This is a genomic window from Caulobacter radicis, from assembly GCF_003094615.1.
GTDB lineage: Bacteria > Pseudomonadota > Alphaproteobacteria > Caulobacterales > Caulobacteraceae > Caulobacter > Caulobacter radicis.
Window position 1 is genome coordinate 224,923 of the sequence record NZ_QDKO01000009.1, and the last position, 53,879, is coordinate 278,801.

Annotated in this window: 58 protein-coding genes and 3 pseudogenes (1 of these 61 running past the window's edge); 35 read left to right on the plus strand and 26 right to left on the minus strand. The window is 69.8% G+C overall.

The features are described from left to right. Positions 1-531: the 3' end of an ATP-binding protein gene (locus DDF62_RS03350; RefSeq protein WP_116487797.1), read on the plus strand. 1,539 nt of this gene lie to the left of the window's left edge; only the last 531 of its 2,070 coding nucleotides appear in the window; its start codon lies off the left edge, out of view; its stop codon occupies positions 529-531. On the opposite strand, the gene DDF62_RS03355 is transcribed toward DDF62_RS03350, so the two are convergent. From DDF62_RS03355 to DDF62_RS03375, 5 genes are all read right to left on the minus strand, one after another. Beyond that, complete coding sequence (locus DDF62_RS03355; RefSeq protein WP_116487798.1) at positions 528-1,184, minus strand: hypothetical protein; 657 nt, start codon at positions 1,182-1,184, stop codon at positions 528-530. The genes DDF62_RS03350 and DDF62_RS03355 overlap by 4 nt on opposite strands. Then, entirely contained in the window at positions 1,181-1,492 is a 312-nt protein-coding gene (locus DDF62_RS03360) for a PadR family transcriptional regulator (RefSeq protein WP_116487799.1), read from the minus strand. The genes DDF62_RS03355 and DDF62_RS03360 overlap by 4 nt, the downstream gene beginning before the upstream one ends. Before the next feature lie 124 nt (positions 1,493-1,616). Next, the gene (locus DDF62_RS03365) at positions 1,617-2,102 is read right to left on the minus strand and encodes a VOC family protein (protein WP_116487800.1); all 486 of its coding nucleotides are present in this window, start codon (positions 2,100-2,102) and stop codon (positions 1,617-1,619) included. 101 nt (positions 2,103-2,203) lie between these two features. Beyond that, positions 2,204-3,211: a hypothetical protein gene (locus DDF62_RS03370; protein WP_116487801.1), complete on the minus strand. Its 1,008-nt coding sequence runs from the start codon at positions 3,209-3,211 to the stop codon at positions 2,204-2,206. Positions 3,212-3,214: 3 nt separating this feature from the next. Further along, positions 3,215-4,102 (minus strand): LysR family transcriptional regulator, encoded by an 888-nt coding sequence (locus tag DDF62_RS03375; RefSeq protein ID WP_116487802.1) that lies wholly within the window; start codon positions 4,100-4,102, stop codon positions 3,215-3,217. Between the two features lie 120 nt (positions 4,103-4,222). Between DDF62_RS03375 and DDF62_RS03380 the strand changes: the two genes are divergently transcribed. Both DDF62_RS03380 and DDF62_RS03385 read left to right on the plus strand, forming a co-directional pair. Next, positions 4,223-5,221 (plus strand): aldo/keto reductase, encoded by a 999-nt coding sequence (locus DDF62_RS03380; protein ID WP_116487803.1) that lies wholly within the window; start codon positions 4,223-4,225, stop codon positions 5,219-5,221. Positions 5,222-5,426: 205 nt separating this feature from the next. After that, positions 5,427-6,446 (plus strand): mechanosensitive ion channel family protein, encoded by a 1,020-nt coding sequence (locus DDF62_RS03385; protein ID WP_116487804.1) that lies wholly within the window; start codon positions 5,427-5,429, stop codon positions 6,444-6,446. A gap of 5 nt (positions 6,447-6,451) precedes the next feature. Here DDF62_RS03385 and DDF62_RS26015 read toward each other — a convergent pair. Next, positions 6,452-6,626: pseudogene (locus tag DDF62_RS26015) on the minus strand (hypothetical protein); the annotation flags it as partial. Between the two features lie 68 nt (positions 6,627-6,694). Between DDF62_RS26015 and DDF62_RS03390 the strand changes: the two are divergent. From DDF62_RS03390 to DDF62_RS03405, 4 genes are all read left to right on the plus strand, one after another. Then, positions 6,695-7,744: an HpcH/HpaI aldolase/citrate lyase family protein gene (locus DDF62_RS03390; protein ID WP_116487805.1), complete on the plus strand. Its 1,050-nt coding sequence runs from the start codon at positions 6,695-6,697 to the stop codon at positions 7,742-7,744. Positions 7,745-7,849: 105 nt separating this feature from the next. Beyond that, positions 7,850-8,371 (plus strand): hypothetical protein, encoded by a 522-nt coding sequence (locus DDF62_RS03395; RefSeq protein WP_116487806.1) that lies wholly within the window; start codon positions 7,850-7,852, stop codon positions 8,369-8,371. 226 nt (positions 8,372-8,597) lie between these two features. After that, positions 8,598-9,635 carry a bifunctional nicotinamide-nucleotide adenylyltransferase/Nudix hydroxylase gene (locus tag DDF62_RS03400; protein ID WP_116487807.1) on the plus strand — a complete coding sequence of 346 codons (1,038 nt, stop codon included), beginning with the start codon at positions 8,598-8,600 and terminating at the stop codon, positions 9,633-9,635. 63 nt (positions 9,636-9,698) lie between these two features. Further along, on the plus strand, positions 9,699-11,093 hold the full coding sequence (locus DDF62_RS03405; RefSeq protein ID WP_116487808.1) for a nicotinate phosphoribosyltransferase: 1,395 nt from the start codon (positions 9,699-9,701) through the stop codon (positions 11,091-11,093). A 125-nt stretch (positions 11,094-11,218) separates the two neighbouring features. On the opposite strand, the gene DDF62_RS03410 is transcribed toward DDF62_RS03405, so the two are convergent. Next, a complete protein-coding gene (locus DDF62_RS03410; protein WP_116487809.1) occupies positions 11,219-11,905 on the minus strand; it encodes a type 1 glutamine amidotransferase domain-containing protein in 687 nt (228 codons plus the stop codon). Between the two features lie 120 nt (positions 11,906-12,025). Here DDF62_RS03410 and DDF62_RS25490 point away from each other — a divergent pair, with 120 nt between their 5' ends. After that, positions 12,026-12,181 (plus strand): hypothetical protein, encoded by a 156-nt coding sequence (locus DDF62_RS25490; RefSeq protein ID WP_165832161.1) that lies wholly within the window; start codon positions 12,026-12,028, stop codon positions 12,179-12,181. Positions 12,182-12,216: 35 nt separating this feature from the next. Next, positions 12,217-12,531, plus strand: a complete 315-nt coding sequence (locus DDF62_RS03415) for a hypothetical protein (protein ID WP_116487810.1) — start codon at positions 12,217-12,219, stop codon at positions 12,529-12,531. 159 nt (positions 12,532-12,690) lie between these two features. Here DDF62_RS03415 and argJ read toward each other — a convergent pair whose 3' ends face one another. Both argJ and DDF62_RS03425 read right to left on the minus strand, forming a co-directional pair. Then, entirely contained in the window at positions 12,691-13,902 is a 1,212-nt protein-coding gene (gene argJ / locus DDF62_RS03420) for a bifunctional glutamate N-acetyltransferase/amino-acid acetyltransferase ArgJ (RefSeq protein ID WP_116488198.1), read from the minus strand. Positions 13,903-14,210: 308 nt separating this feature from the next. Next, on the minus strand, positions 14,211-15,197 hold the full coding sequence (locus DDF62_RS03425) for a peptidylprolyl isomerase (protein WP_116487811.1): 987 nt from the start codon (positions 15,195-15,197) through the stop codon (positions 14,211-14,213). A 369-nt stretch (positions 15,198-15,566) separates the two neighbouring features. Between DDF62_RS03425 and secA the strand changes: the two genes are divergently transcribed. Continuing rightward, a complete protein-coding gene (gene secA, locus DDF62_RS03430; RefSeq protein ID WP_116487812.1) occupies positions 15,567-18,332 on the plus strand; it encodes a preprotein translocase subunit SecA in 2,766 nt (921 codons plus the stop codon). A gap of 79 nt (positions 18,333-18,411) precedes the next feature. Here the strand turns inward: secA and DDF62_RS03435 are convergent, their stop codons facing one another. From DDF62_RS03435 to DDF62_RS03450, 4 genes are all read right to left on the minus strand, one after another. Then, positions 18,412-18,714: a hypothetical protein gene (locus DDF62_RS03435; RefSeq protein WP_116487813.1), complete on the minus strand. Its 303-nt coding sequence runs from the start codon at positions 18,712-18,714 to the stop codon at positions 18,412-18,414. Between the two features lie 66 nt (positions 18,715-18,780). Further along, positions 18,781-19,212 carry a carboxymuconolactone decarboxylase family protein gene (locus DDF62_RS03440; protein WP_116487814.1) on the minus strand — a complete coding sequence of 144 codons (432 nt, stop codon included), beginning with the start codon at positions 19,210-19,212 and terminating at the stop codon, positions 18,781-18,783. Positions 19,213-19,316: 104 nt separating this feature from the next. Continuing rightward, entirely contained in the window at positions 19,317-19,523 is a 207-nt protein-coding gene (locus DDF62_RS03445; protein WP_116487815.1) for a hypothetical protein, read from the minus strand. A gap of 2 nt (positions 19,524-19,525) precedes the next feature. Beyond that, a complete protein-coding gene (locus tag DDF62_RS03450) occupies positions 19,526-20,488 on the minus strand; it encodes an acetyl-CoA carboxylase carboxyltransferase subunit alpha (protein ID WP_116487816.1) in 963 nt (320 codons plus the stop codon). Positions 20,489-20,772: 284 nt separating this feature from the next. Here DDF62_RS03450 and DDF62_RS03455 point away from each other — a divergent pair, with 284 nt between their 5' ends. The 5 genes and pseudogenes from DDF62_RS03455 to DDF62_RS03470 all read left to right on the plus strand — a co-directional run bounded on the left by DDF62_RS03455 (position 20,773) and on the right by DDF62_RS03470 (position 23,977). Then, a complete protein-coding gene (locus tag DDF62_RS03455) occupies positions 20,773-20,967 on the plus strand; it encodes a hypothetical protein (RefSeq protein WP_101715015.1) in 195 nt (64 codons plus the stop codon). A gap of 85 nt (positions 20,968-21,052) precedes the next feature. Then, complete coding sequence (locus DDF62_RS03460) at positions 21,053-21,466, plus strand: OsmC family protein (protein WP_116487817.1); 414 nt, start codon at positions 21,053-21,055, stop codon at positions 21,464-21,466. Between the two features lie 28 nt (positions 21,467-21,494). Beyond that, positions 21,495-21,603 (plus strand): annotated as a pseudogene (locus DDF62_RS26020) (hypothetical protein). Positions 21,604-21,671: 68 nt separating this feature from the next. Continuing rightward, positions 21,672-22,430 carry an ABC transporter ATP-binding protein gene (locus DDF62_RS03465; RefSeq protein ID WP_116487818.1) on the plus strand — a complete coding sequence of 253 codons (759 nt, stop codon included), beginning with the start codon at positions 21,672-21,674 and terminating at the stop codon, positions 22,428-22,430. Next, positions 22,427-23,977 carry a hypothetical protein gene (locus DDF62_RS03470; RefSeq protein WP_116487819.1) on the plus strand — a complete coding sequence of 517 codons (1,551 nt, stop codon included), beginning with the start codon at positions 22,427-22,429 and terminating at the stop codon, positions 23,975-23,977. The genes DDF62_RS03465 and DDF62_RS03470 overlap by 4 nt, the downstream gene beginning before the upstream one ends. Before the next feature lie 192 nt (positions 23,978-24,169). On the opposite strand, the gene DDF62_RS03475 is transcribed toward DDF62_RS03470, so the two are convergent. The 3 genes from DDF62_RS03475 to DDF62_RS03485 all read right to left on the minus strand — a co-directional run bounded on the left by DDF62_RS03475 (position 24,170) and on the right by DDF62_RS03485 (position 30,737). After that, a complete protein-coding gene (locus DDF62_RS03475; protein WP_244286690.1) occupies positions 24,170-26,410 on the minus strand; it encodes a sensor histidine kinase in 2,241 nt (746 codons plus the stop codon). Between the two features lie 253 nt (positions 26,411-26,663). Continuing rightward, positions 26,664-28,127 (minus strand): DEAD/DEAH box helicase, encoded by a 1,464-nt coding sequence (locus tag DDF62_RS03480; RefSeq protein ID WP_116487821.1) that lies wholly within the window; start codon positions 28,125-28,127, stop codon positions 26,664-26,666. Positions 28,128-28,544: 417 nt separating this feature from the next. After that, positions 28,545-30,737 (minus strand): putative bifunctional diguanylate cyclase/phosphodiesterase, encoded by a 2,193-nt coding sequence (locus DDF62_RS03485; protein WP_116487822.1) that lies wholly within the window; start codon positions 30,735-30,737, stop codon positions 28,545-28,547. A gap of 296 nt (positions 30,738-31,033) precedes the next feature. Between DDF62_RS03485 and DDF62_RS03490 the strand changes: the two genes are divergently transcribed. The 7 genes from DDF62_RS03490 to DDF62_RS25495 all read left to right on the plus strand — a co-directional run bounded on the left by DDF62_RS03490 (position 31,034) and on the right by DDF62_RS25495 (position 36,276). Continuing rightward, the gene (locus DDF62_RS03490) at positions 31,034-31,930 is read left to right on the plus strand and encodes an EamA family transporter (RefSeq protein ID WP_116487823.1); all 897 of its coding nucleotides are present in this window, start codon (positions 31,034-31,036) and stop codon (positions 31,928-31,930) included. Positions 31,931-31,960: 30 nt separating this feature from the next. Beyond that, positions 31,961-32,344 (plus strand): OmpA family protein, encoded by a 384-nt coding sequence (locus DDF62_RS03495; RefSeq protein WP_165832162.1) that lies wholly within the window; start codon positions 31,961-31,963, stop codon positions 32,342-32,344. A gap of 126 nt (positions 32,345-32,470) precedes the next feature. Then, entirely contained in the window at positions 32,471-33,511 is a 1,041-nt protein-coding gene (locus DDF62_RS03500) for a beta-eliminating lyase-related protein (RefSeq protein WP_116487825.1), read from the plus strand. A gap of 66 nt (positions 33,512-33,577) precedes the next feature. Continuing rightward, entirely contained in the window at positions 33,578-34,267 is a 690-nt protein-coding gene (locus tag DDF62_RS03505; RefSeq protein WP_116487826.1) for a hypothetical protein, read from the plus strand. Then, the gene (locus DDF62_RS03510; RefSeq protein WP_116487827.1) at positions 34,267-35,523 is read left to right on the plus strand and encodes a M48 family metallopeptidase; all 1,257 of its coding nucleotides are present in this window, start codon (positions 34,267-34,269) and stop codon (positions 35,521-35,523) included. Before DDF62_RS03505 ends, DDF62_RS03510 begins: the two co-directional genes overlap by 1 nt. Beyond that, positions 35,520-36,110: a hypothetical protein gene (locus DDF62_RS03515; protein ID WP_116487828.1), complete on the plus strand. Its 591-nt coding sequence runs from the start codon at positions 35,520-35,522 to the stop codon at positions 36,108-36,110. The genes DDF62_RS03510 and DDF62_RS03515 overlap by 4 nt, the downstream gene beginning before the upstream one ends. A 7-nt stretch (positions 36,111-36,117) precedes the next feature. Then, positions 36,118-36,276 carry a hypothetical protein gene (locus DDF62_RS25495; RefSeq protein ID WP_165832163.1) on the plus strand — a complete coding sequence of 53 codons (159 nt, stop codon included), beginning with the start codon at positions 36,118-36,120 and terminating at the stop codon, positions 36,274-36,276. A 31-nt stretch (positions 36,277-36,307) separates the two neighbouring features. Here the strand turns inward: DDF62_RS25495 and DDF62_RS03520 are convergent, their stop codons facing one another. Beyond that, the gene (locus tag DDF62_RS03520) at positions 36,308-36,643 is read right to left on the minus strand and encodes a PRC-barrel domain-containing protein (RefSeq protein WP_116487829.1); all 336 of its coding nucleotides are present in this window, start codon (positions 36,641-36,643) and stop codon (positions 36,308-36,310) included. Positions 36,644-36,730: 87 nt separating this feature from the next. Here DDF62_RS03520 and mutT point away from each other — a divergent pair, with 87 nt between their 5' ends. Both mutT and DDF62_RS03530 read left to right on the plus strand, forming a co-directional pair. After that, entirely contained in the window at positions 36,731-37,159 is a 429-nt protein-coding gene (mutT, locus tag DDF62_RS03525; protein ID WP_116487830.1) for an 8-oxo-dGTP diphosphatase MutT, read from the plus strand. Between the two features lie 45 nt (positions 37,160-37,204). Beyond that, positions 37,205-38,605: a glycoside hydrolase family 43 protein gene (locus tag DDF62_RS03530; protein ID WP_116487831.1), complete on the plus strand. Its 1,401-nt coding sequence runs from the start codon at positions 37,205-37,207 to the stop codon at positions 38,603-38,605. Between the two features lie 169 nt (positions 38,606-38,774). On the opposite strand, the gene DDF62_RS03535 is transcribed toward DDF62_RS03530, so the two are convergent. Further along, positions 38,775-39,686 carry a methyltransferase domain-containing protein gene (locus DDF62_RS03535; protein WP_116487832.1) on the minus strand — a complete coding sequence of 304 codons (912 nt, stop codon included), beginning with the start codon at positions 39,684-39,686 and terminating at the stop codon, positions 38,775-38,777. Here DDF62_RS03535 and DDF62_RS03540 point away from each other — a divergent pair. From DDF62_RS03540 to DDF62_RS03555, 4 genes are read left to right on the plus strand one after another with little or no spacing between them, the layout of a single operon-like run. Continuing rightward, on the plus strand, positions 39,685-40,482 hold the full coding sequence (locus tag DDF62_RS03540; protein WP_116487833.1) for a ComF family protein: 798 nt from the start codon (positions 39,685-39,687) through the stop codon (positions 40,480-40,482). The genes DDF62_RS03535 and DDF62_RS03540 overlap by 2 nt on opposite strands. Positions 40,483-40,511: 29 nt before the next feature. Beyond that, positions 40,512-40,766 carry a glutaredoxin 3 gene (grxC, locus tag DDF62_RS03545; protein ID WP_116487834.1) on the plus strand — a complete coding sequence of 85 codons (255 nt, stop codon included), beginning with the start codon at positions 40,512-40,514 and terminating at the stop codon, positions 40,764-40,766. Next, positions 40,763-41,614, plus strand: coding sequence for a carbon-nitrogen hydrolase family protein (locus tag DDF62_RS03550; protein ID WP_116487835.1), 852 nt, complete (start codon positions 40,763-40,765; stop codon positions 41,612-41,614). The genes grxC and DDF62_RS03550 overlap by 4 nt, the downstream gene beginning before the upstream one ends. 18 nt (positions 41,615-41,632) lie before the next feature. After that, complete coding sequence (locus DDF62_RS03555; protein ID WP_116487836.1) at positions 41,633-42,067, plus strand: DUF1178 family protein; 435 nt, start codon at positions 41,633-41,635, stop codon at positions 42,065-42,067. 78 nt (positions 42,068-42,145) lie between these two features. On the opposite strand, the gene DDF62_RS03560 is transcribed toward DDF62_RS03555, so the two are convergent. From DDF62_RS03560 to ubiG, 7 genes are all read right to left on the minus strand, one after another. Beyond that, entirely contained in the window at positions 42,146-42,844 is a 699-nt protein-coding gene (locus DDF62_RS03560) for a dienelactone hydrolase family protein (RefSeq protein WP_116487837.1), read from the minus strand. A 160-nt stretch (positions 42,845-43,004) separates the two neighbouring features. Then, positions 43,005-43,316 (minus strand): glycine zipper 2TM domain-containing protein, encoded by a 312-nt coding sequence (locus DDF62_RS03565; protein WP_116487838.1) that lies wholly within the window; start codon positions 43,314-43,316, stop codon positions 43,005-43,007. A gap of 106 nt (positions 43,317-43,422) precedes the next feature. Next, positions 43,423-44,475 (minus strand): glycine zipper 2TM domain-containing protein, encoded by a 1,053-nt coding sequence (locus DDF62_RS03570; protein ID WP_116487839.1) that lies wholly within the window; start codon positions 44,473-44,475, stop codon positions 43,423-43,425. Between the two features lie 121 nt (positions 44,476-44,596). Then, positions 44,597-44,974 (minus strand): hypothetical protein, encoded by a 378-nt coding sequence (locus DDF62_RS03575; RefSeq protein ID WP_116487840.1) that lies wholly within the window; start codon positions 44,972-44,974, stop codon positions 44,597-44,599. A gap of 50 nt (positions 44,975-45,024) precedes the next feature. Beyond that, positions 45,025-45,429 carry a type II toxin-antitoxin system VapC family toxin gene (locus DDF62_RS03580; protein ID WP_208866820.1) on the minus strand — a complete coding sequence of 135 codons (405 nt, stop codon included), beginning with the start codon at positions 45,427-45,429 and terminating at the stop codon, positions 45,025-45,027. Continuing rightward, entirely contained in the window at positions 45,426-45,692 is a 267-nt protein-coding gene (locus DDF62_RS03585; RefSeq protein WP_165832164.1) for a type II toxin-antitoxin system VapB family antitoxin, read from the minus strand. The genes DDF62_RS03580 and DDF62_RS03585 overlap by 4 nt, the downstream gene beginning before the upstream one ends. 35 nt (positions 45,693-45,727) lie before the next feature. Next, positions 45,728-46,504, minus strand: coding sequence for a bifunctional 2-polyprenyl-6-hydroxyphenol methylase/3-demethylubiquinol 3-O-methyltransferase UbiG (ubiG, locus tag DDF62_RS03590; RefSeq protein ID WP_116487841.1), 777 nt, complete (start codon positions 46,502-46,504; stop codon positions 45,728-45,730). A 172-nt stretch (positions 46,505-46,676) separates the two neighbouring features. On the opposite strand from ubiG, the gene DDF62_RS03595 reads away from it, so the two are divergent. From DDF62_RS03595 to DDF62_RS03605, 4 genes and pseudogenes are all read left to right on the plus strand, one after another. Further along, complete coding sequence (locus DDF62_RS03595) at positions 46,677-47,924, plus strand: aspartate kinase (RefSeq protein ID WP_116487842.1); 1,248 nt, start codon at positions 46,677-46,679, stop codon at positions 47,922-47,924. A 38-nt stretch (positions 47,925-47,962) separates the two neighbouring features. Then, a pseudogene (locus DDF62_RS26565) lies at positions 47,963-48,090 on the plus strand (hypothetical protein). A 37-nt stretch (positions 48,091-48,127) separates the two neighbouring features. Further along, positions 48,128-48,592: a hypothetical protein gene (locus DDF62_RS03600; protein WP_101715045.1), complete on the plus strand. Its 465-nt coding sequence runs from the start codon at positions 48,128-48,130 to the stop codon at positions 48,590-48,592. 18 nt (positions 48,593-48,610) lie between these two features. After that, positions 48,611-49,345, plus strand: a complete 735-nt coding sequence (locus DDF62_RS03605; RefSeq protein WP_116487843.1) for a helix-turn-helix domain-containing protein — start codon at positions 48,611-48,613, stop codon at positions 49,343-49,345. Here DDF62_RS03605 and DDF62_RS03610 read toward each other — a convergent pair. Then, the gene (locus DDF62_RS03610) at positions 49,342-49,614 is read right to left on the minus strand and encodes a hypothetical protein (RefSeq protein ID WP_116487844.1); all 273 of its coding nucleotides are present in this window, start codon (positions 49,612-49,614) and stop codon (positions 49,342-49,344) included. The two genes, DDF62_RS03605 and DDF62_RS03610, sit on opposite strands and share 4 nt — an antisense overlap. A gap of 135 nt (positions 49,615-49,749) precedes the next feature. Between DDF62_RS03610 and DDF62_RS03615 the strand changes: the two genes are divergently transcribed. From DDF62_RS03615 to ptsP, 3 genes are all read left to right on the plus strand, one after another. Beyond that, on the plus strand, positions 49,750-50,715 hold the full coding sequence (locus tag DDF62_RS03615; protein WP_116487845.1) for a DMT family transporter: 966 nt from the start codon (positions 49,750-49,752) through the stop codon (positions 50,713-50,715). 231 nt (positions 50,716-50,946) lie between these two features. Further along, positions 50,947-51,354 (plus strand): hypothetical protein, encoded by a 408-nt coding sequence (locus DDF62_RS03620; RefSeq protein WP_116487846.1) that lies wholly within the window; start codon positions 50,947-50,949, stop codon positions 51,352-51,354. A 180-nt stretch (positions 51,355-51,534) separates the two neighbouring features. Continuing rightward, positions 51,535-53,799 (plus strand): phosphoenolpyruvate--protein phosphotransferase, encoded by a 2,265-nt coding sequence (gene ptsP / locus DDF62_RS03625; RefSeq protein ID WP_101715050.1) that lies wholly within the window; start codon positions 51,535-51,537, stop codon positions 53,797-53,799. Positions 53,800-53,879: the final 80 nt, after the last annotated feature.

A 53,879-nucleotide genomic window follows, 5' to 3' on the forward strand; every position in this document is an offset into this window, starting at 1 on the left:
GCGATCAGCAAGGCGCTGGTCGAGCTGATGGGCGGGCGCATCGGCATGACCGCCAACCCGGAGCAGGGCTCGACCTTCTGGATCGAGCTGGCGGCGCAGGCTTGCGAGGCCGCGCCGGCGGCGATGGTCGCGGCCGGCGGCCGGATCGCCTCGGCCCGCGTGCTGCTGGTCGACGACCATCCGATGAACCGCGAGATCGGCGGCGCCTTCCTGGCCCTGGCCGGCTGCGAGGTGATCACCGCCGAGAACGGCCGCGAGGCGGTGGAGATGGCCGCGGGCGGCGGCTTCGACGTCGTGCTGATGGACATCCACATGCCGGGCATGGACGGCCTTTCGGCCACCCGCGCCATCCGCGCCTTGCCGGGCGCGGCCTCGGCGGTGCCGATCATCGCCATGAGCGCCGACGCGCTGCCCCAGCAGATCGCCCAGTGCCGCGAGGCCGGCATGGTCGACCACGTGGCCAAGCCTATCCAGAAGGACGTGCTCTACGCGACGGTGGAGAGCTGGCTGCGCGAGCGCGAGGCGGCTTAGGCCGCCGCCGGCTTCGGCCGGGTCCAGCGGTCCAGGCCGAAGAAGACGAGCCCCGCGACCAGCAGCAGGCCGAAGGCGACGTAGTTCAGGCCCGCGACCTTGGGGTGCACGAAATAGGGCGTCGGCCACAGGGCCAGCTGGGTGACGGTGTTGGCCGTATGGGCCGCGACGCCGGCGAGAATGGCGAAGAACAGCCGCCGCATGTCGCCCTTGGCCATGAACCACGCGCAGGCGCCGAAGGCGACCGCCATGGCCAGCATCAGGGCCACATGCCAGAGCGGCATCATCAGCACGCCGGAGATCGCCTCGTCGGCGGTGCGGCCCTTGAACATGCGGAAGCGGCCGGCGAAGCCGTTCATGCCGTTCAGCTTCAGGTCGGCCAGGATCGCCAGCATGTAGGCCGGCATGAAGGCGTGGAAGACGGCGGTCAGCAGGGTGACGGCGGCCACGAACAGGCGGGCGGAGACCAGGGCGATGCGCATGGGATTGATCCTGCGGCGATAGGCGGCCAGCACGCAGCCGGCGGCGAAGGCCAGGGCCTCGCCCGGCGCGTCGATGGCCGACAGTTCGGCCTTCATGCCGGCGGCCCAGTCGCGCTGGCTTGCGGGCAGGACGGCGGCGGCGTGGTCGAGCAGGCGCTCGGCGAGGCTCATGGACGCACCGCCGAGGGCTGGAGCGGGGCCGCGCTGGGCGAGGCCTCGGCGCGCTGGCGGGCCAGGGCGACGCCGGCGCCGGTCAGGCGATAGGCATGACGGGCCGGGCGGCCGGGCTGCAAGGGCTGGCGCCACTCGGCCTCCAGGTAGCCCTGGTCGGACAGCCGCATCAGCAGCGGATAGAGGGTGCCCGACTTCAGGCCCGTCTCCTTGGACAGGTCGTAGCCGTAGCGCCAGGCCTGGGGCTGGGCCAGCAGGGCGGCCAGCACGCCGACCGTCTGGCGCGAGATGTTGGGTGCGCGGGTCATGCCGCCATTAGCAATATATGTAGAGTTTGAGTCAAGGAACATTGTTTGGCGGATGGCGTTTCCTCCGTCGCCTTCCCGGTCTCCGCGCGTCGGGGCCGGGATGGCGGCGGAGGCGAGGGCCGCCTCACTCGCCGCGCGCGGCCTTCTCCAGCATCGGCACGTCGATCTTGCTCATGGTCATCATCGCGGCGAACACCCGGCCTGCGACGGCCTTGTCGGGTCCGGTGGTCAGCTCGATCAGCTGGCGCGGGGTGACCTGCCAGGACAGGCCGTAGCGGTCCTTCAGCCAGCCGCACTGCGAGGGCGCTCCGCCCCCGGCCAGCAGGCCGTCCCAGTAGTGGTCGACCTCGGCCTGGCCGTCGCAGTCGATCGACAGCGAGATCGCCTCGGTGAACTTGAAGTGGGGCCCGCCGTTCAGCGCCACGTGCGGCTGGCCGTCGAGCTCGAAATAGACCGTCGACACCGAGCCGCCGGGGCCGGCCGGCGGCGGCACGTCGTCGGGATAGCGGTTCACCGACACGATCCTCGAATTGGGAAAGATCGAGACGTAGAACTCGGCGGCCTCCAGGGCCTGCGTGTCGAACCACAGGAACGGCGAGATCTTCGGCATGGCGTTGCTCCTCCTGCGCGGCCTGGAGCGGCCGCGTCTTCCCGAGGACGAAGGAACGCCCGCCGCGCCGACAGGGTCGAGGATAAATTTCGCAGGCGGCTTCAGGCGTAGCGCGCGGCGAGGTCCAGCAAGGCTTGGTCGGGCGCGGCGTAGCTGACGATCCGCACGTCCAGCGCCTGGTCTCGAACGGCGTCGAGCGCGCGAACCATGGCCGCGTCGATCCAGGCGGTCGCATTGCCGAAGGCGCCCCCGCCCAGTCGCGTGAGATAGATCACGCGATGGCCCCGCGCGGCGTTGAGCCGGCCCGCCAGCAGCGTCGCCTCGTAGGCGGCTTCGAGGATCAGGCCGGCGAAGGGCGCGGCGAGGGCCTTGGTCACCGGTGCATAGCTGACGGGCAGGGCCGAACAGAAGGCCTGGCAGACCGTCTGTCCGGGCCTTTCGGGGGCATCGGTGACTTCGGCGTCCCAGACCAGGCCGACGCGCAGCAGGCCGCGCAGGGAGTCGATCTGGTCGGCTTCGAGATAGTCGAGGACGGCGGCGATCGCCTCCAGGCCGCTGTCGGCGCACAGGGCGTAGCCATTGCGCATGCTCCACAGCGCGTCGATCGGACGTCCGGTCAGGTCCGCGAGCCGCGCTCCCAGCCCGGCCAGAGCGTCGAACTGGCGATGCCGGGTCTGGCCGGCCTGGCCGCCGACCGGCGCCAGATAGTTGCGATAGATCGTGGCCGCGCCGGCGGCGATGGCGCAGGCGGGGCCCTGGGTCGGATCCCAGTCGTAGCGGCCGACGCCGTCCTCGGGGCTGACGCCGGGGTCGACCATCTCCAGCAGGTTGAATTGCGAAGCGACCTGGAACAGGGCGTCGGCGTTGTCGGCGCGATTGTGCAGGGCGCGGGCGTCGCCGCGAACGACCTGCACTGAAAGCCGTCCGGGCGCCGAAACGGCGGCCGCGCGCTCGCGCAATTTGGCCAGGGACGGAAGCTCCAGCGTCCCGACGCGCCAGGTCGCGTCGACGGCGTCGGAGCCGAGGCGGCCGTCCTCTATCCGTAGGCGCGCCTGGGTGGTCGCGTAGTCGCTTTCGGCGAAACCGACGAGACGATCGAACCAGTCCATCGCCTACCCCCGCATCCAGTCGATGAACGCCCGCAGGGCCGGCGAGAGCTGGCGGCGGCTGGGGTAGTAGAGGAAGAAGCCGGGGAAGGGCTCGCACCAGTCCTCGAGCAGCGACACCAGGCGGCCGGCGGCGATGTCGTCGGCGACGGCTTCGCGGAAGGGGAAGGCCAGACCCGCGCCGGCGCGGCAGGCTTCCAGCATGACCACGCCGTTGTCGGTCAGCAGGGCCGGCGGCGGAGTGACGACCACCAGGCGGCCCTTGCGCTCGAACTCCCACGGATAGGGCTGGCCCGAGGCGCGGCGCACCAGGAGGCAGCGGTGGCCGCTCATCAGGTCCTCCGGCTTGGTCGGGGCGCCGTGGCGCTCGATGTAGTCGGGGGTGGCGACCAGGGCCTGGGAGAGCTCGCCGCCCAAGGGCACGGCGATCATGTCGGCCTGGAGGCGTTCGCCCAGCCGCACGCCGCAGTCGAAGCCGCCGGCGACGATGTCGGCCAGGGCGTCCTCGCAGACGATCTCGACCCGCACGTCGGGATAGGCGTTCATGAAGCCGCCCAGGCGCGGGGCCAGCAGCATGCGCGCGGCCGTGCTGGCGACATTGACCCGCAGGCGGCCGGCCGGGCGGTCGCGGAACATCGCCACCTCGTCCAGCGCCGCGTCGATGTCGGCCAGGGCGGGGCCGAGCCTCGCCAGAAGCCGCTCGCCGGCCTCGGTGGGGGCGACGCTGCGGGTGGTGCGGTTGAGCAGGCGCACGTCGAGGCGGGCCTCGAGATTGCGGATCGTGTGGCTGAGGGCCGAGGCGGTGACGCCCAGCACCTGGGCGGCGGCGCGGAAGCTGCGGCGTTCGGCGACCAGGGCGAAGACGGCGAGGTCGGGCAGGGGGCGCGTGGACATTGCTGAGAGATGCTCAGGAGTGCGTTGAGACCGCAAGCGGTTATCGTGGCGCGCCGCCGGACCCATCTCCCTGCCGTCGCGGCGCGACCGCGACCGAAATTCCCGAAACAGGAGCTGCCCATGAAGACGCGCAAACTCGGCGACGGCCTGGAGGTCTCGGCCCTCGGTCTGGGCTGCATGGGCATGAGCTGGGCCTATGGTCCCGCGCCCGACAAGCAGGCGATGTTCGACCTGATGGCCAAGGCGGTGGACCTGGGCGTGACCTTCTTCGACACCGCCGAGGTCTATGGCCCCTATGTGAACGAGGAGCTGGTCGGCGAGGGGCTGAAGCCCTTCCGCGACAAGGTCGTGATCGCCACCAAGTTCGGCTTCGACATCGCCCCCGACGATGCCGGCGTTCCGCGCATGCGCGGCGTCAATTCGCGCCCCGACAACATCCGCGCCGTGGCCGAGGCTTCGCTCAAGCGCCTGGGCGTCGAGGTCATCGATCTCTTCTACCAGCACCGCGTCGACCCCAACGTGCCGATCGAGGACGTGGCGGGAACCGTCAGGGACCTGATCGCCGAGGGCAAGGTCAAGCACTTCGGCCTGTCGGAAGCCGGCGCGGCCACAATCCGCAAGGCCCAGGCGGTGCAGCCGGTGGCGGCGCTGCAGAGCGAGTATTCGCTGTGGACGCGCGGGATCGAAGCCGAGGTGCTGCCGGCCATCCGCGAGCTGGGCATCGGCCTGGTGCCCTACAGCCCGCTGGGCCGCGGCTTCCTGACCGGCGCCATCAAGGCCGGCGACGGCTTCGGCAAGGACGACTTCCGCTCGACCCTGCCGCGCTTCCAGGGCGAGGCGATCGCCAAGAACCAGTCCCTGGTCGAGGCGCTGGTGGAACTGGCGGCCGAAAAGGGCGTGACGCCCGCCCAGCTGGCCCTGGCCTGGCTGCTGGCCCAAGGGCCCGACATCGCCCCGATCCCGGGCACCACGAAAGTCGCGCGCCTGGCCGAGAACATCGGCGCGGTGGACGTGGCCCTGAGCGCCGACGACCTGGCGAAGATCGCCGCGGCGGTGCCGGAGACGGAAGTCGAAGGCGCGCGGTATGCGGAGGCCGGGCTGGCGATGGTGGGGCGGTAAAGATCCTCCCCCTGAAGGGGGAGGTGTCGGCGAAGCCGACGGAGGGGGAGGTTCCTGCTTCCTCCAACGGTCGCGCCGACTTCAACTGATACTTCCCCCTCCGGCCCTCCGGGCCACCTCCCCCTTCGGGGGGAGGATCTCTGAGCGGCGGCCGTCTTGCGGCGGGTCTTGAACCCGTCGCCCGCCCGCGCTCAAACTCCACCCCATGACCGACAATCCCCTGCAGCGCCTGGACGCCCTCGAGCTGGTCAAGCTCGGCAAGTCGGCGATCACGGTGGGGGGGCTCGGCGCCGGGATCGTCATCGTCATCGCCGCCCTGCTGGCCGCGCGGCTGGCGGCGGCGGGGCTTCGGCGGCTGCGGGCTCGGGCGGCCGACAGCGGGCCCTCGCTCTATGTGGTCGAGAAGCTGACGACCTACGGCCTGGTGCTGGTGGGCCTGCTGGCGGGCCTGTCGACCATGGGCATCGACCTGACCTCGCTGACGGTGTTCGCCGGCGCGGTGGGCGTCGGGGTGGGCCTTGGCCTGCAAGGGGTGATCAAGGACTTCGCCTCGGGCGTCAGCCTGGTGTTCGAGCGGCTGGTGGCGGTGGGCGACTTCGTCGAGCTGTCGAACGGCGCGCGCGGGGTGGTGCACGAGATCGGGCCGCGCGCCACGCGCATCCGCACCAACGACGCCACGGACGTCATTGTCCCCAACTCGGTGCTGGTCAACGACCAGGTGATCAACTGGACCCTGCGGGGCACCACTCGCCGCATCCGCGTGCCCTTCGTCACCGCCTTCGGGGTCGACAAGGAACTGGTCCGCGAGGCGGTGCTGAGGGCCGCCCGCAGCGTGCCCTTCACCAGCGCCGACGACGCCGTGCGCCGCACCCAGGTGTGGCTGGTCGGCTATGGCGAGCACGCCCTGAAGTTCGAGCTGATCGTCTGGCCGACGGTCGAGGCCGTGCGCCGTCCGGCGGCGATCTTCGCGGCCTATACCTGGGCCATCGACGACGCCTTGCGCGAGGCCGGGATCGAGATCCCCTATCCGCAGCGCGACGTGCGCCTGCGCGGCCTGTTCGGCGAAGAGGGCGAGGACGCCCGCGCCGCCCTGCGCCTGGAGCCGAAGGCGGCGCGGAAAGGGCGCGGCAAGGCCGGACCCCACGTCTCGCAGAACGACGCCGCCGACGAGCTGGGCCGCGAGGATCCGGACGACGCGCCGCCGCCGAGGCCGGCGCAGGGCTGAGCCTATCCTCCCGTCATTCCCGCCCTTGTGGCGGGAACCCCTGGTTCCGCTGACACGTGAGATGCAAGCGGCGTGCTCAGCACGCCGCCCCTCTCGCCCTTGCGGCTGACAGAGGGGTTCCCGCCACAAGGGCGGGAATGACGGGAGACTAGAGAAGGAGGGAGGGCGCCGTAGCGCCACCCTTGACCCCCTCGCCCCCGCGCCGCAGTCTTCTCGCAACTGCGAAATAAGCACTAGGGAAGACGCGCATGAAGACCGCCCGAGGCTTCTTCAAACCCCTGGCCATCGGCGCGCCGGCGCCGTGGCGCGAGCTGCCCGCCCGCGTCGAGCGGATGATCCACTTCGTGCCGCCGCACCTGGACAAGGTGCGGGCCAAGGTCGGAGAGATCGCCCCGACCGTCGACGTGATCCTGGCCAATCTGGAGGACGCCATCCCCGCCGACGCCAAGGGCGCGGCCCTGGCCGGGACGATCGCGATGTCGCGCGAGGTCGACTTCAGGGCCCTGGGCGTGGGGCTGTGGGTGAGGATCAACTGCTTGAACTCGCCCTGGCACCTCGACGAGGTGGCGACCCTGGTCGAGAAGGCCGGCGACAGGATCGACGTCATCATGGTCCCCAAGGTCGAGGGGCCGTGGGACATCTTCTATATCGACCAGCTGCTGGCCTCGCTGGAGGCCAAGCACGGGGTGACCCGGCCGATCCTGCTGCACGCCATCCTGGAGACGGCCGAGGGGGTGATGAACGTCGAGCAGATCGCCGGCGCCAGCCCGCGCATGCAGGGCATTTCGCTGGGGCCGGCCGACCTGGCCGCCAGCCGGGCGATGAAGACGACGCGGGTCGGCGGCGGCCATCCGGGCTATCGGGTGATCGAAGATCCGCATACGGACGGATCACCTCGCGCCTCGGTCCAGCAGGACCTCTGGCACTACACCTTCGCCAAGATGGTCGACGCCTGCGCCGCCCACGGCATCAAGCCGTTCTACGGCCCGTTCGGGGCCATCGACGACCCGGTCGCCTGCGAGCAGCAGTTCCGCAACGCCTTCCTGATGGGCTGCGCCGGGGCCTGGAGCCTGCACCCCAGCCAGATCGCCATCGCCAAGACGGTGTTCAGCCCCGATCCCGCCGAGGTAGCCTTCGCGAAGAGGATCCTCGAGGCCATGCCCGACGGCTCGGGCGTGGCGATGATCGACGGCAAGATGCAGGACGACGCCACCTGGAAGCAGGCCAAGGTGATGGTCGACTGCGCCCGCCAGATCGCCGCCAAGGACGCCGAATACGCGGCGCTCTACGGGTTCTGAGGCGCCGTCCCAAGTCCACCACCACGTGATGGTCGGCCAGGGGGCCGCGCGTTGTTCGCCGGCGGCGCCTTGGCTAGGATACGACGGGTCGGGCGGGAGCGAACAATGGCCAAACCAGTGGATGTCGGCGTGGACACGCGCCTTAGGCCTCGAACCATCAAGGCGTCACGCTTCAAGGCGTTGCTGCAATTGGCGATAACCCTCGTCTTCGTCGCGGTGGCCGCGCTGGTCGTCTGGGTCGATCCGGTCGGCCTGATAGGCTTGGTGGGCTGGCTCATGCTGCTATTCTTTGGGCTGGCCGCCGCGTTACCGATCTTGTTGTTGGTGCGTCGTCGCTCCCTGGAATTGGACGCCGATGGCTTCACGCTCCGGGGCGGCTCGATCCGCTTTCCCAGGAAGGTGCTCTGGCGCGACATCGAGCCGTTGTTCGTCTATCGCCTGCCCGAGAGGGGCGGAAAGATGATCGGCTACAGGTTCTTGCCCGCCGCAAGGAAGGAACTGGGGCTGGAACGGGCGGCGGATGGTCTCGAGGTTGACGAGGCCATGCTCGATGAATGGACCCGTTCACCGGAAAAGATGGTCGAGGACCTGAACGCCTACCGACGCTGGGCGCTCGGGACCGCCTAACCACCCTTGGCCGACGCCAAGTCGATCCGCTTGGGCGCGTGCTGCACGGGTTTCGAGTCCGAGCGCTTTCCTTCCGCTCGTCATTTCCGTCCTTGTGGCGGGAATGACGGGAAGAAGATGGAAAGGCGAGTTGCGCGCGCAGGGGTTGACACCCGCTTTTGCTCAAAGTTAGCATAACCCATGTCGTCGGATAGACCGGCGGCGGACATCGGCGTGAGGGAGTCTCATGCGCTTCGACTATCTCGTCCTGATCGGACGCTTCCAGCCGTTCCACAACGGCCACGCTTCAGTGCTGAAGCATGCCTTGCGTCTGGCGCGCAAGGTGATCGTCCTGACCGGCAGCGCCGGTCAGCCCCGCACCATCCGCAATCCCTTCAACGCCGCCGAGCGCGCCGTGATGATCCGCGCCGCCGCCCGCGAGGACGCCGCCCGGCTGATCGTCGCGCCGCTGCGCGACCGCCTCTATGGCGAGACGCTGTGGGTCGGCGACGTGCAGCGCATCGTCGCCGAGGCCGTGGCCCGGGACGGCGCGGGCGAGGGCGCGACCATCGGCCTGATCGGCCGTAACAAGGACGACGCCACCGCCGCCTATCTCGCCGCCTTTCCGCAGTGGGAACTGGTCGATGTGCAGCACGCCGAGGTGCTGTCGGCCACCGAACTGCGCGACTGGCTGTTCACCGGCGAGCCGGGGGCCTTGCGCCTGGTCGAGGCCAATGTGCCGGGGCCGGTGTACGAGATGCTGGGCGCCTTCCGCGACGGCTCGCCCGCCTACGCCCAGCTGGCCCGCGAGCACGCCTTCATCAAGACCTATCGCCAGGCCTGGGCGGCCGCGCCCTATGCCCCGACCTTCGTCACCGCCGACGCGGTGGTCGTCCATTCCGGCCACGTGCTGCTGGTGCGCCGCCGGGCCGAGCCGGGCAGGGGGCTGTGGGCGCTGCCCGGCGGTTTCGTGAACCAGGGCGAGACCGTGCAGGAGGCGGCGATCCGCGAGTTGCAGGAAGAGACCCGCGCCAAGATCCCGCCGGCCGTGCTGCGCGGCTCGATCAAGGCCAGCCGGGTCTTCGACCATCCCGATCGCTCGCTGCGCGGGCGCACCATCACCCACGCCTTCCATTTCGACTTCCCCGCCGGCCCGCTGCCGCGCGTGAAGGGCGCCGACGACGCCGAGCAGGCGCGCTGGGTCCCGATCAGCGAGGCGCTGCTGATGGAGGAGCAGTTCTTCGAGGACCACTTCCACATCCTCGAGCACTTCGTCGGCGCCTGACGCCGTTCAAACCCATCCGACCCGAAAGACGGGACGGTGACCCCGCGGCAAGGAGCTTCCGCGATGTTCGACAACCTGATCCTCGACACCGACAGCTACAAGGCCAGCCACTGGCTGCAATACCCGCCCGCCACGACCGGCGCGTTCTTCTACGTGGAGAGCCGGGGCGGGCGCTACGACCGCACGGTCTTCTTCGGTCTGCAGGCGATCCTGAAGACGGCGCTGGCCAGGCCCGTCACCCACGCCATGGTCGACGAGGCGGCGGAGCTTCTGGCCGCGCACGGCGAGCCGTTCAACGAGGCCGGCTGGCGGCGGATCGTCGACGTGCACGGCGGCCGCCTGCCGGTGCGCATCCGCGCCGTGCCGGAGGGGACGGTGGTTCCCACGCACCAGGCGTTGATGACCATCGAGAACACCGATCCGGAGTGCTTCTGGCTGCCGTCCTACCTTGAGACCCTGCTGCTGCGGGTCTGGTATCCGGTGACCGTCGCCACCACCAGCTGGGGCGTCAAGCAGACCCTCCGCGCGGCGTTGGAGAAGACCTGCGACGACCCCGGCGGCCAGTTGCCGTTCAAGCTGCACGACTTCGGGGCGCGGGGCGTCTCCAGCAAGGAGAGCGCGGCGATCGGCGGGCTGGCCCACCTCGTCAACTTCCTGGGCAGCGACACCCTGGCGGCCGTGCAGGCGGGCCGGGCCTGGTACAACGAGCCGATGGCGGCTTTCTCGATCCCGGCGGCCGAGCACAGCACCATCACCAGCTGGGGCCGCGATCGCGAGGCCGACGCCTATCGCAACATGCTGACGAGCTTCGGCAAGCCGGGCGGCCTGTTCTCGGTGGTGTCCGACAGCTACGACCTGTTCGATGCGGTCAGCCGCATCTGGGGCCAGGAGCTGCGGGACGAGGTGATCGCCAGCGGCGCGACCCTGGTGGTGCGCCCCGACTCCGGCGAGCCGGTCGAGATCGTCGCCGAGACCCTGAGGCGCCTCGACGAAGCCTTCGGCAGCACGGTCAACGCCAAGGGCTACAAGGTGCTAAGCCACGTGCGGGTGATCCAGGGCGACGGGGTCAATCCTGTCAGCATCGCCGCGATCCTGGAGCGGGTGATCGCCGACGGCTTTTCCGCCGAGAACCTAGCCTTCGGCATGGGCGGGGGTCTGTTGCAGCAGCTCGACCGCGACACCCAGCGCTTTGCGTTGAAGTGCTCGGCGGCCAAGGTCGACGGCGCCTGGATCGACGTCAGCAAGAACCCGGTCACCGATCCGGGCAAGCGCTCCAAGGCCGGACGGCTGATGCTTCAGAAGAACGCCGTCGGCGAGTATCGCACGGTGGCGGTCGGCGAGGGCGAGGTCGCGCCGCGGGGCTGGGCCGACGCCATGGTCACGGTGTGGGAGGACGGCATGCTGCTGGTCGACCACACGCTGGCCGACGTGCGGGCGCGTAGCGAAGCGAGGGGGTGACCCCTCTCCCGTAAAATCCCCGCGAAAGCGGGGACCCAGGTGTTTTCTGAAACGCGCCGTGCTCGACGATAAAAAGCCTGGGCCCCCGCTTTCGCGGGGGTTTTACGGGAGAGGGGATGAGCCTCCTAGGCCTTGGCCGCCAGCCGCTTGACCAGGGCGTGGGCGACCGCGTCGCTGCTGGCGGGGTTCTGGCCGGTGATCAGGGCGCCGTCCTCGACGACGTAGGGCGCCCAGTCCGGGCCCTTTTCGTAGAGGCCGCCGTTCTCCTTCAGCATGTCCTCGACCAGGAACGGCACGATGTCGGTCAGCTCGACCGCGTCCTCCTCGCCATTGGTGAAGCCGGTGACCTTGCGGCCGGCCACCAGCGGTCGGCCGTCGGCGCCCTTGACGTGACGCAGGGCGCCAGGCGCGTGGCAGACCAGGGCTTGGGGCTTGCCGGCGCGGTCGAAGGCCTCAAGCAGGGCGACGGAGACCGGCGATTCCGCCAGGTCCCACAGCGGTCCGTGACCGCCGGGATAGAACACCGCGTCGAAGTCGGCGGCGTTCAACTCGGCGAGCGGCGTGGTCTGGGCCAGGGCCGCCAGCGCGGCCTCGTCGGCCTGGAAGCGGCGGGTCATGTCGGTCTGGAAGTCGGGCAGATCGCTCTTGGGATCGAGCGGCGGCTGGCCGCCCTTGGGCGAGGCCAAGACCAGCTGCGCGCCGGCGTCCTTGAACACGTAATAGGGCGCGGCCAGCTCCTCGAGCCAGAAGCCGGTCTTCTTGCCGGTGTCGCCGAGGGTGTCGTGCGAGGTCAGGACGATGAGGATTTTCATGGCGGGCTCTTTGCTGTGAAGATCGGGCGGGCGAGGGTGGCGCGCGGGACGTCGATCCATTCGGCATATGGGGTGGCTGGACGCGGCCGCCATCGCGGGACCGGCGGGCAGGGGGTAAGAATGGCGAGACCCGCGGTGTTCATCGCGCTGGCCTGCGCGATGATCGGCGGCCTGGGCCTTGCGGCGCTCGCGGCGATGGCCGTGCTGCGCCTGACCCGCGGCCCGCCGCCCAAGCCGCACGAGGCGATGCGCCCAGCCAATCTGGATCGCGTCTAGGCGCCCTGGCAGGGTGGGATCAACGGGAGCTGCCGATGAAGAAGATCGTTCTGCTGGCGCTTTTCGGCCTGACGGCCTGCGACCAGGCTTCCAACCGCTTCGAGGTGCGTGTCGCCGGGGGCGAGGCGAACGGCGCCGAACTGCGGCTGTGCGGCGAACGGATCCCGCTCGCCCGATCCGGCGATCGCTTCAGCGGCGTCCAGTCCGCCAAGTGCGAGGGAGCGGGCGAGATTCTGGTGTCGTTCAGTGGAGGAAAGGCCGCGTCGTGCGGCATCGGCTACGTCACGCCGGGCCTGGAGCAGGCCTTCGGCTTTGTCGTCCGTGACGGCGCTTGCGAGGCTGTGGGCTAGATTGCTCGCCTGAACCTGGGAGCGAAGCGACGCATATCCCATCCGTAAAATCCCCGCGAAAGCGGGGACCCAGGTGTTTTCTGAAACGCGCAGGGCTCGACGATAAAAGGCCTGGGCCCCCGCTTTCGCGGGGGGGGGGACGGTTTTAGGGGGAGATCCCTACGACCGATAATCGCCGTTGATGGCCACGTACTGCTTGGTCAGGTCGCAGGTCCAGACGGAGGAGCTGCCCTTGCCGACGCCGACCTCGACGGTGACCTCGAGCTCCTGGTTCTTCATGTAGGCGCTCATGGCCGCCTCGTCGTACTCGGCCGAGACCAGGCCGTCGCGGGCGGCGTAGAGCTCGCCGAAGCGGACGCTGATCTTCTCGCGATTGACCGGCTCGTCGGCGCGGCCGACGGCCATGACGATGCGGCCCCAGTTGGCGTCCTCGCCGGCGAAGGCGGTCTTGACCAGCGGGCTCTCGGCGATGGTGCGGGCGATCTTGCGGGCCGACAGCGGGCTCTCGGCGCCGTTGACGGTGATCTTGACGAACTTGGTGGCGCCTTCGCCGTCGCGGACCAGTTGCATCGCCAGGTCCAGCAGCACGCCTTCCAGCTTTTCGCGGAAGTCGGCCAGGCGCTTGTCGCCGGCGCGGCTGATCTTGGGCGCGCCCGACTGGCCGGTGGCGAAGAGCAGCAGGGTGTCGTTGGTCGAGCGGTCGCCGTCCACCGTCACGCAGTTGAAGGTGGTGCGGGTATAGAGGCTGACCAGGGTCTGTAGGGCGGCCGGCGCGATGGCCGCGTCGGTCGCGACGAAGGCCAGCATGGTGGCCATGTCGGGCGCGATCATGCCCGAGCCCTTGGCGATGCCGGCGATCTTCACTTCATGGCCGTCGATCGTCGCCGTGGCGTAGGCGCCCTTCGGGAAGGTGTCGGTGGTCATGATCGCCGAGGCCGCCTGGGCCCAGCCGTCGGCGGTCAGGCGGGTTTCGACCTCGCGCAGGTTCGAGGTGATCTTGCTGTCGTCGAGGATGACGCCGATCACCCCGGTCGAGGCCATCATCACGTCGCGCTGGCGGCAGTCGAAGCGCTTGCCCACGGCCGTGGCCACGCGGCGCACGGCGTCGGCGCCGGGCTTGCCGGTGAAGCTGTTGGCGCAGCCGGCGTTGACCACCAGGGCGCGCACGTCGGCGCCGCCGGTGGCGGCCAGCTGGCGCTTGCACCAGTCGACCGGGGCCGAGCCCACGCCGTGGCGGGTGAAGACCCCGGCGCCCGAGGTGCCCTCGGCGAAGCGCATCAGCAGCAGGTCGGGACGCTCGTGCTTGTAGAAGCCGGCGCGGCCGGTGGCGATCTCCACGCCGGCGATCGGCGGGATGACCGGGAACGGCACGACCAGCGGCGAGACGGCCAGGCCCGGCTTGCCAGGCGCGACCGGCGGCGGGGCGACGACGGGCGCGGCCTGCGCGGGCGCCTCGCCGGCCGACTTCTGGGCGCGCCGCAGGCCGGCGCGCTTCAGGGCCGAGGCCAGCGGGTCGAGGGCGCGGTCCAGCGCGTGGCCGACGGTGGCGCCGACCTGGCCGACGATCTCGGCGGGCGTGGCGCTGGCAGGGGCCTTCTCGGCGGCTTTCGGCGCGGCCTTGGCCTTGGTCCTGGCGGTGTCGGCGGCCTTGTCGGTCGAGGTCGTGGTGGGCTTGCGGGTCATTTCTTCTGGGCCGAGTTCTGGGCCGGAGCCGAGGCGGGCGGGGCGTTGTCGAGGTCGGAGCTGGGGGCGGTGTCGCCGCCTCCGGGCGGCGCGGAGGCCGGCTCCTGCGGGGCGCCGGGAATGTCCTGGCCCTTGCCGACCAGCATCTCCACCTTGGCGCCACCGCGCAGTTTCTCCAGCAGGTCGCGGACCTGGTCGTAGGTAAGGAAACGCACGATCTGCGGACGGGCTTCCTCGAGGCTCATCGGCGCTTCCTGGCGCTTGTCCTCGACGCGCATCACCACCCAGCCGCCGTTGATGGCGAACGGGCCCACCAGGTCGCCCTTCTTGGCGTCCTTCAGGGCCACGGCGTAGGGCTCGGGCATGATGTCGACGGTGAAGTAGTCGAGGTCGCCGCCCTTGAAGCGCGTGGCCTCGTCCTTGGAGCGCTCCATGGCCAGGGCGTCGAACGAGGCGCCGGTCGTCAGCAGCTTCTTGACGCTTTCCGCTTCCGCCTGGGTCGGCACCAGGATCTGGCGGGCGCGGATCTCTTCCGACTGCTTGGTCAGCTTCTGCTGCTCGCCGTAGAGGCCGCGGATGTTGTCCTCGGTGACGGCCTTCTCGACCATGCCCTCGACCAGCATGTCGCCCAGGATGCGCTCGCGGGCGGCGGCCAGGCGGCGCTGGGCGACGGGATCCTTGTCGAGCTTGCGCTCGATGGCCTCGGCGGCCAGCAGCTTCTGGTCGACCACCTCGTCGAGGACGCGGCGGAAGAGGTCGGACGACACGTCCAGCGGTTCGCCCTCGCCGATCAGCCCCTGGGCGACGGCCTCGCGCTTGACGTCCGAGGCCCAGACGGCGTGGCCGTCGACCCGGGCCACGGCCGTGTCGCCGGGTTCGGGCGGGCGCTCGTCGACGCCGCCGCGGCCGCAGGCGGCGACCAGCAGCGCCAGGCCGAGCGCGGCGGCTGTCAGGAGCGAGCGGGGATTACGGACAGGGTTCATCGGGCGCGGATCTCCGCTGGTCTTATGAAATGCGCTCTAGAGCGCGTCAGGGCAAAGGGGAAGCCGTTTCGGCGGCTTGGCCCGCTAAACTTCGCGCGCGAGGATAAGGTTCGCGGAACCTATGCCGTTCGCGACGGTTCTGATCGCCGCCGAGCGGGTTTCGCGCAGCGGGTGAAAGCTTGGCCGATCGGGCTTTTCGACGCCTCGACGGGCCAGGCCTCGCGTTGACACTGGGGGGGGCGGTGCTTAAGTCTCGCGCGCGCGCCGTTTTCAGGGGTTCTGCGATCTCGGCGCACCGTCATTACCGTAGTGAAGGCCGATAAAGCCTTAGCGCCGGCCCACTAAGTTCTCGCTCCGGATCCTTCCTGCATGCTCGGCTTCGCCAAAAAGCTCTTCGGTTCCTCCAACGAACGCAAGGTGAAGTCGCTTCACGGCCGCGTCGCCAAGATCAACGCGCTCGAGCCGCAGATGGCCGCGCTGTCGGACGAGGCGCTGAAGGCCAAGACCCAGGAGTTCAAGGACCGCCTGGAGAAGGGCGCGACCCTCGACGACATCCTCGACGAAGCCTTCGCCGTGGTCCGCGAGGGCTCCAAGCGCGCCCTGGGCATGCGCCACTTCGACGTCCAGATGATCGGCGGCATGGTGCTGCACTTCGGCGGCATCTCCGAAATGCGCACGGGTGAGGGCAAGACGCTGGTCGCCACCCTGCCGACCTACCTGAACGCGCTGGCCGGCAAGGGCGTGCACGTCATCACCGTCAACGACTACCTCGCCACCCGCGACGCCGAGTGGATGGGTCAGCTCTATAACTTCCTGGGCCTGTCCTACGGCATCATCGTCAACGGTCTGTCGCAGGGCGACCGCCAGCGCGCCTACCGCGCCGACATCACCTACGGCACCAACAACGAATTCGGCTTCGACTACCTGCGCGACAACCTCGTCTATGACGTCAACGAGATGGTCCAGCGCGGCCACCACTACGTGATCGTCGACGAAGTCGACTCGATCCTGATCGACGAAGCCCGCACCCCGCTGATCATCTCGGGCCCGACCGAGGACCGCAGCGAGCTGTACAAGACCATCGACGTCCTGGTGAAGGAACTCATCAAAGACAAGACCAACTACGACCACGACGAGAAGCAGAAGCAGGTCATCCTCACCGAGGAAGGCCAGGAGCGGATCGAAGAGGTGCTGACCTCGGGCGGCCACCTGGCGGAAGACACCGCCGGCCTCTACGACGCGGCCAACATCTCGATCGTGCACCACGTCAACCAGGCCCTGCGGGCCAACGTGCTCTACACGCGCGACAAGGACTACATCGTCAAGGGCGGCGAAGTCGTCCTGATCGACGAGTTCACCGGCCGCATGATGACCGGCCGCCGCCTGTCGGAAGGCCTGCACCAGGCCATCGAGGCCAAGGAAGGCGCCGACATCCAGCCCGAGAACCAGACCCTGGCCTCGGTGACCATCCAGAACTACTTCCGCCTCTACACCAAGCTGTCGGGCATGACCGGCACGGCCTCGACCGAGGCGCAGGAGTTCGACGACATCTACAAGATGGGTGTCAGCGAAATCCCGACCAACCGCGTCATCCAGCGCATCGACGACGACGACGAGGTCTACCGCACCGAGGCCGAGAAGAACCGCGCCATCCTGGTGCAGATCGCCGACTGCCACGAGCGCGGCCAGCCGATCCTGGTCGGCACCGTGTCGATCGAGAAGTCCGAAGAGCTGTCCAAGCTGCTCGACGCCTACGAGTGGGAAGTCGACGGCAAGAAGCGCAAGGGCATCCCCCACCAGGTGCTGAACGCCCGCTTCCACGAACAGGAAGCCGGCATTGTCGCCGACGCGGGCGTGCCGGGCGCCGTGACCATCGCCACCAACATGGCCGGCCGCGGCACCGACATCCAGCTGGGCGGCAGCATCGACCTGCGCCTGTCCAAGTGGAAGATCGAGCAGCGGGGCCTGGGCATCGAGGTCTCGCCGGAAGACGAGGCCGCCCACCGCGCCGAGGTCGAGGCCGAGATCGCCGACGCCAAGAAGGCGGCCCTGGCCGCCGGCGGCCTGTTCGTGCTGGGCACCGAGCGTCACGAAAGCCGCCGCATCGACAACCAGCTGCGCGGCCGCACCGGCCGTCAGGGCGACCCGGGCCGTTCGAAGTTCTTCCTGTCGTGCGAAGACGACCTGCTGCGCATCTTCGCCGGCGAGCGCCTGGACGCGATCATGCGCACCTTCGGCGTCCAGGACGGCGAGGCGATCACCCACCGCTGGCTGAACGCGGCCATCGCCAAGGCCCAGACCCGCGTCGAGCAGCGCAACTACGAGATCCGCAAGAACCTCCTGAAGTACGACGACGTCGTCAACGACCAGCGCAAGGCCGTGTTCGAGCAGCGCCAGGAGTTCATGGAATCGAGCGACCTGTCGGAAGTCATCCACGAGATGCGCCACGACGTGATCGACGACCTGGTCGCCCGCCACGTGCCGCCCAAGGCCTACGCCGAGCAGTGGGACATCGAGGGGCTGCACGAGCGCGTCCAGGCCGTGCTGGGCCTGGACCTGCCGCTGAAGGACTGGGCCGCCGAGGAAGGCGTCGACGACGAAGCCTTCCGCGAGCGCATCACCAAGGCCGCCGACGAGTACGCCGCCCAGCGCGAGGTGATCATCACGCCCGAGCAGATGCGCCAGGTGGAAAAGAGCTTCCTGCTGCAGATGATCGATCTGCAGTGGCGCGAGCACCTGATGCACCTGGACCACCTGCGCAACGTCATCGGCCTGCGCGGCTACGGCCAGCGCGACCCGCTGAACGAATACAAGACCGAAGCCTTCAGCCTGTTCGAGAAGCTGCTGGGCGACCTGCGCACCAACACCACCCGCTGGCTGATGACGGTCGAGATCGCCTATGCCGAGCCCGAGCCGCTGCACATGCCGGAAAACCTGATCCCGGTGCACCTGGACCCGCTGACCGGCGAGAACGCCGCCGTTGCCGGCGCCATCCCCGAAGGCCTGTCGCCCGACCAGCGCGAGGCCCTGCCGGTCTCGTCCCTGCCGGAAGGCTGGGAACGCACCAACCGCAACGGCGCCTGCCCCTGCGGTTCGGGCAAGAAGTTCAAGCAGTGCCACGGCTCGCTGGTCTGACGACCGGCGGGTTCGCCAGAGCCTGAAACGACGAAGCCCGCCCCAGGAAACCGGGGCGGGCTTTTTCGTGGGCGGGGCCTTAGCCGCCCTTCTTCGTCCCCAGGTCCATGCCCAGCGTCGGGCCGATGCCGTCGGGGTGGTCGCCGAAGGGGTTGCGGTGGGCGTTCGCGAGCTTGGCCAGGCGCTGGCGCAGGTCGTCGTCGACGCGGACGATGTCGTCGATGGCGGCGGCCTGCTCGGCGTTGGCTTCGGAACCGTCGGGCTCGGCCAGCACCCGCTCGATCGCCGCCAGGAAGCAGGCCTCTTCGGGTGAGCCCGAGGGCGGCGGCGCCTCCAGCCAGGCCAGCACGGTTTCGAGCGCGTCTTCGAAGGTCTGGGCCATGCGGGGATCTCCTCTAGCAGGTGCAGCTTGGGCAACGCCCCGCATGGCGGCTTGTTCAACGAAGGCTCAGTGGGCCGAGACGCCCAGGCGGTTCCAAAGGTTGATCATCGCCACCAGGGCGGTAAGGGCGCTGGCCTCGACCTCGCTGTAGTGGGCCCGCAGCTCGGCCCGCAGCGGGGCCAGGTCGACCTTGGCCGGCAGCTGGGTCAGCGCCTCGGTCCAGGCCAGGGCGGCCTTCTCGGCGGGGGTGTAGTCGGCCACGTGCCGCCAGACGGTCAGGCGATCCAGGCGCTCGTTGGTCTCGCCGTCGTCGCGGGCTTCCTTGGAGTGCATCTTCACGCAGAAGGCGCAGTCGTTGAGCTGCGAGGCGCGCAGCTTGACGAGATGGAGCAGGCGAGGGGCGACGCCGGCCGCGGCCACCGCCTGCTCGGCGGCGATGAAGGCCTGGTAGACGGCGGGGACGTTCTTGTCGTGGCGGAAGGCGGCGGTGTCGCTCATGGTCCTGATCCTCTGCATGGCCCCATCGGGGTTTCGAAGATCAGGACGAGACGGGCGCGCGTCTTGTGACATGGCGCCCGGAAAAAGCAGGCGCCGGGCGTGCCTCAGTCGACCCGGTCGGTCGACCGTGTGACGGCTTTCCAGGCGAGGAAGCCCAGGAAGCCCGCGCCGATGACCAGGCTCGCGACCAGGGCGACGGGCGCGGGCGCGGCGTCGGCCAGCACGTCGAGACCGGCGCCGACTCCGTCGTCCAGATGGGAAGAGGACTTGCGCTTCTTGCCGGCCAGGAAGGGGTGGCGCTTTTTCAGCACCTCTACTGCAGGCCCTCGCGGCCGATGGCGTAGAAGCGTTCGGCGCGCTGGCGCTTGAGTTCGGCGGGGGTCAGGAGCGACAGCTTCTTCAGCTCGTCCTCGACCGCGTCGCCGACGGCCCTGATGGCGGCTTCCGGATCCGAATGGGCGCCGCCGGCCGGTTCCTCGACGATGCGGTCGACGATGCGCAGCTTGATCAGGTCCTGGGCGGTGATCTTCATGTTGGTGGCCGCGTCCTTGGCCCGGGCGCCGTCGCGCCACAGGATCGAGGCCGCGCCTTCCGGCGAGATCACCGAATAGATCGAGTGCTCGAGGATCAGCACGCGGTTGGCGCCGGCCAGGGCGATGGCGCCGCCCGAGCCGCCTTCGCCGGTGACGGTGGCGACCATCGGGGTGCCCAGGGTCAGGCAGCGCTCGGTCGAGCGGGCGATGGCCTCGGCCTGGCCGCGCTCTTCGGCGCCCAGGCCCGGATAGGCGCCGGCGGTGTCGACGAAGGTGACGACCGGCAGGTTGAAGCGCTCGGCCATGTCCATCAGGCGCACGGCCTTGCGGTAGCCTTCGGGGCGGGCCATGCCGAAGTTGTGCTTCAGGCGGGTGGTGGTGTCGTAGCCCTTCTCGTGGCCCATCACGACCACCGGCATGCCGCGGAAGCGGCCCAGGCCGCCGACGATGGCCTGGTCGTCGGCGAACTTGCGGTCGCCGCGCAGCTCGACGAACTCGTCGATCAGGCCCGCGACATAATCACGCAGGTGCGGACGCTGCGGGTGGCGGGCGACCATCGTCTTCTGCCAGGCGTCGAGGCCGGCATAGGCTTCCTTGCGAAGCACCTGCACGCGCTCGCGCAGGGCGCCGATCTCGCTGTCGAACGCGCCAGGACCAGCCGTCTCGGAAAGCTTTGAAAGCTCTTCGATCTTGGCTTCCAGGTCGGCGATGGGTCGCTCGAAATCGAGATAGTGCGCGGCCATGAGTCTCTTAACGTCGCCGTTTGCGAAAGGTTGGCGAACCTAGTGCGTGATGACGCCCAGGGAAAGCGCATTCACGCGGAATTGGAACCACCGTCTCGGCGACGGATTCCCTGGTCACGGGATTCGTCCCCAACTGAGTCCTGTTAAGAAACCGAACCCCTATGGTGAATCGAACGCCGATCATTATATTGGGTTCTCAAGAGCCGGCTGCGGAAGTCAGCTGGCGCTGCGGCCCCGCCCATCGAACATGGACACGGCCCGCCTGATGAGGACGCATCGTTCCCATGCAGGTGTTCACCTTCTTCTGTGTCGAGCGCGACGGCTCGGTTCCCCGTTTCGATGTCACGGCCTGCGCCGACGACAACGCCGCGCGCGTGCGCGCTGGCGAGTTGTTCGACATGCATCGCGGCTGCAACGAGGTCGAGGTCTGGCGCGGCGCCACGCACCTGTTCAAGGTCGGGGCCGGCGCGGCCGCCTGAACCTTCACGTTCGCGCGGATTCGACCAAGCGCAACATCGGTCAAGGCGCCACATTGGCGTTCTCGACCGACGCAGGATCCTCGCCATGACCGACATCGCCCGCCCTTCCGCCATCGCCGAGGACAGCGGCCACGGCGGCGTGCAGATCCTGGTCACGGCCGGGCCCTCGCGCCTGGCCGGCGACCTCAAGCCGTCCGAGGGCGGGTTGGACACCGGCCCCAATCCGCATGACCTGGTCGCCGCGGGCCTGGCGGCCTGCACGACCCAGACGCTGCGCCTTTATGCCAAGCGCAAGGGCTGGGCCCTGGGCGCGGTGCGGGTGGAGACCACCTGGCGGCGCCTGCCCGGCCAGATCCCGGCCGATGTCTTCGACCGGGTGATCAGCCTATCCGGCGACCTCGACGCCGAGCAGCGCCAGCGCCTGCTGGAGATCGCCGAGGCCTGCCCGGTGCACAAGATGCTGACCGCCGGCGTCAAGGTCGAAACGCGGGTGGCGTAGGGGGCGCGTTGCGTCCTTCGAGGCTCGGCTGCGCCTCGCACCTCAGGATGAGGAAGTCATTGCGTCGTATCCCTCATCCTGAGGCGCCCGCGCAGCGGGCCTCGAAGGACGCAGGGCCGTGCAGCCGCCGGGGCTGATCGCCCGCCTTGCGCCTCTCCCCCAATCGCGATCACATGCCCGCCGTGATTGCACGGGGGCAGCCAGCGTGACCGAAGCCTTGATCGTCCGGGGGCTGGACAAGACCTTCGCCAAGCCCGCCGTGCGCGAGCTGGACCTGACGGTGCACCCGGGCGAGCTCTATGCGCTGCTGGGGCCCAACGGCGCGGGCAAGACCACGACGCTGCGGATGGTCGCGGGCCTGACCAAGCCCGACAAGGGATCGATCAGCATCTTCGGCATCGACGCCCTGGCCGATCCGGCGGCCGCCAAGGCGGTGACCGCCTGGGCGCCGGACGAGGCGATGATCTACGACCGGCTGACCCCGCTGGAATATCTGGAGTTCGTGGCCGGCCTGTGGAACGTCGAGCCCAGGCACGCCAAGGCGCGGGCGCAGGAGCTGCTGGAGACCCTGGGCCTGGCGTCGGAGGCAAGGCGGCGGTGCGAGGGCTTCTCGCGTGGCATGAAGCAGAAGGTGGCCCTGGCCGGAGCCTTGATCCACGATCCCCGGCTGCTGATCCTCGACGAGCCGCTGACCGGCCTGGACGCGGCCTCGGCGCGCCTGGTCAAGGACATGTTGCAGGCCCGCGTCGACGCCGGCGGCACGGTGATCCTGACCACCCACATCCTCGAGGTCGCCGAGCGCATGGCCGACCGCATCGGCATCATCGCCGGCGGTCGCCTGTTGGCCGAGGGCACGCTCGATGCGCTGCGGGCGCATGCCAGCAAGACGGGGGCCGGGCAGGGCGGCGGCGACACCCTGGAAGACGTTTTCCTGCAACTGACCGCCGACGGAGCGCCCGCGTGAGCCTGCTGCGTCCGGGCGGGGTCCCCTGGCTGCTCGCCCACGAGATGCGGCTGAGCTTTCGCGCCCTGACCGGCAAGCGGGCCATGGGCGGCGTCGGGGCGATGATCGGCCTTGCGATCCTGGCGCTGGTGATGCTGAGCGGCGGGGTGATCATCGGCCTGGCCTTGCGCAAGCTGGACGTGCCGGTGGTCCCGCTGTCGGCCGCCATCGCCCTGGCCTGCTGCGCCACGGCCTTCACCCTGATGCTGTCCCAGACCCTGGCCGCCGCCAGCGAGGCGCTCTACGAGCGCGGCGACCTCGATTTGCTGTTCTCCTCGCCGATCGCGCCGCGCACGGTGCTGTTCGTCCGCGCCATGGGCGTGGCGACCGGCGTGCTGACGGTGTTCCTGATCTTCGTCACGCCGCTCCTGGGGCCGGCGATCATCCTCGGTCACCCGGAGTGGCTGGGCCTGTTCGGCGTTTTGGCGGCCCTGGCCCTGCTGGCCACCGCCACGGGCCTGACCCTGGCCTTGTTCCTGTTCCGGCTGATCGGTCCCCGCCGCACGCGCACCGTGGCCCAGGTGCTGGCGGCCCTGACGGGCGCGGCCTTCTTCCTGGTCAGCCAGGTCCGCACGCTGATGGGCGAGCGGGCCAGCGAGAGCCTGTTCCAGTCGCTGGCGCGCGAGGCCGCCGAAGGCCGCATGAAGATCCCGTCGGTCGGCTACTGGCCGCTGAAGGCGATGCTGGGCGAGCCGCTGCCGCTGCTGGCGATGCTGGCGATCGGCGCGGGGGCCTTCGCGCTGGCGGCGCTGTCGCTGGGCAAGCGCTTCGCCGACGCCGCGGCGGTGACGCAAGGGGCCGAAGCCTCGGCCGCCAGGCCCGTCAAAGGCCGCGACCGGGCCTTCGCCGGCGGGGTGTTCGCCGCCACCCTGGCCAAGGAACTGCGGCTGATCCTGCGCGACGCCAGCCTGCTGTCGCAGGTGCTGCTGCGGGTTCTCTACCTGGTGCCGACCGCGGTGATCCTCAGCCGCAACGCCGGTCACGGCGACGGCGGCGCGGCCCTGGCCGGCGGCGCGGGCGTCGTGGTGTTCCTGGCCGGGCAGGTGGCCGGGAGTCTCGCCTGGATCACCCTGTCTGCCGAGGAAAGCCCCGACCTGCTGGCCGTCTCGCCGGCCGCCACCCGCAGCCTGCGCCGCGCCAAGCTGGCCGCCGCCCTGCTGCCGGTGGCCCTGCTGCTGGCGGTTCCGCTGGGCGTTCTGCTGTGGCTGGCCCCGGTCACGGCGCTGTGGACGGCGTTGGGCGCGGGGCTGTCGGCCTGGGCCTGCGGCCTGATCAACGTCTGGCATCAGAAGCCGGGCAAGCGGGCCGACTTCAAGCGCCGCCGCGGGTCATCGTGGTTCGCCACCCTGGCCGAGGTGGTGGTCTCGGCCCTGCTGGCCGTGACGACGGGGCTGGCGGTGGCGGGCTTCTCGCCTTGGGCGGCGATCCCGCTGGCCTGCGCGGGCCTGGCCATGCTGGCCCTGCGCCGCAGCGACGAGCAGATCGCCAAGGTGCTGCGGATGGCTTGACCCCCTCCGTCGGCTTCCGCGACACCTCTCCTATGGGGGAGAGCATCTGGGCGCTTGATCCTCCCCCTCTGGGGGAGGTGGCCCGAAGGGTCGGAGGGGGACGTTTTCAGCTTTCCAGGCGGCGGACAGTCATCAGCACTCCCCTCTCCGTCGCCTGCGGCGACACCTCTCCCACGGGGAGAGGGGCTTTGGTCAGCAGTCCAGAAGCGCCGTGATCGCGCACTCCACGCCCTCGGGCTTGAAGTCGATGCGCGCTTCGCCCGACAGTTCCTGGGCCAGGCCCCGCTCGATCAGGCGCGAGCCGAAGCCGCGGCGGGTGGGGGCGACCACCGGCGGGCCGCCGCTTTCGCGCCAGCGCAGGGAAAGCCGCGGCACGCCGCTGTAGTCGACGCCCCAACTGATCGTCACCTGGCCGCCCAGGCGCGACAGGGCGCCGTACTTCACAGCATTGGTGGCCAGTTCGTGCAGCGCCATCGACAGCGACAGGGCCGGGCGCGGCGACAGCCGCACCGACGGACCATCGAGCACGAAGCGGCCCTCGCCGCCGTGCAGCGCGACCAGGCGGTCGACCACGTCCAGCAGGTCGGCGCCCTCCCAGTTCTCGCGGGTCAGCACGTCGTGAGCTTCGGACAGGGCGATGATGCGGGCGGTGAAAGCCTCCTGCGCGGCCGGCAGCGAGCGGGCGGCGTGGAAGGTCTGGCCGGCGATGGCCTGGATCGTGGCCAGCGAGTTCTTGACCCTGTGATTCAGCTCGTTGACCAGCAGCCGCAGGTGCAGCTCGGCGCGCTTGCGGTCGGTGATGTTGACGGTGGTGCCGATCATCCGGATCGGCTTGCCCTCGGTATCGAAGAAGGCCTTGCCCTTGGCCGACAGCCAGCGCTCGACCCCGTCCTCGCGGCCAATGACGCGGAACTCGACGTCGTAGTCGGCGCGGATGCGGCCATCCAGCGTGCGGCGCAGCGCCTCGCGCACCGCGTCGCGATCGGATGGGTGAAGGTTGGTGTAGAAGTCGTCGCGCACGACGGGCGTGCCCGGAGCGACGCCGAACATGGCGTAGCATCGGTCCGACCAGGTCAGCACGTCGTTCCGGATGTCGAGGTCCCAGGTGCCGACGTCGGCGGCCTCGATGGCCAGGCGCAGGGTCTCTTCCTGCGAGACCAGCTTGCGGGCGGCCTCCTTGCGCTCGGTGACGTCCGAGCCGACGCCGACGAAGCGCACGCAGGCGCCGCGCTCGAAATAGGCCCGGCCGAACACCTCGATCCAGCGCAGCGCGCCATCGGAGGGGCGGACGATGCGGTACTCGACATTGATCAGCCCGTCGCCGTCCGGGTCGGTGGCCGCCGCCACCGCCGCCAGCACGGCGTCGACATCGTCGGGATGCAGCAGGGCTAGGAAGCTGTCGAAGTCCTGCGGGCCGGGCTCGGGCACGCCGAACATCTCGCAGGATCGCTTGTCCCAGTAGCGCTGGCCGGTGCTGGGGTTGTGGTCCCAGCGGCCCATGCCGGCCGCCTCCATGGCGATGTCGCGGTCGAGGCGGGCTTCCAGCAGCTGGCTTTCCATCCGCTTGCGGTCGGTGATGTCGAAGACGACGCCGGCGTTGCGGTCGGCCTGCCCGTCGGCGTCGAGATAGCAGTGGCCGCTGGCCGCCACCCAGCGCACCGAGCCGTCAGCCTGCACCAGGCGATACTCGTCGGCGAAATCGCCGCCGGTCTGCATCGCCGCCAGGGCGATCTGGCGCACCCGCTCGCGATCCTCGTCATGGACGGCGGGAGTGAAGCTCTGGGCCGGCAGGCCCTGAGTGGCGAAGGCGGGGTCCACCTGATGCAGCTGGGCGTAGCGGGCGTCGCAATAGACGCGGTTGGCCTTAATGTCCCACTCCCAGGCGCCGACGCCGCCAGCGGCGTCCAGGGCCATGTCATAGCGAGCCCGGGTGGCGCGCAGCTCCTTCTCGGTCTCGACCGCGCCGGTGATCTCGACGGCCGAGATCAGCACGCCGCCGACGCCGGTGGGGGCGGCCTGGTCGGGCACCGGGCTGTAGCTGACGGCGAAATGGGCCAGGCGGGCCTCGCCGGCCTCGCGCTCCACCTGCAGCGGCATGCGCTCCAGCGCGTAGCCGCCGCTCTCGCCCGACAGGATGTCCTGGTGGATGCCCAGCAGGGTGGCGCGGAAGGCGTCCGAATGCTGGGTGAACGGCCGGCCCAGGGCGTCGGGGTGACGCTCGCGCAGCGAGGGCGCGTAGGCGTCGTTGTAGATCAGGATCAGCTCGGGACCCCAGCGCAGGGCCATGGGGAAGTTGGTGGCCATCAGCATGTCGACGGCCAGGCGCAGGCTCGGCGACCACGCGTCGCGCGGGCCCAGCGGAGTCCGCGACCAGTCGAAAGCCTTCACGCGCTCGGCCATTTCCCCGCCGGCCAGGCGCGTGAACGCAGGCAAGCTCCGCCCTTCGCCCTGCGGCATGGCGTTTTGTCCCTCCCACCGGCTCCCCTAAAGCCGGGTCCGGCCGAACAATGGCCAGACGGTCCGACGGGTTGCAAGGGAGGGACGCGACCCCTGCGCGCAAGCGTCGCAGTCGGCTCGGCTCAGGGCTGTGGTTTTCGCCGGGAGGGCGAGCCGGCTCGACCCTGGGGAGGGCGCAAAAAAGGCCGCCTCGGGTGAGGCGGCCTTTGAAGCATCGGCTTTTGGTCGATCAGTCGATGGGGCTCCAGCGGGTCTCGACCTGCTGGACGCCGCGCTTGGGACCGCGGAAGTCGCCGCCGGCGGCGGCCGCCTTGCCTTGCCCCTGGCCTTGCCCGCCGGCCTTGCCGCGGCCGCCGTTACGGCCCTCGCCACGACCCTGGGCCTGCTGGCCGCCGCCCTGACCGCCCTTGCCCTGGGCGCTCTTGCCTTGGCCGCCGCCATTGCGGTTGCGCTTGCGGCGCAGTTCCGACGGGACGTTGTTGCGCGGGTCGGCCTTGCGCGGGTCGACGTACTTCTCGGCCGGGGCCAGCTTGTCGGCTACGGCCGCCGCGGCCGCCAGGGCCTTGTCGTTGCGGCGGTCGAAGGACGGGATCTTCTGGCGGGTGGCCTTCTCGATGTCCTTCAGCAGGCTGCGCTCGTCGTCGCAGCAGAAGCTGACGGCGACGCCGTCCTTGCCCTTGCGGGCGGTGCGGCCGATCCGGTGGACATAGGCCTCCGGCACGTTGGGCAGCTCGTAGTTGAAGACGTGGCTGATGTCGTTGACGTCGATGCCGCGGGCGGCGATGTCGGTCGCCACCAGGGCCTTGACCTCGCCGGCCTTGAAGGCCGCCAGGGCGCGCTCGCGCTGGCCTTGCGTCTTGTCGCCGTGGATCGAGGCGCTCTCGATGCCGGAAGCGGTCAGGTACTTGGCCACGCGGTCGGCGCCGCGCTTGGTGCGGGTGAAGACGATCGAGCGTTCGACGGCCTTGTCGGCCAGCAGCTCGGCCAGCAGCGGACGCTTGCGCTGGGCCTCGACGTAGATCAGCGACTGGTCGATGCGCTCGACCGTGGTGGCCTGCGGGGTGATCGACACCGAGGCCGGGTTCTTCAGAAGCTCGCCGGCCAGCTTGCCGATCTCGCCCGGCATGGTGGCCGAGAAGAACAGGTTCTGGCGGTCCTTGGGCAGCTGGCTGGCGATCTTGCGGATCGGCACCACGAAGCCCAGGTCGAGCATCTGGTCGGCTTCGTCGAGCACGAAGATCTCGACGCCGCCCAGGGTGGCGCTCTTTTCGCCCAGGTGGTCCATCAGGCGGCCCGGGGTGGCGACGACCACGTCGACGCCGGCGGCCAGGGCGCGCATCTGCGGGCCGTACTTCACGCCGCCGAAGATGGTGGCGACCGACAGGCCCAGGTGCGCGGCGTAGGCCTTGAAGTTGTCGGCGATCTGGGTTGCCAGTTCGCGGGTCGGGGAGAGCACGAGGCAGCGGAAGCCGCGGCGCGGGGCCGGACGGCGGTCCTCGGCCAGGCGGTGCAGGATCGGCAGGGCGAAAGCGGCCGTCTTGCCGGTGCCGGTCTGGGCGATGCCCAGCAGGTCACGGCCCTTCATGACGATCGGGATGGCCTGGGCCTGGATCGGGGTGGGCTGGGTGTAGCCCTTGTCGGCCAGGGCCTTGAGGATCGGCTTGGCCAGGCCAAGGTCGGTGAATTGAGTCACTGCGGACGTATCTTTCATACGGTCGCGAGACGGCGCGCGCGGTCCTCGCACGGCTCGCCTGGCGGCGGGTCGGTGGGGAGCGCCCCGCGTGATACGGGCGGTCTATGAGAAGCTTTCAGGGCGCTCGACAGGCTGAACCCAGTGGGGTCCGTCACGCGGCTGGAGCACCGATAGCGCCGATTGGCGCGGGGCTCATATCGTATATCGCAGGTGCGAAGTCAAGGGAGAGGCTTGAGCCGCAAGGGTTTGCGGTGGTTAGGCGCGGCTGAAGCACGAGGAACCTCCCCCTGTGGGGGAGGCGGCCGAAGGCCGGTGGGGGGACGTTTTCAGCTTCCGAGGCATTGGCGGGGTCAGCAATCACTCCCCCCACCGATCGCTTCGCGATCACCTCCCCCACAGGGGGAGGTTCCTTTGATGTCACCCGGTCGCCCTTTGGGCCTCGCTGGCCAGTTCGACGGGCTTTACCGTCGAAAACGCCACCACGTCCGAAAGGCCGCGCGGCGTGGCCGTCTCCACCCCCAGCAACGCCGCGATCTCCATCGCCGGCTTGGGGCGGCTGATGAAGTAGCCCTGGATCTCGCCGCAGCCCTGGCGGCGCAGTTCGTGCAGCTGTTCCTCAGACTCCACGCCCTCGGCGGTGGTGGTGATGCCCAGGCTGGCGCCCAGGTCGAGCACGGCCTTGATGATGGCCAGGGCGTCGGCGTCGTCGAGGATGTCGCGCACGAAGGTCTGGTCGATCTTGATCTTGTCGAACGGGAAGCTGCGCAGATAGCTCAGCGACGAATAGCCCGTGCCGAAGTCGTCCATCGAGATGCGCACGCCCAGGGCCTTGAGGTCGTGCAGGATGGCCATGTTCGAGGCGCTGTCCTGCAGCAGCACGCTCTCGGTGATCTCCAGCTCCAGGCGTTCGGCGGCCAGACCCGAGGCGGCCAGGGCCTGGACGACGGTGGCGGCCAGGCGCCGGTCGCGGAACTGGGCGGGCGAGAGGTTCACCGCCAGGCGCACATGCTGGGGCCAGCGGGCGGCCTCGTCGCAGGCGGCCCGCAGCACCCAGTCGCCCAGGGCCCCGATCAGGCCGATCTCCTCGGCCAGGGGGATGAACTCGCCGGGCGAGACCATGCCGCGTTCGGGGTGGAACCAGCGCAGCAGCGCCTCGCAGCCGGTGACGCGGTCGGCTTCCAGGTCGAACAGCGGCTGGTAGAAGAGCTCGAACTGGCCCTCGGCCAGGGCCTTGCGCAGATCCAGCTCCAGCGCCCGGCGGGCCTGCAGCTGCTCGTCCATGGCCCGTTCGAAGAAGTGGAAGGTGCCCTTGCCGTCGGCCTTGGCGCGGTAGAGGGCCATGTCGGCCTTCTTGAGCAGTTCGTCGCAGTCGTGCCCGTCGTCGGGCGAGACGGCGACGCCGACGCTGCCGCCGATCACCACCTGGTGGCCCAGAAGGTCGAACGGCGCCTCCAGGGCCTCGACGATGCGGGCGGCCAGGCGCGTGGCGCCCGACAGGTCGGTCAGGCCCATCTGCACCACGGCGAACTCGTCGCCGCCCAGGCGGGCCACGGTGTCGCCGTCGCGGACGCAGTTGCGCAGGCGCTCGGCGGCGGCCTTCAAGAGGGCGTCGCCGACGGGGTGGCCCAGGGTGTCGTTGACCACCTTGAAGCGGTCCAGGTCGACGCAGTGCACGGCCACCAGGTCCTCGCGGCGCGCGGCGCGGGCCAGGGCGTCCGACAGGTCCTTGTGGAACAGCAGGCGGTTGGGCAGCTCGGTCAGCGGATCATAGTGCGCCAGGCGGGCGATCTGGGCCTCGGCCCGCTTGCGCTCGGCGATGTCCTCGGAGACGCCCAGCAGGTATTCGGGGCGGCCCTCGGCGTCGAGGATGGCGATCTTCTTGGTGCGCAGGATGGCGGTGGTGCCGTCCTTGCGGGGGATCAGGTCCTCCTCGATGACCTTGACCTCGCCCGAGCGCACGACCTCGGCGTCGCGGGCGTGATAGATCGCCGCCTGCACCGGATCGAAGAACGCCTCGTCGGTGCGGCCGATCATCTCTTCTCGGCTGTAGCCCAGGATCTTCTCGCCGGCGCGGTTGAGCAGGACGTAGCTCTGGTCGGACGCGCGCTTGACGAACACCATCGACGGGATGGACTCGACCACGGCGGTCATGAAGGTGCGGGCCCGCTCCTCGTCGGCCTTGGCCTCGGCCAGGGCGTCGAGGTTGCGGCGGTTGGTCTCGCTGGCGGCCTGCAGCAGGCCGATCACCGTGCCCACGCCCAGATAGCGCCCGCCGTCGGTGACGATGAAGCCGCGAAGCAGGTCGCTGGCCCGGTAGGACAGGCTGTCATTGGTGAAGGCGGCCAACTCGACGTCGGCCTCGACGACCAGCGGCTGGTTGTCCATCAGCACTTCGATGGGACGGTTGGCGTAGAGGGCGCGGCCGTACTCCGCGGCCATGCGCAGGAAGAAGGCGTTGCGCTCGACCAGGCCCACGGGGCGGTCGTCGGCGTCCAGCACCGGGATGATCAGGGTGTCGGGCTCCTCGCGGAACCGCTCGTACAGCGTCTTGCCGAGATCTTCCGCCCGCGCCGGGGCCAGGGAAGAAACGGTGTCGCGCAGGGTGAACATCGAAATACGCCTCCACTCGCGAGGGTGAATGGCGGTTTCACACCTAACGAGGTGCTAAACTTGACCGTGAGGACTATCGGTTTCGCGAAAACTTCACGGCCGCGTCACAGTGATTTCGGGCGCGTTTACTGTGAGGCGGATGGCTGAATACTCTGTGGGCTGACGAAGCGGTTCCAGCCTTTCCCCTGTCGCAAAATCCCCGCGAAGGCGGGGAGGCTCGGATAAAAATGGGCCGCGCAGCGGTTCCCCCAGGCATTTCCAAGGCCTAGTTAGGGCCCGCCCGAGGAGTATCCGCCATGCCCAGTTCCCTGCCGCTTCGCCATTTCCTGCTGGCTCTGGCGGTGGTGGCGGTGTGGGGGACCAACTTCGTGGTCATCCGCCAGGCGCTGAACCACCTGCCGCCGCTGACCTTCGCGACCCTGCGCTTCACCTTCGTGCTGCTGCCGCTGGTGTTCTTCGTCAAGAAGCCGGCGGTGTCGTGGCTCAATCTCGCCGGCTACGGTCTGCTGATCGGGGCGGGGCAGTTTGGCCTGCTGTTCGTGGCCATGAAGGGCCACATCTCGCCGGGCCTGGCCTCGCTGATCCTGCAGACCCAGGTGTTCTTCACCATCGCCCTGGCCATGCAGATCAACCGCGAGCGGGTGCGGGGCTTCCAGGTCGTCGCCCTGCTGCTGGCCGTCGCGGGGATCCTGATCATCGCCCTGCACGGCGGCGGCTCGGCCACGCCGCTGGGCGTGGGGCTTGGCCTGCTGGCGGCGCTCAGCTGGGGCTGCGGCAACATCGTCGCCCGCCAGGCCGGGCCGGTGAACATGCTGGGCTACGTGGTCTGGGCCAGCCTGTTCTCGATCCCGCCGCTGCTGGTCATGGCGCTGTGGCTGGAAGGCTGGCCGGCCATGGTCAGGGGCGTGGTCCATGCCGACCTCGGAACCTGGCTGGCGGTGGTCTGGCAGGCGGTGGGCAACACCATGTTCGGCTATGGCGCCTGGGGCTGGCTCCTGGCCCGCCACCCGGCCGCCACCATCACCCCGATGGCCCTGCTGGTGCCGGTGTTCGGCATGAGCGCCTCGGCCCTGCTGCTGGGCGAGGGCCTGCCGGCCTGGAAGCTGCTGGCGGCGGGCCTTGTCCTGGCCGGCCTGGCGGTCAACATGCTGTGGCCGAGGATCCGGGCGCTGCGGGCGGCGCCGGCGGCCTGACGGGGAGGGGCGATGCTGCGCAGAAGGTTCATGGCTCTGTTTGCGGCGTTGGCCTGTGGGCCCCGCGCGCTCGCCAGCTCGTTCGGCGACAACTTCGTTCCGGTGTTCTTCTCCGGTGACACGGCCGAGCTGGACGCCGAGGCGTTGAATGTCCTGGCGCAGGTTCCGGCGCGGTACGCCGCCTCGCGATGGAGCGGCGGCGACAGGCCGATCGTCATTTCCGGCCATGTGGATGGTGATGAGCTTGGAAGGGGCTTTCGGAAGCTGGCCCTCGAGCGGGCGAAGGCGGTGGCCGATCATCTGGCCCAGGCAGGACTTTCGCGCGCGCTTTTTCGGCTGGAGGCGCCGTTGAAGCCGCCCATGTCCACGAGAGGCGTCGAGCCGCGCAATCGCACGGCGCACGTTTCCTGGTAGTGGCCTGGCGTCAGGCAGCGTTCGTCCGGCCTTTGTCGTGAAGCCCCGGTGTCGCGGCGGGTCAGCTCTTGAAATGGCGCCGCCGTCCCGGCATCGAGGCGGCGTTCCTTTTCCGAGTGACCGTCCATGACCTCCGCCCGCTACGACTTCGCCTCCGACAATGTCGCCGGCGCCATGCCCGAGGTGATGGAGGCGCTTGTCTCGGCCAACGCCGGTACGGCTTCGGGTTACGGGACCGACCATGTCAGCCAGGCGGCCGGCGATCGCATCCGCGCGGCGCTCGACGCCGACGCCGAGGTCAGGTTCATGCCGTCGGGCACGGCGGCCAACGCCTTCGCCCTGACCCTGCTGGCCGCGCCGCACGAGGCGGTGCTGGCCCACGAGCACGCCCACATCTGCACCGACGAGACCGGCGCGCCGGGCTTCTTCGGCCAGGGCGTGGGGTTGATCGGCCTGCCGGGCGCCTCGGGCAAGATCGAGCAGGCGGCGCTGGAAGAGGCGCTGGCCCAACCCGACGTCTCCTACCGCCAGCCGGTCGCGGCCCTGTCGCTGACCACGGCCACCGAATATGGCACGGTCTATTCCGAGGCCGCTCTCAAGGCCCTGATCGATCCGGTGAAGGCCAGGGGCTATGGCGTGCACCTGGACGGCGCGCGCCTAGCCAACGCCGTGGCGGCGGGCTTCGACCTAAAGGCGGTGAAGCGCCTGGGCGTCGACATTCTGGTGATGGGCGGCACCAAGGCCGGCTCGACCCCGACCGAGGCGGTGGTGTTCCTCGACCCCGCCCATCGCCGCCGCCTGGACGCGCGGATCAAGCACGCCGGCCAACTGGTCTCCAAGGGCCGGTTCCTGGCCGCCCCATGGCTGGCCCTGCTGGACGAGCACGGCGGGGCGGGCCCCTGGGCCGCCCGCGCGGCGCACGCCAACGCCATGGCCCGCAAGCTGGCCGCGCTGATGCCCTATCCGATCGCTCATCCGGTCGAGGCCAACGGGATCTTCGTGACCATGAGCGACGCGGCGCTGGAGCGCCTGCGGGGCGAGGGGTGGTTCGTCTATCGCTTCCTGGACGGCTCGGCCCGCTTCATGTGCTCGTGGGCGACGACGGAAGAGATGGTGGAGGCGCTGGGCGCGGCTCTCGCTAAGATTGCTCTCGACGAGCCGGTATAGCGGCGGTATCTAGAGCTTGACTGTTTCGGGGGTGAGACAGTCGGGGGCATATCTGGGGGCTCATCCGTGTCTGTTTTCCGTAGCATCGCCGTCACGGCGTGCCTGTTTCTGGCCGCCTGCACCACGACCAACACGCGCCTGGCCGACAAGTCGCCGACCAAGCCGGCGGCGGGCGCCAAGATCCTGATCGTCCAGCCCGACATCGAGTTGGGCCTGCTGACCGTCACCGGTCTCCAGGAGGCCCGCGCCGACTGGTCGACCCAGGCCCGCGACAACATCAAGCGCGAACTGGAAGAGGCCGCCGGCGCCAAGTCGCACGTCTTCCGCTCGCTCGACCCGTCCACCGTCGAGGATCCGCGGGCCCTGCAGCTGCTGCGCCTGCACGAGGCGGTCGGCAACTCGATCCGGGGCTTCAACTACGGCCTCTATTCGCTGCCGACCAAGAAGAGCTTCGACTGGACGCTCGGCGCCGGGACCCAAGGCCTGGCCCAGACCTATGACGCCGACTACGCCCTGTTCACCACGGGCCGCGGTTCCTATTCCAGCGGCGGGCGCAAGGCCGCCATGGTCGGCGCGGCGCTGCTGGGCGTCAGCCTGCCGATGGCCCAGCAGTACGCCTTCACCTCGCTGGTCGACCTGAGGACCGGCAAGGTGGTGTGGTTCAACGTCGCCGTGGCCGGCACGGACTCCGACATGCGCTCGCCCGAGGGCGCGGAGACCTTCGCCAAGGCCCTGCTGAAGGACGCGCCGCTCTGATGCCCCGCGTCCTTCGCCCACGGGCGAAGGGCCTGGCCCTGCTGGCGGCCGCCGTCCTGGCGGCCGCGCCGGCGGGCGCCCAACCCCGCGCCCCGCACCTGCGCCCGGCCGACACCTCCGACGAGGGCGGCATCTGGGCGCTGTCGGAGAAGGCCGAACTCGCCGCCCGCCAGTCGGCCGAACGCAACCGTGATCCGGCCCTGAACGGCTATGTCACGGGCGTCGTCGCCAAGCTTGCGCCCGAGTACCAGGGCGACATCCGCGTCTATGTGATGGACCGGCCGTTCTTCAACGCCCAGATGGCCCCCAACGGCTACGGCGAGGTGTGGTCGGGCCTGCTGCTGCGGGTGGAGACCGAGGACGAGCTGGCCTTCGTGCTGGGCCACGAGGTCGGCCACTTCTCCGAGAACCATTCGATCGAGGCCTATCGCGCCCTCAAGGCCCGGCTGGGCGCGACCATGGCCGTACAGTTCGCCGTGGCGGCCGTGGCCATGGGCGCGGCGGTCAACGCCGGCTCCGCCCAGGGCGCCAGCGACATCATGCGGGCCGCCGGCGCGCTGAACGACCTGCTGTACCTGGGCCAGCTGGCCGCCTATTTCGGCTTCTCGCGCGAGAACGAGGTCGAGGCCGACGGCCTGGGCTTCCAGCGGGCGGTCAAGGCCGGCTACGATCCGGCGGCCGGCGCGCACCTGTGGCGCTCGCTGATCGCCGAGACCGGCGCGTCCAGCTTCAAGCGGGTGCGCGAGCAGGAGGCCCGGGTCAGCATCTTCTCGACCCACCCGCTCAGCAGCGACCGGGTCAAGGCGCTGGACGACCTAGCCGCCAAGACCCCGACCAAGGCCTCCGCCGCCGCCGACCGCAAGGCCTATCGCGCGGCCGTGCGGCCGCACCTGGCCGCCTGGCTGAAGGACGATCTGCGCCGCCGCGACTACGGCCAGAGCCTGGCCCTGATCGACCGGCTGTCGGCCCAGGGCGAGGATCTGGGCGTGCTGACCTTCTATCGCGCCGAGGCCTATCGCCAGCGACGCGGCGAGGGCGACCTGGAGCTGGCCCGCAAGGCCTATGCGCAGGCCGGGGCACATGCCGACGCCCCGGTCGCCGCCTGGCGCACCCTGGGCGACCTGTCGCTGCAGGCCGGCGACCGCCCGGCCGCCAAGACCGCCTACGAAACCTATCTCGCCCGTGCGCCCCAGGCGCAAGACCGCTGGCTGGTCGAGGCCAGCCTCAAGAAACTTTCCGAAGGAAGCGCCACATGATCCGCACGAACACCCTGCGCCTGCTGACGGCCTCGGCCCTGGTCATGAGCCTGTCGGCCTGCGTCAGCGTCACCTCGGCCCCGGCCGGCCCCTACAAGGTGGGCGCGGCCACCGTCACCCTCGGCCACGAGTGGTCGGACATCAGCGCCATCATGTTTGCTCGCCCGGCCAAGGTGCGCCTGCTGTCGATGGACGGCCCGCTGCTGAACCGCCTCTATGTGACCGACGGCCTCGCGCCCGGCGAGTTCATGGTCAAGCCGATGGCCAAGGAGCGCCCGACCCCGACCTATCGCGCGGGCATGGCCCCGACCGAGCTCGTCGAGTTCGTCACCGACAGCGTCGCGGCCCTCGACTACCAGCGCGTCGAGACCGACAACCTGCGTCCGGCCAAGGTGGGCTCGGCCGAGGGCTTGCGCTTCGACCTGAAGGCCAAGACCAAGGAAGGCCTCGACATCTCCGGCGCCGCCCAGGTGGCCGAGGTCGGCGGCAAGCTCTACGTCGTGCTCTATATCGCCCCGAGCGAGCACTACTACGCCGCCGAGCTTCCCGAGGTGGAGACCGTGCTGGGCTCGGTGAAGGTGGGGTAAGGGAAGGGTGAAAGAGCCCGGCCTTCTCGACGATCTGCGGGAAGTGAAGGAGAACTGGCACGACAAGGAGTTCCGAAAGGGGTTCCTGTTCGCGTTCGTGCCCAGAATGCTGCTTTCGATCCTCGCCGGATTTGTCGGGGCCGTGGTGGCTATCCTCTTCCGTTGAGAGATGCCGCCTCATGGCGTCGCGGGCGGCGTCACCCCTCGAAATACCGCTCCACCTGCTCGGCCCAGCCATAGGAGGCCTTCGACAGCTGGTCGCGGTCGTAGGCGGGGCTGTCCTTGAAGCGGTCCTTCGACAGGTCGGTGGCGTAGGCCCGCCCCTTGTCGTCGAAGGTCAGGATCCGCCAGGGCAGGGGGTGGTACTTGCCGCCGGTGAACAGGCCCGCCGGCTCGACGGCGACATAGCGGCCGATCCCGGCGTCGCGGTCGACGAAGACCTCGCGGATCACGCCCAGCTTGTGGCCCTTGGGATCGGTGACCGCGACCCCGATCAGGTCGCCGCTCTTCACCAGCCGATCGTCCAGCGACATGGCGTTCCTCCTTGGCAATGACCCCTGGGCAACGTTCGTCGCCACGAGGGAGTTGCCAGGGTGGGCAAAGCCCGCGATGGATCGGGCATGAATTCGCCAGCCGCTCCTCCCACCGACCGCCCCATCGTCCTGGTCGCCGCCGCCGCTCTGATCGACGTCGACGGGCGGGTGCTGATCTGCCAGCGCCCCGAGGGCAAGTCGCTGGCGGGGCTGTGGGAGTTTCCGGGCGGCAAGGTCGAAAAGGGCGAGACGCCCGAGGAATGCCTGATCCGCGAACTGCACGAGGAGCTGGGCATCACGGTGGCCCAGGCCTGCCTGGCGCCTTTCGTCTTCGCCTCGCATACCTACGAGAAGTTCCACCTGCTGATGCCGCTCTATCTGCTGCGTCGCTGGGAGGGGCTGGTCACGGCCAAGGAGCACAAGGCCATGGCTTGGGTGAAGCCCGACAAGTTGTCGGACTACGAGATGCCGCCGGCCGACATTCCCCTGGTGGCCTGGCTGCGGGACGTGCTTTAACTCAGACAAATCGCGCGAAGGCGCGAAGCGTTTGAGGAAACGACCGTGACGAACTTCGACCCGCAGCCTTCGCGACGCATCCTTCTGGCTGGCGCGGGGGCCTTGGGTCTGAGCGGCCTGGCGGGCGGCGCGCAGGCGGCGGAAGCTGCTCCGCTGGTCAATCCCGTCGTGCGCCAGCGGGCCGACGCCCAGGTCTTCAAGCACACGGACGGCTACTACTACCTGACCGGCTCGGTGCCGGAATACGACCGGCTGATCGTGCGCCGCTCGCGCACCCTGGCGGGCCTGGCCACGGCGCAGGAAGCGGTGATCTGGCGGCGGCCGACGGAAGGCAAGCTGGGCGGCTATATCTGGGCGCCGGAGCTGCACTGGATCGACGGCGCCTGGCACATGTATTTCGCCGCTGGCGACAAGGCCCAGCCGTTCCGCATCCGCACCTATGTCCTGCGCTGCGAGGGCAGGAACGCCCTGACCGGGGCCTGGAGCCTGCTGGGCGAGGTGCAGACCCCGTGGGACAGCTTCAACCTCGACTCGACGATCTTCCACCACAAGGGCGTGCGCTGGTTCTGCTGGGCGCAGAAGGAGCCGGGGATCGAGACCAACAGCAACCTCTACCTGGCGCCGCTGGCCACGCCCCTGACCCTGGGCCGGCCGCCGGTGCGCCTGACCGTGCCGACGCTGGACTGGGAGGTGCGCGGCTTCAAGGTGGCCGAGGCGCCGGCGGTGCTGATCCGCAACGGCAAGGTGTTCATCGCCTATTCGGCCAGCGCCACCGACGACCGCTATTGCCTGGGGCTGCTGACCGCCGACGCGAACGCCGACCTGATGGCCGAGGGCTCGTGGAGCAAGTCGCCGGTCCCGGTGTTTGTCTCGTCGGAGGAGACCGGCGTCTGGGGCCCGGGGCACAACTCGTTCACCGTAGACGAGCAGGGCCGCGACGTCCTGGTGTTCCACGGCCGCGACTACAAGGCCATCAAGGGCAACCCCCTGTTCGACCCCAACCGCCACACGCGGGTTCAGCGCCTCTACTACAAGCCCGACGGAACCCCGGATTTCGGCGTGCCGGCCGGCGCGGGCGAGATTCCCGACCGCTTCTCGCCGCTGGACCGTCCGGGCGCGTTCCTGCGCGTCGAGGATGATGTGGTGAGCGTGGGCGAGGGGCCGCTGGCCACGACCCAGCTGCGCCAGAAGGCCGGGGCGGGCGGGCTCGTGATCCTGGAGCCGATCCTGCGGCCGGGACATGGGCTGAAGGTCGAGGGGGGTGTTGTCGCGATTGGGCCGGGCGACAAGGCGACTGCCTTCAAGCGCGTGAAGGGCCTGGCCGGCAAGGGTGTGTCGTTCCAGGCGCCGGGCGGCGGGCATCTGACGCACCGCGACGGCGCGGTGTTGGTCGGGCCGGCCCGGGATGTCGGAGCCAGGAAGGCGGCGACGTTTCTGGTGAGCTGAGGTTGGAGGTCTCGCCCTTCAGGAAACCTCCCCCTGTGGGGGAGGTGATCGCGAAGCGATCGGTGGGGGGAGTAGATTTCGCATTGCCGGCTCTCCGGAAGCTGAAAACGGCCCCCCACCGGCCTTCGGCCGCCTCCCCCAGAGGGGGAGGTTCCTTACGGTCGCCGCCTTATCCCGCCTTGTCGCCGGCCGGCTGTTCCTTCACCCCCAGCGCATCGGCCAGGCGCATCTTGGCCGAGCCAGGCCGCAGGGGCTTTTGCTGGCTGTCGTGCGGGGCCCAGCCGGTGGCGGTGACGATCTCGAAGGTGGCGGGCACGCGGCCGTCGGGCTCGGCGAAGCGCTCCTGGTAGATTTCCAGCGCCCGGAACAGCAGCTTGCGGGTCAGGGGCTTGCGCGAGCGGTCGAGCAGCACGCTGGTCTCGCCCATGCGGCGCAGGTCCTGCAGCAGGGCGATCGGGTGGGCGTAGCGCACCTTCACGCGGTCGATGTCGGCCACCGGCAGGGTGAAGCCGGCGCGTTGCAGCAGGCCCGCCGCGTCCACCGTGTCGGCGAAGGGCGAGACGCGCATCGAGACGCCGCCCGAGATCTCGTCCTCGGCCGCCATCAGCGACTGGCGAAGCTCTGTCAGGGTGGCGCCGCCGAACAGGGCGCCGATGAAGAGGCCGTCGGGCCGCAGCGCGCGGCGGATCTGGATCAGGGCGCCCACCAGGTCGTTGGTCCAATGCAGGGCGAGGGTCGAGACCACCAGGTCCAGCGTCTCGTCGCCGAACGGCAGGCGCTCCTCGTCGGCGACCACGGTCGCGCCGCCGCGCCCGGCCAGCATGCGGGCCGACAGGTCGGTGTCGATCAGCAAGCCGATCTTGCCGGCGGCGTCGCTTTCCGACAGCGCCGCCCGGAAAGCGCCGTCTCGGCTTCCGAGATCGACGGCGACCGGAAACTCCCGCAGGATCGCTTCCAGCCGCATGACCGCGTCACCCGCGGCCCGCGCCTTGAGGAAGCCGGCCTGGCCGAAATGCGGCGCGGCGCGGTCGAGGCGGGCTCGGAGGAGGTCGCGGTCGAAGAGGAGGGGCGAACTTGTCATGCGGGCGGAACATGGCGATTCCTTCTCCCGATGGAAAGCAGCAGGGCAATGGAAACCCGGTCCACGCTTTACGGCGCTCGGACGCGGCCTGCTCGACCTGGTCCTGCCGCCACGCGCCTTCGACGGCGAGCCGGCCCTGACACCGGGGCTGTCTGCGGGCGCCTGGAGCCGCATCGTCTTTCTCGACGGACCGGTCTGCGACGGCTGCGGCGCGCCGTTTCCCTTCGACCAGGGCGAGCCGCTTTGCGCCCTTTGCCTGGCGCGGCCGAGGGCCTTCGCGCGGGCCAGGGCCGCCTGCCTCTATGACGAACACTCCCGCGACCTCGTCTTGAAGCTCAAGCACGCCGACCGCACCGACCTGTCGGGCCTGTTCGCCCGCTGGATCTCGCGCGCCGCGCCGGATCTGCTGGACGAGGCCGACGCGGTGGTTCCCGTACCGATCCATGCCGCGCGCCTGCTGCGCCGCCGCTACAATCAGGCCGCCGAGATCGCCCGGCCGCTGGCCCGCGCGGCGGGGCGGCCCTATCTGGCCGACGCTCTGGTGCGCAGGCGCGACACCGCCAGCCAGGGCGGCAAGTCGGTCGACGGTCGCCGCCGCAACGTCGCCGCGGCCTTCGCCGTGCCCGAGCGCAGGCGGCCTCTGGTCGACGGAAAGCGGGTGCTGCTGGTCGACGACGTGCTGACCACGGGAGCCACCGCCGAGGGTTGCGCGCGGGCCCTGCTGGCGGCCGGAGCGTCGGCTGTCGACCTGACTGTCGTCGCGCGCGTTACAGAAATGCGAAGCCGTCCTATATGAGGGCGGGAATCCAACCCTTTGGAACCGAAATGGCCAAGGTCACCATCTACACCCGTCCCTTCTGCGGCTACTGCGCCCGCGCCCTGAAGCTGCTCAACGACAAGGGCGCCGACTTCACCGAGATCGAAGCCGGCATGGACCCCAAGCTGCGCCAGGAGATGATGGACCGCTCGGGCCGCAACACCTTCCCGCAGATCTTCGTGGGCGAGCAGCACATCGGCGGCTGCGACGACATGATGGCCCTCGAGCGCGAGGGCAAGCTGGACACGCTGCTGGCCGCATGACCGAGCCGGGTGGAGCTCTGCGCGTCGGTCTGATCCAGACCCGCACGCCCGCGACTCACGAAGCGGCGCTGGCCCATGTGGCGCCGCTGGTTCGCGAGGCGATCGCGCGGGGCGCCCGCTTCGTGCTGACTCCGGAGTGCACCAACGTCCTGCAGAAGGACCGCGCCAAGCTGCTGCCGACCCTGACGGCGCTGGAGGACGATCCGGTGGTGATCGGCCTGCGGGCCATCGCCGCCGAGACCGGAACCTGGATCGACGTCGGCTCGGCCCTGGTGCTGCGCGAAGACGGGCCAAATGGGGAAAAGAAGGCCGCCAACCGCCAGGCCGTGATCGATCCCACCGGCGCGATCGTGGCCACCTACGACAAGCTGCACATGTTCGACGTGCAGCTGCCCAGCGGCGAGACGGCGCGGGAATCGGCGACCTACACCCCCGGCGAGCGGGCGGTGGTGGTCGACACGCCCCTGGCCGCCTTCGGCCTGACCATCTGCTACGACATGCGCTTTCCGGCTCTGCACCGGGCGCTGGCGCTGGCGGGGGCCAAGGTGATCACCGCCCCGGCCGCCTTCACCCGTCCCACCGGCGAGGCCCATTGGGAGGTGCTGCTGCGCGCCCGGGCGATCGAGACCGGCTCGTTCGTGATCGCCGCCGCGCAAGGCGGCTTCCACGAGGACGGGCGCGGCACCTGGGGCCGCTCGATCGCCATCGGTCCCTGGGGCGAGGTGCTCGGCAAGCTCGATCACGACGAGCCGGGCGTGCTGATCGCCGACCTCGACCTTTCCGCCGCCGACAAGGCCCGTGCGGCCATCCCGGTCCTGGCCAACGCCCGTGAATTCACGGGCCCCTGACCCCATATCTGTAAGGCCATGATCAAGTACGCGCTCGCCTGTGACCACGCGCACGAGTTCGAAGGCTGGTTCGGCTCGTCGAGCGACTATGACGACCAGGCCGCCCGCGGCCTCGTCGAATGCCCGGTGTGCGGCTCGACCGGCGTACGCAAGCAGATCATGGCCCCGGCCGTGGCCGGCACCAAGGCCCAGCGCTCGGCGCCGCAGCCCGACGCCCGCATGCGCGAGATGATGATGACCGCCATGAGCGAGGTGCGCCGCGAGGTCGAGGAGAACTTCGACTATGTCGGCGACCGCTTCGCCAAGGAGGCCCGCGACATCCACGAGGGCAAGTCCGAGGAGCGCGGCATCTACGGCGAGGCCTCGCCCAAGGAGGTGAAGGCCCTGCTGGAGGATGGCGTCAAGGTCGCCGCCCTGCCGCCCGCGCCGCCGAAGAAGACGGACGTGAACTAGGGCTTCTCCAATCAACCAAAGGGTCATCATCCCGGAAAAGCGCTGCGCGCTTTCCGGGGTGACGACTAAGAGGGCCGCCTAACCCAGCTTTTCCTTGAAGAACGCCAGGGTGCGGCCGTTGGCCGTTTCGGCGTCGGCCTTGTCGTAGTGGTTGCCGCCGGGCCGCGCGAAGGCGTGGTTGCGGCCCGGATAGACGTGAACCTCGACGTTCGGGCGGCCGGCCAGGGCCTCGACGATGGCGGCGCGGGCGTCGGGGCCGATGAATTCGTCCTCGCCGGCCAGGTGCATCAGCAGCGGGGCCTTCACGCCGTCCGCCTCGCCGACATAGCGCTCGGTGCCGCCGCCGTAATAGGCGACCGCCGCATCGGGCGCGCCGCGGGCCGCGCCGAGGAAGGTCATCAGGCCGCCCAGGCAGTAGCCGGTCAGCCCGACCTTGCCGTTGCCGCCCTCGATGCCGCGGGCTGCCTCGACCGTCTTGAGCACGTCGGCCGCGCCCTGGTCGAAGTCGTAGGCGGTGTAGATGTCGATGGCCTTCTTCCAGTTCTCCTCGCTGTTTTCCGACATCGAGAGGCCGGGCTCGACCCGCCAGAACAGGTCGGGGCAGACGGCGATGAAGCCCTGCACGGCGTACTCGGCGGCGATCAGGCGGATGCCGGCATTGACGCCGAAGATCTCCTGCACGACCACGACGACCGGCGCCGGGCCGGGCGTGTCGGGGCGAAAGACCAGGGCCTGGAAGCTTCCGTCGTCGGTCTGGATGGTCAGGCTCTCGGCCATGGTCGTGCTCCTCGCGGCAGGGTCGCCAGACCATGATGGGCCCTGTGTCGCGGGGCTTGAACGATGCGGCCCCGGCCGCGCTGGCCGCATCGTTCAAGCGCGCACGAAAAAGGCCCGCCCCCGCGAGGGGACGGGCCGTCCGACCGAGCAGCGAGTCCGCTTAGCGGTAGCGGTACTCGTAGTGGCAGTTCTTCTTGGAGTTCTTCTTGGCGATCTGGTTGCCGGCCACCGCGCCGACCACGCCGCCGAGGATCGCGCCCTCGGTCTTGGCGCCGTTGCCGGCCACGGCCGCGCCGAGCGTGCCGCCGGTCAGGCCGCCGATCACCGTGCCCTTGTTGCGCGCCTTCTTGGTGCTCTTGCAGACGAGCACGCGTTCGCGGCGCTGCTGGGCCTCGGCGGCGGTGACGGCGACGGTGGACGCGGCGAAGGCGAGGCCCACCGCGACGACGAGAGTTTTCATTTGGGCGCGCATGGCGACCTCCGTTTGAGAGCGTTTGTTCGTGTCCCTTGCGGGAGATAACGCCGAAGCTCCGTGTCGGTTCTATGTCGGGCGCCCGACGCGGAGCTCGGCTTTGGCGTCAGCCTTCGAGACGGTAGCGGTTGTCGTTGTCGGGGCAGACGCGGACATAGCGGGTCTCGTTGCGGCCCTGGTACTCGGTCTGGGCCGGGGCCAGGCGGCATTTGCGCTCGCTGTAGCGGTTCCATTCCGAATAGCCGCCGGCCCGGTCGCGATACTCGGCGCTTTCGCGATAGGGCACGGTGTCCTCGTACGACCAATACTGGCCGCGGGTGTCGCAGCGGGCCTTGGCGGCCGAGTTGCCGATCGCCGCGCCGACGCCGGCGCCGGCCAGGGCCCCGAGCACCGCGCCTTCGGTGCGGGCGTTGCGGGCCGCGACGTTGGAGCCGATCACCGCGCCGGCCAGGGCGCCGATCACGCCGCCGGCGGTGGCGTTGCGCTTGGCGTCGTCGCGGCACGGGTCGGTGTAGCCGCCCGACAGGCCAGAGCCGCCGGCATAGGCGGGCGGCGGCGGGCCGTCGTCCCAGCGTCCGGCTTCGGTCGGGTAGCGACGGTCATAAGCGCCGCGGCCGTAGCGGCGGTCGTAGTCGTCGCGGGCCCGCTCATAGGCGGCGCGGTCGGTCTCCCACTGGCGGCGCTGGGCGTCATAGTCGCCGGCGTAGCGGTTGTCGTAGCCGCTGGTGTCGAAGCGGCGGGCCTCGTCGGGATAGCGGCGATCGTAGGCGCCGCGGCCGTTGCGGGCGTCGTAGCGGTCGCGGGCCCGCTCGTAGGCGGCGCGATCGGCCTCGAACTGGCGCTGCTCGCCATAGTAGTCGTTGCTGGTCGGGTAGGCGGGCGTGCGCCAGCGGCGAGCCTCGTCCGGATAGCGACGGTCGTACGCGCCAGAGCCATAGCGGCGGTCATAGTCGCTGCGCGCGCGTTCGTACGCAGTGCGATCGGCGTCGTACTGGGCCTGGCGGCTGTCGTAGTCGGCCCGGCGGGCCTCATAGGACGAGCGCTGCTCCTCATAGGTGCGCAGCTGCTGCTGGTAGCCGGCGTCCTGGGCCAGCGCGGGCGCGGCCGTGCTGATGGCGACGGCGCCGGCCATCAGCCAAGCCATGCGGCGGGAAGTCATGGGGAAGTCTCCGTTCCGACGAACGAACCGGCGTCCCGCCCCACAAGACGCCGGCTCGGGTTCAAAGTCCCTGCGGCGGAATAAGTCGCGGCGAAGGCCAAGGTTCCCGAAAGCGGCCGTATCAGTCGTTCAGCCAGGTGACGGCGAAGCGCTCGCCCGTCCAGACCGCGACGGCCAGTGAAGCTTCCTCGGTTCCGAACGACAGGGCGGGGGTCTTTAGCTCGACCTTGCGCGGCTCGTCGGCGGCGCAGGGCGCGCCCACGTCCTTGGCGCAGGTTGTGGGATAGGTTCCCGGCGGCTGGGCGGCGATGAAGAAGCCTGCGGCGTCGGCCACCAGGGTGATGGTCTCGGGCTTGCCCGGGGCCGCGCCTCGCTCGACCACCAGCACATGGGCCCCGCCGCGCGGCTCCAGCCGCGCCTGGTCGGCCTTGCCGTCTCCGTCGAAATCGCCGGCCAGGGTCGGCAGGGCGGCGGCGAGGGCGAACAGCAGGACGGACATGGGGGTACTCCGAGGGTTGCAGCCGGAGGTTGGCTTTCGGCCGTGCGCCGTCAAGCCTCTTTCAGGGCCGAGCGCAGGTCGGTGCGTGCGAAATCGTCGCCCTTGTAGAGCAGTGCGCCGCCGCCATGGGTCGTGGCCAGGGCGTAGGCGAAGCAGTCGCCGAGGTTCAGCTTCGCGGGCGTATGGCGGCCGAAACGAACGAAGGCTTCGATGGCGAGCCGAGTCTGTTCGGCGTCGGCGGGCCCGATTTCGATCCGCAGCGCCTGGAGAAGGTGTTCCGCTTCCTGCCGTCCGGTCTCGCCCCTGGAGACCTCGGCCTTGGCCAACACTTCCCAATAGTTGACGGCCGACATCATGCGGCCGTCCTGTTCCGCGTGAAGCCTGGCGGTGAAGGCGGCGGCCTCCGGCTCGCCCAGCAGTATTGCGACGATTGCGGAGGCGTCGACGGCGATCAACGTGGCAGGCCGTCGGCGTCGTAGAAGTCGGCGTCGGACGGCATGGGCGCACGTTCGGGAAGGGCTCGGAATCGGGCCGCTATTCGGGCGACTTCGTCGAGATCCACCAGGGGCGCGGCCGATTGGTTCGCCCGATCCCGCTCCAGGGTGGCGAGCACCGCCGCGTCGATGGCCTCCGACAAGCTGCCGCCGCGCTGGCGTGCGAGCTCGCGTACATGGTCCACGACCCGGCTTTCGATCTCGATGGTCTCGAACTTGGTCATCGCGGCAGGAAACATACCGCGAACCGCGTTCTGCGTCACGCCGCCGGCTTGGTGACCGTCATCATGTAGTTGATGTCGACGTCGGTGGAGCGGCTCCAGCGGCCGGTCAGCGGATTGTAGGCCACGCCGAACGGGCCGTGCATTTCGACCGGCTCGCCGGCCAGGAACGCGCGAAGCTCCTCGGGCTTGAGGAACTGCTTCCACTCGTGGGTGCCGGGCGGCACCCAGCGCAGAATGTATTCGGCGCCGATCTTGGCCAGGGCCAGGGCCTTGAGCGTGCGGTTCAAGGTGGCGACGATCATCAGGCCGCCGGGCTTGAGCAGCTGCGAGCAGGTGCGCAGGAAGGCGCCCGGGTCGGCCACGTGCTCGATGACCTCCATGGTCAGCACCACGTCGAACGGGCCCGCCCCCTCGGCCAGCAACTGCTCGGCGGTGGCGGGGCGGTAGCCGATGGCGAGGCCCTGTTCGCTGGCATGGGCCGCGGCGGTCTTGATGTTGTTTTCCGAGGCGTCGATGGCCGTGACCGAAAAGCCCAGGCGCGCCATGGGCTCGCTCAGCAGGCCGCCGCCGCAGCCGATGTCGATCAGGGACAGGCCCTCGAACGGAGCCCGCTCGTTTCCGTCGCGACCGAAGCGTTCCAGCGCCTGTTCGCGGATGAAGGCCAGCCGGCAGGGATTGAACACGTGCAGCGGCGCGAACTTGCCTTTCGGGTCCCACCACTCGGCGGCGATGGCCGAGAACCGCGCCACGTCGGCGGGGTCGATGCTCCAGTTGGGCGTGCTTCCTGCGGTGTCGGGGGCGGCGCTGGTCATGGCCCGGTATCTAGCACGGCCAATTTTTCGCGCCATGCTGCGAGAAAAAAGACACATCGGCGACATTGCCGTTGCGCCGAGGCCCCGCTAGAAGGCGCGGGCTTGCGCGGAAGGACGGGTTCCGGCCGCGAAGGCGCAAGAAAAAACCGCTTTGGTTCGAGGATTTAGAGACGTGTCACGTCTGGTGATGAAGTTCGGCGGCACCTCGGTGGCCGACCTGGAGCGCATCCGCCGGGTGGCGCGCCTGGTCGCCGCGGAAGTCGCCACGGGCAAGCAGGTCGCCGTCGTCGTTTCCGCCATGTCGGGCAAGACCAACGAACTGGTCGCCTGGACGGACGGAGCCGGCCGCGCCGCCGCGGGCCTGCCGGAGTCTGACGACGAGTACGACGCCGTCGTGGCGTCGGGCGAGCAGGTGACCGCCGGCCTGCTGGCCATGACCCTGCGCAACATGGGCCACAAGGCCCGCTCGTTCCTGGGCTGGCAGGTGCCGATCATCACCGACGAGGCCCATGGCCGCGCCCGGATCGAGGAGATCCCGTCGGAGAACCTGGACGCCTGCTTCGAGGCCGGCGAGATCGCCGTCATCGCCGGCTTCCAGGGCGTGACGTCCAAGCAGCGCATCACCACGCTGGGCCGTGGCGGTTCGGACACCAGCGCCGTGGCCATCGCCGCCGCGGTGAAGGGCGCCTGCGACATCTACACCGACGTGGACGGGGTCTACACCACCGACCCCCGGATCGAGAGCAAGGCCAAGCGCCTGGCCAAGATCAGCTACGAAGAGATGCTGGAAATGGCCTCGCTGGGGGCCAAGGTGCTGCAGACCCGTTCGGTCGAGATGGCCATGGCCCATCGCGTCCCGGTGCGGGTGCTGTCGAGTTTCGTCGAGCCGGGCGAAGCCCCGGGCCAAGGTACGATCGTCTGCGACGAGGAAGAAATCATGGAAAAGCGCATCGTCTCGGGCGTCGCCTACAGCCGCGACGAAGCCAAGATCACCCTGCTGGGCCTGCCCGACCATCCGGGCGTGTCCTCGGCCATCTTCGGCCGCCTGGCCGACGCCAACGTCAATGTCGACATGATCGTGCAGTCGCGCGCCCGCAGCGCCGACACCGCCAACATGGAGTTCACCGTCGGCAAGCGTGACGCCACGCGGGCCCTGGAGATCGTCCGCGGCGCCCAGGCCGAGATCGGCTTCGAGGACGTGGCCGTCAACGAGGACGTGGCCAAGGTGTCGGTGATCGGCGTGGGCATGCGCAGCCACGCCGGCGTCGCCCAGTCGATGTTCGCGGCCCTGGCCGAAAAGAACATCAACATCCAGGTCATCTCGACCTCGGAGATCAAGATCTCGGTCCTGATCGACGCGGCCTACACCGAACTGGCCGTCCGCGCCCTGCACGCCGTGTACGGCCTGGACCAGCTGTAAGAACGGTTTCGAGCCACGGTGCGTCCTTCGAGGCTCGCCTGCGGCTCGCACCTCAGGATGAGGAAGTCATTGCATTGAATTCCTCATCCTGAGGCGCCCGCGCGAGCGGGCCTCGAAGGACGCAAAGTCGGGTTGGGGCCGCGCCGTCGTCCAAACGTCGCCATGACGCGTTAGTCAGGCGGCAGACCGATTACGAGACCCCCATGCCCGACGTCTTCAAGTTCGATCCCGCCGCCAAGACGGTGACCTTCCACGGCGACGCCGGGCTCGAGCTGCTCTACGACCTGCTGCTGCGCGCCAAGTTCGGCGACGGCTACGAGAAGCCGCTGCTGATCAGCCCGTGGCTGGCGGCGCTGCTGCGCCAGCTGGACCAGGCCCTGCCCGACGACGGCCAGTGGTTCCCCGAAAAGCCCGGCCAGCCGATCTTCGACACCGACGACCTCCTGGCCATGGGCGACGCCGTGATCGAGGAAGGCCACACGGTCGGCTGGTGGACCATGACCGAGCCGGAAAAACGCGACTACCTGCGCAACGTCATCGCCGCGCCCCATCCCCTGACCGACCTGCAGGTCGAGTTCATCGAGAGCGACATCGACGCGGCCCTGCAGCAGGCCCGCCGCCTGGTCATGGACGCCGAGGAGCCCCTGGCCCTGCCCGGGCACGGCTGAGTTCGCTATAGTGAGGTCATGGGCCACGACCTGACCGCCCCCGCAGAGCTGTCCTTCCGCCGCTACAGCGTCGAGGCGATCTCGCACGCCCACGACTTCGACCAGATCGTGCTGCCGCGTCGTGGCGTGCTGGAGATCGAGATCGACGGCAAGGGCGGCCGGGTCGATCCGGGCAGCGCCGCGGTGATCCCGCCGGGCGCGCGCCACGTCTGCGCCGCCGACGGCGAGAACCTGTTCGTGGTGGCCGATATCGGCGCCGCCCTGATGGCGCCGTTCGAGCGCCTGCGCGACAAGCCGTTCGCTTCGGTGACCAGCCCGGTGCGCGGCCTGCTGTCGTTCCTGGCGGGCGAGGCGCCGGGCGGGATCGACGACGGCGTCGCGGGCCTGTGGACCCCGCTGCTGCTGCGCGGCCTGTCGAGCGGTCCGGTCGCCGTCGATCCGCGCCTGGCCCGCGCCGCGACGATGATCGAGACCCGCTATCATCAACCGCTGACCGTCCGGGATCTGGCGGCCGAGGCCGGCATGAGTCAGAGCCGCTTCTTCGACCGTTTCGCCGCCGCCTATGGCGCGACCCCGCATGCCGCCCTGAGCGATGCGCGGCTGCGGGCCGCCCAGCACCTGCTGGACGATCCGGCCCTGTCCATCGCCGAGATCGCCGTCCGCACGGGCCATGGCGACCAGAGCACGCTGACCCGGCGGATGAAGGCCGTGCTGGGCGTCACGCCCGCGGCCTGGCGCAAGGGGCGGCGCTAGGCGCGGAAGCTCCTGTAGAGATGCCTGACGCCGCGGACGATCATGAACAGGCCGACCGTGGCGGCGAAGGCGAGCGGGGCGGACGCCCAGGGGAAGACGTCCTGGTCGGTGTTTCCCCGCCCCGGACCCGCGATCTTGAACCATCCGAAGAACGCCAATCCGGCGAGGAAGGCCGTGCCCAGCAGGGTCAGCATCAGGCCGTTCAGGCGATCGGCCCAGAGGTCTTCCGGGCTGGCCTTTGGGGCGGGCGTGTCGGTGGACGGGGCCATGGTCGCGGCTCGGTTGCGGTTATCGATCTTGAGTTTAGCCAGGGCGCGGCGGAGGGCAACGGGGCGGGAGCCTTCGCCCGATCTTCGGGAGCTTTCGCCAAAGCCAGGGCCGCGCGCGCCTGCTAGGTCCGGGCGATGATCAGTCCCCGGAACCTCCTGCTCGGTCTTGTCTACGGTCTTGTCGCCGGCGCGCTTTGGGGCGGGGTGTTCCTGGCGCCGAAGCTGCTGGACGCCTTCACGCCGTTGCAGATGACGGCGGGGCGCTACATCGCCTACGGCCTGGCCGCCGCCCTGCTGCTGGCCCCGACCTGGAAGTCGGTCATGGCGCGCATGGACGGCCGCGACTGGCGGGATCTCGCCCTTCTGAGCCTGCTGGGCAACCTCGTCTACTATGTGGGCCTGGCGGTCGCCGTGCAGACGGCGGGTGTCGCCTTGGCCTCGCTGATCATCGGCCTGCTGCCCGTGACCATCACCCTGGCCGGCGCGCGCAAGGGGGAGGGCACGCCCCTGCGCGCCCTGGCCGGGCCGCTGGCCCTGATCATCGCCGGCGGCGTCTGCATCAACGTGGCGGTCTTCACCGCGCCGTCGGGCGCGCCGGCCGGCAAGCTGATCCTCGGCGTGCTGGGCGCGACCCTGGCGCTGGCGGTGTGGACCGCCTACGCCGTCTGGAACGCCCGCCGCCTGGCCGCCACGCCGAAGTTCAACAGCCACGAGTGGTCGCTGCTGACGGGCCTGGCCACGGGGCTGTTGTCGCTGGTGCTGGTCGTGCCGGCCTTCATGCTGGGCGGAAAGGCCCATCCACCGGCCGCCTGGACCTGGTTCTGGCTGGTCAGCTTCGCCGTGGCCATCGGCGCTTCGGTGATCGGCAACGGCCTGTGGAACGCCGCCAGCCGCGTGCTGCCGCTCAGCCTGTCGGGCCAGCTGATCGTGTTCGAAACCCTGTTCGCGCTGCTCTACGGCTTCCTGCACGAGGGCCGCTGGCCGCATCTGCTGGAAGGCGCGGCGATCGTGCTGATGCTGGCCGGCGTGATCTGGTCGGTGCGGCTGCATCGGCCGTCGGCGGCGCATGCGGCGGTCGAGGCGGAGACTTCTCACCCGTAAAATCCCCGCGAAAGCGGGGACCTAGGCTTTTTCCGCCATCTGTGGCGCTCGACGATAAAACTGCTGGCTCCCCGCTTTCGCGGGGATTTTACGGAACGTGGAACGCCGGAAAAGCATGACGCGAACATGAACAGGCGCGTTCAGGTCGGGTTCAAACGGCGAGGCTCATAAAGGCCATCAACAGCGCCGCCCTCGGGATTGGCGACGCTTCTGGAACAAGGAGCACATGCCATGAAGACCTTCGGTAAGTTCAGCAAGATCGCCATCAGCACCGCCATCGCCGGCGCTCTGGTCCTGCCCGCCTCGGCCGCCTTCGCCGGCGATCGCGGCAAGAGCAACAAGACCGAGCGGGCGATCCTGGGCGCTGTCCTGGGCGGCGCGGCCGGCGCCATGCTGGGCGACGGCGACGGCGGCGCGATCGCGGTCGGCGCCCTGGCCGGCGGCGCCCTCGGCGCGGCCACCGCCACCGACAAGCGTCATCACCGCTACAGCAGCCGCTACGACAACCGTCGCCCGTACTACAGCGACAACCGCTACGGCTATGACCGCTACGACCGTCGCGACGATCGTCGTGATGGGCGCCGCTACCAGGGCGATCGCTACAACACCGGCTACGACTACTACGGTCAGCGCCGCTAAGCGGATCGCCGCCAAGCTAGGCAATGCGCCGCCCCTTCCCGGAGGGGCGGCGTTTTTTGCGCCCTTAGGTAAAGGAAAACCGTGCTCGCGCACTGTGCGGCGCGCGAAATCTGCTATAGCGCCCATGAGAGGACGACGTGCTTCGACACGTCCGAACCAAGGGAGCGCACGACAGGCGACATGGCAGGCCCCGGCATCGCCGTTCGAGGACCCAGAAGCCTGCTTCGCCAGATTCGCGAGGCCATGGCCGGCGGCGGCCCCGCCCAGGCCAAGCTCGACATGGTGGTGCGCACCATCGCCATCTCGATGGTGGCCGAAGTCTGCTCGATCTATCTGCGCCGCGCCTCGGGCGACCTGGAGCTGTTCGCCACCGAAGGCCTGTCGCGCGACGCCGTCCACGTCACCCGCATGAAGCCGGGCGAGGGCCTGGTCGGCGAGACCATGCGCCTGGGCCGGCCGCTGAACCTGTCGGACGCCGCCAGCCACCCGCAGTTCTCGTATCGTCCGGAAACGGGGGAAGACCCCTATCACGCCTTCCTGGCCGTGCCGCTGCTGCGCGGCGGCCGGGCGATCGGCGTGCTCGTCGTCCAGAACCGCACCGAGCGGGTCTACGAGGACGAAGAGGTCGAGGACCTGCAGATCATCGCCATGGTGCTGGCCGAGATGGTCAGCTCCAGCGAGCTTCTGGGCGCCGACGAACTCAAGGACGTCGAGCTGGCCCCGCACAAGCCCGAACGGCTGAAGGGCTCGCGCTTCGCCGAGGGCCTGGCTTACGGCGTGGCGGTGCTGCACGAACAGCCGGTGGCGCCCGAGCAGCTGCTGTCGGACGACGCCCTGGCCGAGGAGGCCCGGCTCTCCTACGCCATCGAGGCCCTGCAGACCCAGATCGACGAGATGCTGGAGGGCCAGCACGGCCTGGTCGGCGCCTCGTACGAGGTGCTCGAGACCTACCGCCTGTTCGCTCACGACCGGGGCTGGAACCGCGGCCTGCAGGAGGCCGTGCGCTCGGGCCTGACCGCCGAGGCGGCGGTCGAGCGGGTGCGCTCTGAGCATCGCGCCCGCCTGGGCCAAGCCCGCGACCCCTATCTGCGCGAGCGGCTGCACGACTTGGAAGACCTGAACGACCGGCTGCTGCGCCACCTGTCGGGCGACGTCCACGCCGTGCGCCAGCTGCCCGAGGACGCGATCCTGATCGCCCGCAACCTGGGCCCCGCCGACCTCCTGGAATACGACCGCACCAAGCTGAAGGGCATACTGCTCGAGGAAGGCTCGGCCGCCAGCCACGCCGGCATCGTTGCCCGGGCGCTGGACATCCCGTGCGTCGGCCGCCTGGCCGGCCTGCGCGACCGGGTCAGCGAGGGCGACCCGGTTGTGGTCGACGCCGAGACGGCCGAGGCCTGGCTGCGGCCGCGCCCGGACGTGGTCAAGGCGCTGAAGGCCCGGATGGAGGTCCGCGCCCAGCGCAAGGCCGAGTTCGCCCGCCTGCGCGACACGCCGGCCTTCACCCGCGACGGCTCGAAGATCACCCTGCTGATGAACGCGGGCCTGGCCGTCGACCTCGACATCCTGGGCGAGACCGGGGCGGAGGGCATCGGCCTGTTCCGCACCGAGTTCCAGTTCATGGTCGCCGAGGAGATGCCGCGGCTGGAGGCCCAGACGACGCTGTACGAGAAGGTGCTGGAGGCGGCCGACGGCATGCCGGTGACCTTCCGCACGCTCGACCTGGGCGGCGACAAGCTGCTGCCGTACATGGAGCTGGAGCGCGAGGACAATCCGGCCCTGGGCTGGCGCGCCGTGCGCATGGGCCTGGACCGCCCGGCCCTGCTGCGCCTGCAGATCCGCGCCCTGATCAAGGCCGCCAACGGCCGCGAGCTGCGGATCATGTTCCCGCTGGTGGCCAATGTGGACGAGTTCCGCGCCGCCCGCGCCTTCGTCGACCAGGAAGTGGCCTGGGCCCTGAAGCGCGGCCGGCCCGCGCCCGCGCGCCTCGACGTCGGAGCGATGGTCGAGGCCCCCTCGCTTCTGTGGCATTTGGACGCGCTGCTGCCGATGACCGACTTCGTGTCGGTCGGCACCAACGACCTGATGCAGTACCTGTTCGCCGCCGACCGGGGCAATCCGCGGGTGTCGGACCGCTACGACCCCCTGTCGCCGGCGGCCTTGCGGGCGCTGAAGACCATCCAGCAGGCCTGCGAGGACACCGGCACCCAGGTGTCGGTGTGCGGCGAGATGGCGGGGCGTCCGCTGGAGGCCTTCGCCTTGGTGGCCTTGGGTTTCGACCGCCTGTCGATGCCGCCGGCCGGTATCGGACCGGTCAAGCAGATGGTGCTGTCGTGCGATCGCGAGGCGGCCCGGCGCAATGTCGAGGCCCTGTTGAAGGGCTCCGGCGGGTCTCTCCGGGGCGAGATCGAAACCTTGGCCAGGAAGCTCTATGTCGCCGTCTAGACTGATGGCCGGTTAACCTTGCGGCCAAGTTTAGCTCATTGAATCCGGCCACTTACTTTGATATCCACAATTGAATGTTA

Bases quoted from the DNA above. Each gene is read 5' to 3' on its own strand.
- DDF62_RS03355 (WP_116487798.1), bottom strand. From the start codon at position 1,184: ATGAGCCTCGCCGAGCGCCTGCTCGACCACGCCGCCGCCGTCCTGCCC.
- DDF62_RS03360 (WP_116487799.1), bottom strand. From the start codon at position 1,492: ATGACCCGCGCACCCAACATCTCGCGCCAGACGGTCGGCGTGCTGGCC.
- DDF62_RS03365 (WP_116487800.1), bottom strand. From the start codon at position 2,102: ATGCCGAAGATCTCGCCGTTCCTGTGGTTCGACACGCAGGCCCTGGAG.
- DDF62_RS03370 (WP_116487801.1), bottom strand. From the start codon at position 3,211: ATGGACTGGTTCGATCGTCTCGTCGGTTTCGCCGAAAGCGACTACGCG.
- DDF62_RS03375 (WP_116487802.1), bottom strand. From the start codon at position 4,102: ATGTCCACGCGCCCCCTGCCCGACCTCGCCGTCTTCGCCCTGGTCGCC.
- DDF62_RS03380 (WP_116487803.1), top strand. From the start codon at position 4,223: ATGAAGACGCGCAAACTCGGCGACGGCCTGGAGGTCTCGGCCCTCGGT.
- DDF62_RS03385 (WP_116487804.1), top strand. From the start codon at position 5,427: ATGACCGACAATCCCCTGCAGCGCCTGGACGCCCTCGAGCTGGTCAAG.
- DDF62_RS03390 (WP_116487805.1), top strand. From the start codon at position 6,695: ATGAAGACCGCCCGAGGCTTCTTCAAACCCCTGGCCATCGGCGCGCCG.
- DDF62_RS03395 (WP_116487806.1), top strand. From the start codon at position 7,850: ATGGCCAAACCAGTGGATGTCGGCGTGGACACGCGCCTTAGGCCTCGA.
- DDF62_RS03400 (WP_116487807.1), top strand. From the start codon at position 8,598: ATGCGCTTCGACTATCTCGTCCTGATCGGACGCTTCCAGCCGTTCCAC.
- DDF62_RS03405 (WP_116487808.1), top strand. From the start codon at position 9,699: ATGTTCGACAACCTGATCCTCGACACCGACAGCTACAAGGCCAGCCAC.
- DDF62_RS03410 (WP_116487809.1), bottom strand. From the start codon at position 11,905: ATGAAAATCCTCATCGTCCTGACCTCGCACGACACCCTCGGCGACACC.
- DDF62_RS25490 (WP_165832161.1), top strand. From the start codon at position 12,026: ATGGCGAGACCCGCGGTGTTCATCGCGCTGGCCTGCGCGATGATCGGC.
- DDF62_RS03415 (WP_116487810.1), top strand. From the start codon at position 12,217: ATGAAGAAGATCGTTCTGCTGGCGCTTTTCGGCCTGACGGCCTGCGAC.
- DDF62_RS03425 (WP_116487811.1), bottom strand. From the start codon at position 15,197: ATGAACCCTGTCCGTAATCCCCGCTCGCTCCTGACAGCCGCCGCGCTC.
- secA (WP_116487812.1), top strand. From the start codon at position 15,567: ATGCTCGGCTTCGCCAAAAAGCTCTTCGGTTCCTCCAACGAACGCAAG.
- DDF62_RS03435 (WP_116487813.1), bottom strand. From the start codon at position 18,714: ATGGCCCAGACCTTCGAAGACGCGCTCGAAACCGTGCTGGCCTGGCTG.
- DDF62_RS03440 (WP_116487814.1), bottom strand. From the start codon at position 19,212: ATGAGCGACACCGCCGCCTTCCGCCACGACAAGAACGTCCCCGCCGTC.
- DDF62_RS03450 (WP_116487816.1), bottom strand. From the start codon at position 20,488: ATGGCCGCGCACTATCTCGATTTCGAGCGACCCATCGCCGACCTGGAA.
- DDF62_RS03455 (WP_101715015.1), top strand. From the start codon at position 20,773: ATGCAGGTGTTCACCTTCTTCTGTGTCGAGCGCGACGGCTCGGTTCCC.
- DDF62_RS03460 (WP_116487817.1), top strand. From the start codon at position 21,053: ATGACCGACATCGCCCGCCCTTCCGCCATCGCCGAGGACAGCGGCCAC.
- DDF62_RS03485 (WP_116487822.1), bottom strand. From the start codon at position 30,737: ATGTTCACCCTGCGCGACACCGTTTCTTCCCTGGCCCCGGCGCGGGCG.
- DDF62_RS03490 (WP_116487823.1), top strand. From the start codon at position 31,034: ATGCCCAGTTCCCTGCCGCTTCGCCATTTCCTGCTGGCTCTGGCGGTG.
- DDF62_RS03495 (WP_165832162.1), top strand. From the start codon at position 31,961: ATGGCTCTGTTTGCGGCGTTGGCCTGTGGGCCCCGCGCGCTCGCCAGC.
- DDF62_RS03500 (WP_116487825.1), top strand. From the start codon at position 32,471: ATGACCTCCGCCCGCTACGACTTCGCCTCCGACAATGTCGCCGGCGCC.
- DDF62_RS03510 (WP_116487827.1), top strand. From the start codon at position 34,267: ATGCCCCGCGTCCTTCGCCCACGGGCGAAGGGCCTGGCCCTGCTGGCG.
- DDF62_RS03515 (WP_116487828.1), top strand. From the start codon at position 35,520: ATGATCCGCACGAACACCCTGCGCCTGCTGACGGCCTCGGCCCTGGTC.
- DDF62_RS03520 (WP_116487829.1), bottom strand. From the start codon at position 36,643: ATGTCGCTGGACGATCGGCTGGTGAAGAGCGGCGACCTGATCGGGGTC.
- mutT (WP_116487830.1), top strand. From the start codon at position 36,731: ATGAATTCGCCAGCCGCTCCTCCCACCGACCGCCCCATCGTCCTGGTC.
- DDF62_RS03540 (WP_116487833.1), top strand. From the start codon at position 39,685: ATGCGGGCGGAACATGGCGATTCCTTCTCCCGATGGAAAGCAGCAGGG.
- DDF62_RS03535 (WP_116487832.1), bottom strand. From the start codon at position 39,686: ATGACAAGTTCGCCCCTCCTCTTCGACCGCGACCTCCTCCGAGCCCGC.
- grxC (WP_116487834.1), top strand. From the start codon at position 40,512: ATGGCCAAGGTCACCATCTACACCCGTCCCTTCTGCGGCTACTGCGCC.
- DDF62_RS03550 (WP_116487835.1), top strand. From the start codon at position 40,763: ATGACCGAGCCGGGTGGAGCTCTGCGCGTCGGTCTGATCCAGACCCGC.
- DDF62_RS03555 (WP_116487836.1), top strand. From the start codon at position 41,633: ATGATCAAGTACGCGCTCGCCTGTGACCACGCGCACGAGTTCGAAGGC.
- DDF62_RS03560 (WP_116487837.1), bottom strand. From the start codon at position 42,844: ATGGCCGAGAGCCTGACCATCCAGACCGACGACGGAAGCTTCCAGGCC.
- DDF62_RS03565 (WP_116487838.1), bottom strand. From the start codon at position 43,316: ATGCGCGCCCAAATGAAAACTCTCGTCGTCGCGGTGGGCCTCGCCTTC.
- DDF62_RS03570 (WP_116487839.1), bottom strand. From the start codon at position 44,475: ATGACTTCCCGCCGCATGGCTTGGCTGATGGCCGGCGCCGTCGCCATC.
- DDF62_RS03575 (WP_116487840.1), bottom strand. From the start codon at position 44,974: ATGTCCGTCCTGCTGTTCGCCCTCGCCGCCGCCCTGCCGACCCTGGCC.
- DDF62_RS03585 (WP_165832164.1), bottom strand. From the start codon at position 45,692: ATGACCAAGTTCGAGACCATCGAGATCGAAAGCCGGGTCGTGGACCAT.
- ubiG (WP_116487841.1), bottom strand. From the start codon at position 46,504: ATGACCAGCGCCGCCCCCGACACCGCAGGAAGCACGCCCAACTGGAGC.
- DDF62_RS03600 (WP_101715045.1), top strand. From the start codon at position 48,128: ATGCCCGACGTCTTCAAGTTCGATCCCGCCGCCAAGACGGTGACCTTC.
- DDF62_RS03605 (WP_116487843.1), top strand. From the start codon at position 48,611: ATGGGCCACGACCTGACCGCCCCCGCAGAGCTGTCCTTCCGCCGCTAC.
- DDF62_RS03610 (WP_116487844.1), bottom strand. From the start codon at position 49,614: ATGGCCCCGTCCACCGACACGCCCGCCCCAAAGGCCAGCCCGGAAGAC.
- DDF62_RS03615 (WP_116487845.1), top strand. From the start codon at position 49,750: ATGATCAGTCCCCGGAACCTCCTGCTCGGTCTTGTCTACGGTCTTGTC.
- DDF62_RS03620 (WP_116487846.1), top strand. From the start codon at position 50,947: ATGAAGACCTTCGGTAAGTTCAGCAAGATCGCCATCAGCACCGCCATC.
- ptsP (WP_101715050.1), top strand. From the start codon at position 51,535: ATGGCAGGCCCCGGCATCGCCGTTCGAGGACCCAGAAGCCTGCTTCGC.